Here is a 57,671-nt window from a genome sequence, read left to right on the forward strand (position 1 = left end):
CCTAGGGTATTCACTTTTCTTAAGCCCATAAACTGGGTAAGGGTCCCAAATACAGGTTCTACCGTACTTTGGCGCTTGGCTTTCATATAACGCCCTTGTGAAATTGTATACTGGTACCCGAACACTTAACTGAAAATTGTTGAATAATTTCTCTTGATGATTCTTTTTTCCTTGCATTCCTAAAAATAAGAACTTTCAGGCAATTCTTGAAATTTTAAACTATATTTGAATAGTTGTGCAACAGGCACAACGTATATATTTTATTGCTAGGTTCTAGCCTACTTACGAATCCCGAAAGCTTTCGGGACGCGGATTTTCTATTCGGTTTTTATTTGTTAACTTAGTTGCTTAACCACGCAACAAACCATATACAAACACGTTGGCAATAATTATAAAACCATCATAAAATGAGAAATTTAATTCTATTTGTTTCTGCCCTATTCTTAGTTACTTCCTGCAACAAAACCAACAAAGAACCTGAATTGAAACCGACGGAATCAAAAACTATTGATATTCAAGCTGAATTAAATTCAATAGAAGAAACAAGAAGTGCTTTTCAGCTCGCAATAAAGGAGAAAAGATATGGAGACTTAGCTAAATATTCAACATCTGATCTTAAAGCTGTTTCACCAGGAAGTGAGGATTGGCTTGAGTATAAAAGGATTCGTGAAAAACCAATGGGAAAATTCAGTTATGACAGTATTAGAATGAGACCTCAAGAAACAATTATTGCAAGTGACTCAATAGCGTATGATTTTGGAACAAGTTCTGTATATTACACTAATGTGGAAGGTGATCCAGTAGAGCTAAAAGACACTTTTCTTGTCATTTTAAAAAAGGACAAGAGCGATGGTAAGTGGAAAATTCATAGAGAGGTCGCTTCTGCTGTTGTGGAATAGGCAAATAACTATTGCCAACAACGGTGACCGTTGTGCGTCATATAAGAAAAGTCCGAATGAACATAAAAATAGAATTGATTTACTTAATATTCATATTGACTCTGACCTTTTCTTGTTCTGAAAATAAGAAATCAAATAAAGAATTTAGTAAATCTGAATTTGTAAGGACTTTAGAAAACGATACCTTAAAATTCACTTCTGGTATACGTGCTATTTTTCAAGATAGCAAGGGTAATTATTGGCTTGGAAGTCATAACGAAGGTATTAGCCATTATGATGGAAAAACTTTTGAATACTTCACAACAAATGACGGTTTAGCAAGCAATCAAATTCGTTCAATTCAAGAAGATAAAAACGGAATAATTTGGATTGGAACTGCCAAAGGTGTGTGTAGTTACAATAGAGAAAACTTCACGAATTATTTAAGTGAGTCTAATTCCCCGAAATTTGATTGGAATGCTACAGATGGAAATTTATGGTTTTATGCAGGAGAAGAAGATGGAATAAACCGTTTTGATGGAATTAATATGAACTATCTAATTTTCCCAAAACCTAAAAATGATAATCCGAATAAATCTTATGGTGTTACAGATATCTCAAAAGATAAAGACGGTATAGTTTGGATTGCAACTTATTCAACATTGTTCAATTACGATGGCAAAACGACAAATATTTATGACCATAAAAACCTAAAACTTAAAGACAATGAAGTTTTACACATAAGAAGTGTATTAGCAGATTCAAAAGGTAGAATTTGGATAGGAAATAATGGAATTGGTGTAATCCTAAAAAGTGGAGATTTGACAATACACTTTTCGAAAGAACAAGGAAAATTAATTCCAATGAAAGAGTTTAAATCTAACATCCAAAACGGTCAAACAACCAAAAATACGGGACTTCAATCTGTTTTTGCAATTGAGGAAGATAATGAAGGGAATATTTGGTTTGCAGATAGAGATTCAGGAGTTTGGAAATATAATGGAGAGTCTTTGACAAACTTCACAATTGATGAAAAACTAAAATCCCAAATGATTTGGGATATATACTTGGATAAAAACAAAACCTTACTTTTTGGAATGGCAGATGGAGGAGTTTATAAGTTTAACGGAAAGTCATTTGATAAAAGGTTTTGAAAAATAAAATACGAACACACAACACCGTATCCTATGAAAAGCACTAGCCTAGTTCTTCAAAGTTAATATTTATTTTTTAATTATTTCATAATGTTGATTGTGTGGTGTTGAAATGTTAATAATTCCGATAGGATTATTAATATTTCAATGTCTTTAAATAACTTGCTCCGCATCCTATATGTGATCAACTCCATTGGTCGTCACCAGCATCTGTATGATTATAAATTATAATAAACCTGGCACTTGCTATAAATGTGTGATACCGCTTGAATTGGGTTCACCTACGGTGTTTTGTGATACAGGTTTTTTCTACTTTTTGTGAGCTTGGTTATTGGTTTAATTTATTATTTTTTATCATTCCACTACACCTATGGCGTATGGTATTTCTGTTTTAATGACTGCTAAGGCCCTGCTTAATAACTTGCGAGCTACCTTGACTATAATACTCTTTACGTTCTTACCTACATGCTTGCGGTAATAGGCCTGCATGACAGGATCTGTTCGTATGGCCTGCCATGACGCTTCTATAAAATAACTGCGCATTAACCGATGTGCTCGCATGGTAATTCCTGTATGTCTTTGGTTATCCCCACTTTGATGTACACCTGGTGCCAGACCGACATAGCCTGCCAGATGTTTTACGTTGTTAAATCGTCGTAAATCACCCAATTCGCAAATGATACCACAGGCTACTATACCACCTATACCCGGAATGCTGCGTAGCAGATAATAGTCTTTCTTATAATGTTTACGGCAATAGGCTCGAAGCTTTGTGGAAACATCTCTGAGCTCTTTATCTATAAACCTGAAACTGCGCATGCGACTATCAAGAGACTCTCGTGCTGTGCTATGGTCAAACTCGAGAGAATCCAACCAATATCTAAAGTTATGACTCCAGTGGTCATTATCAAACTCCTCTGGTACGCTCACGCCAAAATACAGTAATTGCATTTTTATATAACTCTTTATGCGCCTAAAGTCCTTTACCAAATCGTTACGCCTTCTAAAGAGGCTTCGCAGTTGTTCGCGTTCTACTTCTGGAACATGAACACCATCAAGACGACCATCCTTAAGCTCTCTGGCTATCAATTGCGCATCTATCTTATCTGTCTTGGTATAACGTTCCTTTCCCTTTCGGTGAATGTCTGCCGGATTCACAACCAATGAGCGCCATCCATAGCTCTCAAAACTACGATGTGCATAGTAACCACAGCAGCCCGCTTCGTAAGCGGTAGTAACTTCATGGTCTGGAAAATGTTTCTTAACATAGGTTTCCAACAATGCTGGCTTGGGTGGCATGGTAAATGATTTACCAGAAAAAAGATCGGTAGCGCAATGAATTTTCCAGCTACGTTTGTGGATGTCGATGCCAATGTATAACTTTGGTTGAGCAGTTTGTTCAGATTTCATATCTTAATCGTTTTGATGAACTTTAAAGATACTGGACTTTCTGCTTTTTCATGGATGCTATAATTTATTGCTAGTTCTAGCCTACTTACGAATCCCGAAAGCTTTCGGGACGCGGATTTTCTATTCGGTTTTTATTTGCTAAATTACGTGCTAAACCACGCAACAAACCATATACAAACACGTTGCCACACATTTAAGAAACACAACTTCAACTAATGAAATTTAAGCTTATAATATTTATAATAGCCCTACTCTCAACCAGTAATCATTTGTATGCCAATGACAGTATTTCAAAATACTTACTTTTTAAACCTCAAACAATCACTATCCAAAAAGGTTCTACAGCAATAAGTCAACGACAAATAGGTGATTTACAGGATTTCATAAATTCAAGTATCCAAGAATCTTCAGCTGGAAATTGGAAGTTAAAAACATCTGCCGAAACTATAGACATCTTTTTTGAAATAAATGCAGAAATGCTCCATTATGATGCTTATACCTTAGAAATCAGTAAATCGAAAATACATCTAAATGCTAAAAATTTAAATGCATTACGTTATGGTAAACAAAGCCTGTTGCAGTTATTGGAATTCGTAAGAATAGAAGACAAGCCACTTCCAAATATGATTATTGAAGATTGGGCCAATTTTCAAAAAAGGGGTTATATGCTGGACATAAGCAGGGATAAAGTTCCGACTATGAATAGCTTGTACTTTCTTATCGACCAATTGGCAGATTGGAGAATCAATGAATTACAGTTTTATACCGAACACACCTTTGCCTATAGAAACCATCAAAAAGTATGGGAAAATGCTAGTCCGTTAACAGCTCTTGAAATTCAAGCACTTGATGCTTATTGTTTAAAAAAGGGTATTGATTTAGTCCCAAATCAAAACTCCTTCGGACATATGGAAAATTGGTTGAAGCACGATGAATATTTGGATTTAAGCGAGTGCGAAACAGATTGTAAAACCATATGGGGTTCACGTAAACGTACGGCATTGGCACCAACAAATCCAAAATCCCTTGAATTGATGCAGGAATTATACACCGAATTACTGCCCAACTTCAGCAGTAAATATGCTAACATTGGTGGTGATGAAACTGTGGAGCTGGGACTCGGTAAATCAAAAAGTTTAAGCGAACAAATAGGCAAAGGCCAGGTTTACCTCGATTTCCTAAAAAAATTAAATGAAGAAATTATCAAAAACGGTAAACATACCCAGTTTTGGGGCGATATTGTTTTAAATCATCCCGAACTTATAAAAGATATCCCCAAAAATATGACGGCATTGGTTTGGGGCTACGATGCCACCTATCCGTTTGATAAAAATCTCGCTCCCTTTCAGGAGGCCAATTTGGATTTCTATGTATGTCCCGGGACTTCAAGTTGGCGTTCTGAAATTGGCAGAAACCACAATGCTTTTATCAATTTAAAGAATGCCGCCATTGAAGGAAAAAAATATAGACCCAAGGGCTACTTAATAACAGATTGGGGCGATTACGGACATTTTCAGCCTAAATCTGTGAGTTATGCTACTTTAGTTTTGGGAGCAAGCTACGCTTGGAACTATTCAGAAAAAACTTTGGATAATTTAGAATTTCTGTTGAACCACTATGTATTTAAGGATAAAACAGGTTACACTGCCAAAGCACTATTAACTTTAGGAAATGCCTATCTAAAAGCAGGTATCCCAGAAGGTAATGCCAATGTTTTTCATTTAATGATTCGCAGATATGCCTGGACCATGGATGGCCATTATCAAACCAAACATTTGAACGAAAATGGTCTTTTGGCTGCTAAACTAGAAATTGAAAAAGGATTAGAAGAGCTTCAAAAAGCAGAACCAACTTCTAAAGACGCCAAAATTATTTTAAAAGAAGTAAAACAGGCTTCCCATTTAGCACTTTTTGGTATCCATCTTGGATTGGAACGATTAAAAGCCAAAGATATGAAGACTGAAAACATTCCGAAAAAGACAAAGCAAAAGCTGGTTCTTGAATTGGAAGGTCTTATAGAACATCATACTGATATTTGGGTAGTAAGGAATCGGGAAGGTGGTTTGAGCGACTCTGTAAGTAAATTAGAAGATTTATTAAATTACTTGAAGAAATGACGGAAAAGGATAAAATGCTGAATGGAGAAAATTACAATTCCAGAGATTCGGAGTTGTTGAGAATGTACCACAAAGCCAGAAAGTTATTAAAAGAATACAACAATCTTGATTCTGAACTAACCCAAGAACGTGAGCGGATTTTAAACCACCTTTTTGAATTTAAGGGAAAAGGGGTTTGGATAGAAACACCTTTTTTTTGCGATTATGGAGAAAACATCTCCATCGGAGAGAACACCTTTGTCAACACCAATTGTATGTTTTTGGACAATAATAAAATTAGCATCGGAAAAAATGGATTGATTGCACCTTATGTTCAAATATATACTGCGACTCATCCACTAAAGGCATCTGAGCGAATAATTGGAAACAGAAACGAAACTCGCTACCTGACTTCAACAAAACCTGTTACTATTGGCGACAATGTTTGGATTGGCGGGAATTCTGTGATTTTTCCTGGCGTAACTATTGGAAACAATGTAACAATTGGAGCAGGTAGTATAGTCACAAAAAGTATACCTGACAATGTCTTAGCCTATGGAAATCCTTGTGAAGTGAAAAAAGAATTAAAATAAAAACGTGTGGCAACAATGGTAACCGTTGCACAACCCCATGATTTTATAAAAACATGACACAAAAACGCCCATTTTAAGGGCGTTTGTTATTTTTTACTAGCTGTTACAATGTAAATTGAAGTTGATGATATGGGCTTAAAATGACGTTTATAACAGCCTTAAAACGGTAAAAAACGAAGCGTAGACTTGCCGCCCCACTTTTTGTGCGTTTTTGGGTGAATTTCAAGTACTCCTGCCTGCCGGCAGGCAGGTTTTTAAGTTATAAGCAATGGCCGAGAGATGCATACATTTATTGGCCTGTTTAATACCTAGGGTATTCACTTTTCTTAAGCCCATAAACTGGGTAAGGGTCCCAAATACAGGTTCTACCGTACTTTGGCGCTTGGCTTTCATATAAGGCCTTGTGAAATTGTATACCGGTACCCGAACACTTAACTGAAAATTGTAGAATAATTTCTCTTGCTAATTCTTTTTTCCTTGCATTCCTATAAAATAAGAACTTTCAGGCAATTCTTGAAATTTTAAACTATATTTGAATAGTTGTGCAACAGGCACAACGTATATAATTTATTGCTAGTTCTTGCCTACTTACGAAAATATCGTTTTCAATTAAAAAAGCGAGATATTGGGATGCTGTGAACAATATGCAAAGTGGTGAACCAAAACGACATGCGGATTTATATGTTTTTTGACATTTAAAACATACTGACCAAACGACAATCGACCCACTAAAAATGGAACAATGGGATTTTTATATATTACAGACTTTTCGCCTTGACAATTATGAAAGAAGTCAAAGTTCAATAACTATAAATTCCATGCGAAAATTAACAGAACCAAAAAAATACTCTGAACTGAGAACTGAAATAGAAAAAGCATATAAAAAACAAAAAACGTTTGTTAACAATGAACTGAGTTAAAAAAACGAAATTTCTCCATGTATAATAGACAAATCACAACTGCTTAATAACAGTAGTCACAATCCCCCAAATAACCAAGTCATTATCCTTAGTCACTTTAATAGGTTCGTAGTTTTTATTCTCAGCAATTAGCCAAACAACATCCTTTTCAATACTGATGCGTTTTACTGTAAACTCACCATCAATAAAGCATACTGCTATTTTATTGTTTGTAGGCTCCAAACTTTTATCTATAATGAGCAAATCGCCATCGTGAATACCGGCATCTTTCATAGAATCACCTCGGACTCGACCATAAAATGTGGTGCTCGGGTTCTTAATAAGGTGCTTGTTTAAATCTATGTTTATATCCAAGAAATCATCTGCTGGGGATGGAAACCCTGCACTGATGCCATTTACAACATAAGGCAGCTCAAGTTCTGAAGACACATCAGCTTGAAAAAAGGTGATTGTTGGTGTACTGTATAATTTCCTGACTTGCATAGTGCAAAGTTAAGTCATGTACTTGTTGAATAGAAATATGTTTTAAAAAATATATCACTTAATTCATCTTTTTTTGATAATTTAAAGAAACCCCCTCAAATAAACCTGAAGATTCCTCTTGTTTAGCTATAGTCTTTTTTAAGTGATTTCTGTAATAAAGCAAATCTCCATGTTCAAGCAGCTCCACATCAGAAACTTTATGTTCAAGAATCATTTGTTTAAGGCTTTGTTTATCAAGGGAACTATAATCACTTAAATAATCAGACATGATGAGCAAAAGATTCATTTCTTTCTTTAAAGTTTCTCTTGCCAATTCATGACCTTCTTTTAAAGTGGCTTCAATCATTGTTTCAACCTCTTCATAATCATGAAAACTACTATTGTTATTTGGATCTAAATCATAATAAAGTGGCAATTTTCCTAAACCATGTGTTTTATACATATTACTTAAGAATTTTGTTGCTAATTGCACATCACTTGATGATCCTGCAGTAATATTGTCTTTACCAAAAATCAATTCTTCGGCAACTTGACCTCCCAAATAAAACGCCACACGACAAACAATTTCCTTTTTTGATAAATAGTTCCATGGAAATTTTGTGTAAGTAAAACCATTGCTATCATTATTGGTTGTTACTGAACATATATGTTCTGGAACTGTTCTTAATAAAATTGCTGAAATAATGGCATGCCCACTTTCATGCACAGCCGTTATAGCCTGTAGGTCATCTTTTTTAGGTTTTCTAATGTCCTCAAGTGGTGTTAAAATTGCAGTAGCCTGTTGGTGCAATACCTTCCTTTTAAAAATATAGTTACAAACAAGTTCTTTATCTTTTACGAAAAAAGTAAGTTTTGAAACCCTAATATCTTGAATTAAAATTTCAGTAAAAAACAAGGATAGATTTGTTTTTATTACATAGTTTATAGTAGTAAGCAAAGGCCTAACTCCTTGAGTTGGAAAAACACCCTCTTTATAAATTAAATCTATTACAGAGCTTTCAAATTCAATCTTTAGACCTAGATGCGCACTTGTTTTTTCAGCTATCTTTTGTAATTCTCTTGAGATTATAGTTCTATACGCTTCCTTATTAAGGGATGGGTAAATAATATGAATATTACCCAATCGTGAAATTTGTTCCTTTCTAAACCTATTGGCCAAAGCATTCTTGATTTGAGGAATTGTGATTTTTAATGAAGACTCATAAAAAACGTCTGCATTTACATCTGCAGTTAAACTTTGGCTCATTGAATATGCCTCGTCCAAGTTTCCTATAACAAAAATAAGCGACTTTGTGAAGTTTTTGATTTTTGGTTTTTTTGCTATTTTAATAACCTTTTTTAAAAACATTAATGTTTCAGGTCCATTTAATTTTAAAAGATGATTTTCAATATCTTTTAGTAAAAAAAATCCAAAAGAGTCTCCAGCTAATTCAAGAATAGAAGGATACATTAATTTTTTAATTAACAAATTGTCATTTGTAGTGTCATTCCAGTTACGCTCTTTTTCAAATTCAGCTTTAAACGCTTCAAGCCCTTTAGTTATTCTACCATATTCCACTACTATTGAAGTATTGAGCAAATATGTTAATTTCTTAACATATCCCATCAAATCATATAAATCAGTATAATATTGATAATATTCTATCTTACCGGAATCAATTAGGTCCCATACTCTTCTGTTTTCTCCACTTTCCACTTCTTCCCTCGCTAAACCTTTTAATGTGCGATTGTGCTGAAATTCATCTAAAACAACAATCAAAGCCTCATGCTCATTCTTTTCACATAAATCTTCTATGCCACTTCTAAAAGAATAATTACCGCTTTTTGACCCAAGATCAAATCGAAACAAACGATCATCATAATCTAACAGCTCTGCCAACCTTAATACCAAGGACGTTTTTCCAACTCCAGTTAATCCCCAAAGATTAATTACCAAAGGTCTATTTTGATATTCATTTAAAACGTACCATGAACGTGTGTTGTTTATCAAATCATCTATAGCCTTGTCAATTCCAAAAAATTCTTTTTTTAAGATATTGCCTGCCTCTTCCAGTTGTTTTTGCTTACTTATAAATTCTAACCTTATGGCTTCTAATTTTGCACTCATAATTATGGGTTTTAAAGATTATGTCACAAATCAACAAAAGAAGATCGTCAATTCATGGCGAACCAAGAAAATATACCTATATTTAGTACATCGTCATGTATTGACACTCAAACTCTATAATTTTATAAAAATGTCTAAATACCATATTTCACGACGCTTACAGTTTGTTATTCAGTTTATTTACGATGAAACATACGCTTCTAAAGAAGACATTTTAGCATTTTTAGAAGATAAGGACTTTAATATCTCACCTCGAACCCTTGAGCGTGATTTTGAAAAAATAAAAGCCGATTTTGGCATTGAATTAACCTATAGCAAACAACATAATGGGTATTATATAGACGAAGAAAAGAGCGTAAAAGTAGCGTCGTTTTTTAAGTTTTTGGAGCTTGTATCTTTGGCTGATGTGTTTAGTGATGGATTAAAAAGCAACTCTAACACTTTGGACTATGTTCAGTTTGACGATTCATCCAACCTAAAAGGACTGAATAATTTAGAACCTATTTTAATGGCTATAAAACAGGAACGCGATATAAAATTTACACACCATAACTTTTATTTTAAAACCTATAAAGAGAAACGTATTACACCATTGATTGTTAAAGAATATATTAACCGTTGGTTTGTTATTGGTGTTCCCAATGGCGAAAATGAGATTAGAACTTATGGTATTGAGCGCATTTCAAATATAAAACTCGGTAAATTATCAGCCATAGACCGTATGCCATATGTAAAACAAACCAAACGCTTTAAAAATATTATAGGCTTACGTTATACAAATGATAAACCAGAACACATTGTACTTAAAGTAACCGACTTGCATCTAAAATACTTGGAAAGCCTGCCCTTACACCATTCACAAAAAACAGAGTCGCATCCAGAGGATGGTTTTGCGATAGTGACTTATGATTTAATCCCGAATTACGAGTTTATCATTGAAATATTAAAAATGAGTATTGAAACAGAAGTGTTAGAGCCTCAATGGTTTCGGGAACGTATTAAGAAAGAAGTAGCACAGATTTATGAAAAATATACCACATGAAACCAAGATATTTAACCAAATCCAGATTTAAATTAGCTCTAGACTGTCCTACAAAACTGTTTTACACAAGTAAAGATATTTATAAAAACCAAAGTGAAACCGATTCTTTTTTAGAAGGTTTAGCCCAAGGTGGATTCCAGGTTGAAGAATTAGCCAGGATGTATTATCCAGAAGGCATGGCCATTTTAGGCAACGATTGGAATTATAACTTATTGGCTCAAAAAACAACCGATTTATTACAACAAGAAAACGTAGTTATTTTTGAAGCGGCTTTTTTATTTGAAGGTTTGTTCATTCGTGTAGATATTTTAGAAAAGAAAGGAAATCAAATAAACCTCATCGAGGTCAAAGCAAAATCAATAAGTAGTGACAATCATCAATCCTTCTTTAATAAAAATGGTACGCTATCGGGAGGCTGGACTCCATACCTGTATGATATTGCTTTTCAAAAACATGTGATGCAATTATGTTTCCCAAAATGGGAAATTAATCCCTTTTTGAATTTAGTGGATAAAGATGCTACCGCAACAGTCGATGGGTTAAATCAGTTATTTAAGGTAGACACGTCTTCTGAAAATCGAACAGGAATTATAAAAAAAGAAGGGATCACTAAAGCCGATTTAGGCGATTCAATTCTTACAACCATTTCAGTTCAAGAAGAAGTCGATTATATTTTAACACATAATCCACATGACGATTCCAAGTCGTTCGCCGAATTAATCGCATATTTTTTAGAAGCCTATAAGACTGACATGAAAATAAAAAATACCATTGGCTCCCAATGTAAAACTTGCGAATTTTATTCTGAAGATATCTCCAAAACCATCAAAAGTGGTTTTCATGAATGCTGGCAAGAGCAATTACAAGTATCACATAAAACCATTAATAAGCCTAAAACTTATGATGTTTGGTACAATCCAGCCAGTAAAGCCATGGATGAGGGACGCTTTTTTATGAACCAACTCACTGAAGATGATTTAAACATCAAACCTGAAGCTGGAAAATTAAGCCGTAGCGAAAGACAATGGTTACAGATCGAAAAAGAAATCAATCAAGACCCTACACCTTTCATTGATGTTGAAAATTTAAGACAGGAGTTAAACGCTTGGAAATTCCCTTTAAACTTTATTGACTTTGAAACAACAGCTGTTGCTATCCCTTTTTTAAAGAATTTACATCCTTATGAACAATTGGCATTTCAGTTTTCCCATCACATAGTTTATGAAGATGGACGTGTGGAACATGTTAATGAATATCTTAATACGGAAATTGGGGAATTTCCAAACTTCAATTTTATCAGAGCTTTAAAAACGGCTCTTTCTGCAAATACAGGGAGTATCTTTAGGTATCACAATCATGAAAATATCATTGTAAATGTTATTTACAAACAACTATCTCAATCTAATGAACCTGATAAAAACGAATTAATGGAGTTTATTAAATCCATAAGCCATAGTACCAATAGTAGTTCAGAAAATTGGTGCGGAGATAGGGATATGATAGATTTGCAACGCACAATTGTTAATTATTACTTTCATCCTATTACGGGAGGCTCAAATTCCATTAAAGCCATTCTGCCAGCTGTATTGTATTCCAGCACCTTCCTTCAAAAAAAATACTCTAAGACTGTCCAAGCAATAAATGTAACCAGCAAAAACTTTAATAACGATCATGTGTTCTTAAAAATGGAAAACGGTTCGGTGGTCAGTCCATATAAAAACTTACCTCCTATTTTCGATGGTTTCGATTATGACACTTTAGAAGAAGCTGCAGAACATGCGTCTAAATCGGTTCCAGAAATTGCAGATGGTGGAGCTGCTTTATTTGCTTATGGCAAATTACAATTCCCAGATGTAACTAAAGAAGAACGAGAAGCAATCAATCAAGGCCTTTTACGCTATTGTGAATTAGACACCTTGGCCATGGTTATGATTTATGAATATTTTAAAGACATTACAAAACAATGAACATATTATACTTACACGGATTAAATGGTAGTTTAAAACCAAAAAAACGCAACATACTTGAAGCTTATGGAACTGTTTTTGCGCCTTCTATTGACTATCAGAATAATCCTAATGCTATTCTATGGCTTTACGATTCTTATAAAAACAAAGATATTGATATAGTAATAGGGAGCAGCATGGGTGGATTTGCTGGGTTTCACCTTAGTAAACTGATGCAAATACCAGCACTACTTTTTAATCCTGCTCTAGCTGCCAGATCAGTTGAACAACAAACACCTAATACACCTTCTAATAATGGAAGTACTATTTCTATGGTACTAGGTGCAAAAGATACTGTTATAGACCCCAAAGGCACACTCCATTACATTGGCGAGCATCTTAATGCAGGACAGCCTATTGATATTAAAATCCATCCATATTTAGAACATAGAATCCCTGTTGCTGTTTTTGAGGAGGCTGTTGATTTGTTTATGAAAAGATTTATATAACAACCCTATATTAATAATCGAGTCTATATTAACAAATCTACTAAACTTTGATATTGTTCTGGCTCACCAATTTCTTCAAAATATTGCTCCACAATATAAGGAGGGAATCCTCTTATTTTTGAATACGACAAGTTTGATACGCTTAAAAATTCTTTAAATTCTGGTGTTTCTTTAATTTGAAAACTCAATTTTTTATGATGCATACCTGGTAGTCTTGCTAAATCTTTTTTCTTAATAGGATGCAAAATTTTCCATTTTTTATCTGTCCATTTACTCATAGCGATTATTAAATCACCCATAGTAGGCTCTTTTGGCAAATCTAAATATTTTTGATATTTACTTTTAAAAGTATTTCTAGTTGTACCAAAAAACTTATAGACATACTCATTATCAACTATTTCAGGAACAAACTTGTCTATAGTCTGGGCTATTTCTTCAATTGAAATCGATTTATGAGGTCGATTCGGCGAAATAACCAACCAATTAGACATATACATAGCGTAAATTAAAGCATTTCTAGTAGAATTGAAACTATCTCCATATACAACACCAAGTAGAAAAACCGAAAGCATATGCCCTCGGTTTTTCCAACGGTGTCCAGGTTGTAATAAAACCTGCTCAAACTCTTTTAAAGAAAGGTGTTTTCTCTTTGGCACTTCTTTATTTAGATTTTGAGTTTCTTACATGTGACCATGAGTTACTATAATGGCGCACGCTACTACGACCCTAAAACCAGTATTTGGTTAAGTGTGGAAAAAACAGCAATATGAGACAATTCTTAATGAGTATATTCATGAAAATCCTATAATTATATTGGGAGAGCCTTTCGAAAACAACGGAGACACCACAAGTAAAAGAATGTTTGCTCACCCTTCTTATCATGCTTTCTTTAATAAAAATGATGAAGAAACAATATTAATACTGAAATTAGTAGCTCATTATACAGATTTAAATATTAACATTTCTAACAACAATATTGATTCGTTAGTCTTTGAAAATCAAAAAGCTAAAGGCTGGTATAAGTATAAATGGAACCCAATTATTGTTTTTGATTCAGAAAATGTTAGTAGTGAATATATTTCTAATAAATTAACACACAAAATACCTGATAGTTTAAAACTGCAAGAAATCAGTAATCATATTGACACCCCAAGTAAAGTGTATTTTTTAAATCTGTAAAATTGAATCAAATTAAGAAATACAAAAATAGTTGAAGATCAAAAAAAAAATTAATACTCCTGTATATGGTCACGAACACCTACGTTTAAATAGCTCCATAGACAATTATATTTAATAAACTAAACACCAATAATCATGCATACAATACTATATAAGCACACACAGCAGTAAAACAGTATACTTCTGGAGGCACCACCATAAAGAAGCCTTAAACATTTGATAACAAATGATTTAGGGCTTTTTTGGTTTTTGGAGTGTACAACTAAATGCTCCATCTACATTCATATCTACATCAGCAATTCCAACCATACCAAATTCATTATTAATTGCCCATTGAAAAGAATAAAACTGATCTAATGTATTGGGCTTAATCATACAAATAAAATTAGGCTCAATAAATTCAATCCAATTATCTTTACTTAACTTATTAACCAATTGAATAGTTTCAGCAGTATTCAAATTAGTATTCATTAAATAAATGTCTCTTAAAACTTTACACACTTAGTGAGATACTACCCATAAATTAAGCGTAGCTTTCTCTTCATAATAAACCTCTATACAGTAACCACTACTTTGGCTTGTGTACCACCAGACTTTCCTTTTGTTATTTTAAAATTACCGCCTATTGATTTTAATCGCTTGGTAATACTGTACAAGCCTTGATTTCCGGTATCGTTAGTATCTTCATAGCCTATGCCGTCATCGGATATTTCAATCTGTAAACCGTTTGGACTGTTGCTAAATATAATTTCTGCACTTTGTGCCTGCGAGTGTTTGATGATATTATTGACTAATTCCTGTATGATTCTAAAAAGCATCAGCTGTAATTGTGGGGCAATCTCTTGAACATTACTATTATTATCAGTTACTGAAATAGTTACCAATTTGGTTTCATTGATTTCTGAAGCAAAATGTGAGGTGGCTTTTATCAATCCTTCTTTTTCCAATACGGTGGGAAGAAGATTGTGTGCAATATACCGTACATCAGCGTGTGTATTTTCTAAAATCGATTTTACTTTAGAAAGCTGTTCCACCTGTTTTTCCTGTGGAAGGTGCGGTATAGACTCAAGGCTCATTTTGGCCGCACCAATCATTGCGGCTACGCCATCGTGCAATTCTTGTGAAATACGTTTTCGTTCCCGTTCTTCACCCAAAATAAAGGAGTTTAAAATGGCATTTTCCTTTTCTTGCTGTAATTGTTTTAGTTTTAGTTTTTGTGCTTTTCGGGTGTAGATAAAAATACCGCCAAAGATGACAACAAATAAAGCTCCGCCTAAAATAGCATATAATAAATTTGACTGTTGCTTCTGGATTTTTAGTTTTTGCTCTGCTATTTGTTTCTCTTTCTTTTCGGTTTCGTATTTGGTGTTTATTTCATTAATTTCCCTTGCATTTTCGGCAGAAGAAATAGAGTCTTTAAAGATTGAATAAGTATGGTAAAAATCCGCAGACTTCTCTTTTTTCCCCAGGTTGAAATAAATAGTTGCCGCTGTGTAAGAAGCTTTGGTTAACGTAAGGTTGTCTCCAACTTCTTCCGCGAAATTTACAGCCTGCTCGGCATAGTTTAATGCTTTTTTGCCTTCTCCAAGCTTGTCCAAAGCATCAGAATATCTGTAATAGGCTGAAGCCATATGTAACTTATCGCCCAGTTCGTCGGAATATTTTACGGATTCTTCGGCATATTTCGATGCTTTGTTGAGGTCTTTCTCAAGTAAGGATAAAGTTATTGATGCCTGTGTTTTTGCCACCAAATCATTGGAAAGTTCAGACAGTTTCAAGGCTTTTTCTGACCATTCAATGGCATTTATTGTGTCTTTTTTATGGTAATATCCGAGTGCCAAATTGCTAGCTATAGTAGCAATGAATTTTTTGTCTTGATTTTCCTCCAGTAATTTATAGGACTTTAATAAGTACTCAATTTGTTTATCGTCATTTCCGGTCTCGCCAAGCAGTGTCGCTATATTAGAATACAAATAACCCAAATGCAACGGATTTCCTCCATTTTCCAATATGGTCGCAATTTTAAGGTAATAATCCAATGCTGTATTTAATTCTCCTCTGAAATAATGGCAATTGGCCAAAAGATTATAAGAATCTACATCTCTTCGTTGTTTTTCGTTAGGGTTTGGGTTTTTAATAGCCAATTGGCTATATACCATTGTAGAATCCAGTTCCTGACGGCTCCAAAAATAAAAAGCTTTCCGATTGTATAAATAGTCTAAAAACGGAACCTTTTCCTGTTTTCCTTTGGCAATGATTTTATCTAATATTTGAATGCAGTTTTGTTCTTTATGCTCTATGCAACTGTCAAAATCGTTGAATAGTCCCTTAAACTCCGACCCCACGTCAACAATTTTATCACGGTTTTGTGCATTGGCATTGATTAATAGCATTAATAGCAAAGTAAAAATGAATATTGTTCTCATATAATTTGTTTTAAGCGCTTACCAAACCTTGCATAATGGCTTTTTTTACCATTCCGGCAATGTTTTTCACTTCGAGTTTCAGCATAATGTTTCCACGATGCGTTTCTATTGTTTTTTCGGACAGGCAGAGCTGCTCCGCTATTTCTTTGGTGGTATTCTCCTGTACAATCAACTGTAAAACCTCTTTTTCCCTTTCTGTTAAGGCTACCTTATTTTTTGAGGTATTCATTTCAAAAAACGCTTGCTTGGTTTTAGGGCTAAAATATTTTTCGTTGTTTGTTACAGCTTTCAAGGCTTTTTCTATATCGTCCCTGCCGTCAATTTTTAACAGATAACCTTCAAATCCCGCATTTACAGAAGACTTAATGGTTTCGGAATCAGAATGGCTGGTCAGGGCTATAATTTTCATCTTGGGCATTAGTTGCCTGATTTCCTGAATGATTTCCCTGCCGTCATGTTTGCCAAAGTGAATGTCTAACAGTAAAACGTCAAAACTTTCTTTTTCCAAAACATCTTTGAGTTCCATATAATTTAATACGCTTTGCGTTTTTTCCACAAATTCAAAAGTAGATAGAAGCACCTCTAAACCTTCCAATACAAGAAAATGGTCGTCTGCAAGTAAAATTTTCATCATGATTAGCTAGTGTTAAAACCGTAGAATGCTAAAGATACTATTTTATAGCAGAACCCACGTTTTTTTGCTAGTTTTTATCCCCCTTCGCCAGCTGGCAGAGGAGTTAGGGGAGAATCTTTAATTTTCAATTGTCTGAACAGGGATTCAAATCCCCATCCACAGACTTTGACCACGCCTCAGACCTGTTTTAGGAGACCTCTACGCTTACTTTTTTTAATCCCCTTCAAACTAATGATCTAAATATATAGAATTTGCCCTGAATGCTTCCTCGAGAGGGACTAATGCGCCGTTTTTCCAGTATTTGGCAATCGAACCGCTTCCAGTAGATTGATATCCAACAGCGTACACTTCTCCGTTTAATACGTATATAGAAATTATGCCCCATCTGTGGTTCCATCCGTTAGATCTACCGCTACGCCGTTTTTCCAGTACAAAGCAATCGCTTTACCATCTTCATTATCTCGCTATCGCTATAGCCCTCTTTTTTGGCTATCACCTTATAGGTGCCTGCTTCTTCAAAGGTGTGGCTTGTTCCGCTTATCTTGGTTTTGCCGATATAGATATCGGCATCCATCACTTTGCCTTCGGCTTTGACGTCAAAAGTCACGGTGTCGTCTTTATCGATTTCCCTAGCCGATGCGGTAAGCAGGAATTCTGGTTTTTCTGTTGGGTCGGGTTCATTTCTCGGTTCTTTCTCTTTGCAGCACGCAAAAAACAGGAGTGCGCTGCACAATAACATTCCTGCGTATTTGATGTATGTAGAAATTTGTGTTTCCATGGTTACTGCTTATTTATTGTTCCCTAACCTTAAAACCTACCTCATTTAGCACAAAGTCACCAGCCTTGGTGAGCAACTTTTGGTATTGGTAATCAAAATTTTGCAGGCATTGGCTGACAACCTCAGACTCCGAAGCGGTCTTGTTTATACCGGAACACGCCAACAGGATTCCAGCACCGATTAAAAGATATAGTATCTTTTTCATGATAGGGTTGTTTTTTTATAGTGCATGTTTTTTATTATTATTTATCCCCCCCCAGTGAGCGGGTCACCAAGATGGATAGCGCAATTGATTCATACGCTTCTTCAAGAACAACGGGTATGCCGTTTTCAAATAGGGGGCAACGTAATTAGTGCCGTTATATTCCTCTCCCGCTACATACACATCGCCATTATTTATGACTTTAGATCTTGCATAGGCATCTTGGCTTGCATTGTTCAGGGGCATAGCAGTTCCGTTTTCCTATATTTGGCAATGAAGCATGAATCATTATTATATTCATAACCGGCTATATATACATCATAAACGGGTTCGATTAGGGGCGCACCACCATCATTATCTTTTGAGTAACTAAAGGTTAAAATGCTTAGAATCAGTTGCCCCGCGTATCTTCTGTATCGTATAAACTGTGTTTTCATCATTAGATTTTTTAAGTTTTATTATTCTGCCTGTACCACTGCTACCGAAGTGGCTTCGGCAAAGTTAGAGCCACTGGGCAAATCTTGAGCTTCACCGTTTTTCCAAAGTCTGGCGACCATCTCTGTTCCTGAGTTATTTATTTTAACTCCGGCTACATACTCGTCAGTACCAGAGACCGCTACCGAACTGGCACGGGATCCGGAGAGCGTTTGGGCAAAACTGTTTTTCCAAAGTGTGGCAACTCGTGTTCCGGCACTATTCATTTCATACCCCGCTACATACACATCGGTACCGGAGACCACTACCGAAACAGTAGGGGGATAGCCAGAGTCTTCACCACTGGAGAGGGTTTGGGCCATTCCGTTTTTCCAAAGTGTGAGGACAGGGTTTCCGGAGCTATTCGTTTCATATCCTGCTACATACACATCGGTTCCGGATACCGCTACCGAATAGACATAGACATTGTTAGTACCATCGGATAGGTCTTGGCCGACACCGTTTTTCCAAAGCTTGGCAACCGTTCCGGAGCTATTCGATTCAACTCCCACTACATACACATCTGCACCGGAAACCACTACCGAATAGGCATCAGCAGAGTTAGTACCATCGGATAGGTCTTGGGCGACACCGTTTTTCCAAAGTTTGGCAATATAGCGTGTTCGGGAATTATTCATTTGAAATCCTGCTACATACACATCGGTGCCGGAGACCACTACCGAACGGGCATAGCTAGGAGTTGATCCATCGGTCAGGTTTTGGACAGCACCGTTTTTCCAAAGTTTGGCAACAGCTGTTCCAGCACTATTTTCTTCGTATCCAGCTACATACACATCGGTGCCGGAGGCTGCTACAGAAAAGGCTCTGGAATCAGTTGATCCATCGGTCAGGCTTTGGGCAGTGCCATTTTTCCAGAGTACGGCAGTACCTATTCCGGAACTGCTATTGTACTCATTCCCTGCTACATAAACATCGGAGGTGGGCTCTGATGGGGGGATGTCATCATCCGGTGTAGGCGTATCATCACTCTTAGAGCAGGAAAAAATCACCAATATACTGCATAGCAGTATAGCGTAGAATCTGTTTTGTTTTAAATAATTTATCATCTTATTTTTTTTTAAGTGTTACATTTTTTTGTTGGAATTATAAATTACCATTTTCTAAAATCAGTAAAAAACGGGAGGTTACTATACAAGCACCGCTCCCGCCTGTTGATTGTTATTTATAAGAGGCTGTGCTTTTGCGGTATTAAGTTTGTTATATTTCACCTCCACTCCAGTCTGAAAACATTTTTGGCGTATTGACGAGATTCAAGTTGTTATAACTAAAATTGATATCGTTCGGGCGTTCAATACTTACCGCATACTCGAAGCAATCAATAAAATTTACATCGTGCATATTCAAAAAGATATCCCAACTTCCTAATAGAATAGCACCATTGGGATATCCGTTTGTTGCCCCTGCGTTTGCAATATCCAAAAACCCGATTTCGTTCAGCGGATTGGTGGTATAGTCTATTTGAATGCCTGTCCAATATCCAGGAACGTCTTCTTTCCCTTTAATCGTAATGGGATCTTCCGCTGTTCCCACCATAATTATTTCGTGATTATAATGAAAGGCGTTTTGGAATCTGATTTGGCTGCCCGCTTCCATCAGAATCGTAACACCCGGTTCAAATGTAAACCTACGTTTGGCTCCATTATCGGGCTTGAAGCCTGTGGAAAGAAAAGGAACATCGGTTTTATGAAAGGTTACATCTTGATAAACATCGTGGCTCGTTAATTTTATATAATTGTTTACGTTGCCTGTGTAGGTACTGGTTCCGTCGATAGAGTTGATGTGGTTTACAGAGGTTTCAATCGGTGTGTCATTACCAGTAAAGGTACTGTTGGAAAGTGTTAACGATTTTGAATTATTATACCAGTGAAATCCAATGAGGTGTCCGTGCTGAACCGTACAATGGTTCATCTCCAATACCGCACCATAGGTACCTATAAGAGAACCTTGCAGCGCCCAGCCGTTGCGACCGGTTTGTCCGGCATATTCCACGGTTACATAGTCCATTCGGTTCGCAGGGTTGTCGCTGGAAATCTGAATACCTCTCCACGAGCCTTTGTCCTTTTGCGTTCCGGTCAGGATAATCGGTTTGTCGGCAGTACCGTTCATCTGTATTTTACCGTCTGCATATTTTCCTAAGCGTAGTCCGGCATCGCTTTCAAACGCTATTACCACTCCGGCATCTATTATAAAATCTCCGCTGGTCATGGGGTCGCAGTTGACAATATAATCTACCGGGGCATTGGGATCATCAGTCAAATGAACGTTAGGATTTTCGCCAAAATAGCTACAGTCCAAAACAATTGGTGGATTAATTACTGTTGGATCATCTGGTTCAAGTCCGTCGTCATCACTGCTACAAGAAAACAGCATTAATGAAGCAACTGCAAAGGTCGCTAATCTGTGTGTTTGTTTAAAAATTTTCATATTTGATTATTTTATATTACATTTTTTGTTTTTAGGGTTACGTTTACTTGTTAACCCACTTCTGGTTTTCTAACTATTATTATAAATTAAACTTTACTCTTGCTCCTGCTACCAGTTGCCCTCCGTCTATAATAACATATTTAAGCTCGACAAAAGTGGTGGTATTTCCGCCGTGGTTAAAGTTTATCCTACTACCGAGGTTGAGTCCAAAGCGTCCGTCTGAACTGGAATAGCTGCCGAGAAACGCCTCATCAAAAGAAACTTTCACGCTACTGTAATTCAATCCGTTCAAAGCATACACGCTCATATTGTTTTAATTGACTAAATAGTAATTGATATTGGCGTTCACCTCAAACTAATTTACTTTAACACAATATTCTTCTTTGGGTAAATAGTAGATCAATGAAGGTGAGATGGTCAGGTTTTCCATAATTGGAAATTCTGCCTTCGTACCAATACCGATATTTTCTATTTCAGTTCCGTAGGCGAGAAATAAACCTATAGGGTTTCTTCCTGTGCTTGGGTAGAAAATGCAACCCCAAGGCTTAATAGAGTTCCACAAAATGTTAATTTTAAATTCATATTTCTTATGTTATTTAAAGTTTATGGGAGCAAAGTTAGGCTGCTGCCCAAAAGCTTTTATCGGGGCAATCACGGAAATTCAATCTAAGGGTTTTCCCTGAGAAAGTGTTTTTAAATTTCAGAATATCTATTTGTAATCTGGTTATAATTGGCGGAATTGGCTGTAAAACGAAGTCAATCGCATATAAAAAAGATCGTTCCATTGTCAATCCGAATGATCTTTATTAGAGAGAAAAAAGAATTATCATGGTGCGGCTGTTTTGGGCAATCCAAGCAAAATAGTTGTTAGGTCTTTAAAACGTAGTTTAAGACAGTTAACCAAAGAGATGAAAACCTTAGAGGATACGTTGTTGGTTTTAGTAAAGCAATCAATCAAGGCCTTTTACGCTATTGTGAATTAGACACCTTGGCCATGGTTATGATTTATGAATATTTTAAAGACATTACAAAACAATGAACATATTATACTTACACGGATTAAATGGTAGTTTAAAACCAAAAAAACGCAACATACTTGAAGCTTATGGAACTGTTTTTGCGCCTTCTATTGACTATCAGAATAATCCTAATGCTATTCTATGGCTTTACGATTCTTATAAAAACAAAGAAAACTCACCTTTCGGAAAGTCTTCAGGTTTGTTTTTCAAAAGCCAAAGGGATTCTGGGCAATTGAGATATTGAATAAAGTCTGTTTTGGTTAGTTGGATCATATACTTTTATCGAAGTTTTATTTGTTTAATGGTTAACTTCAATCTATTTAACAGGTCATCATAGGATAGAATGTCGATTACGTTTTTGTATTTACGCTTTACCACTTCAAAGTCATGTTTTTGTTCGTTGGTTAAATTATTTTCTCTTCCCATGATTATAAACCCTTTAGGATTAGTTATGTGAATTTTAAACCCTTTTGGAAGCTCATCTTTATACTTATTAATAAGGAAATTCTCACCTCGTTTTCCCCATCTATTGAGATAGTAAATATATTTTTCAATCTGCATAACGGTTCCTGAAAGTTCACGTAGTGGAATGTAGTTGTCGCGATACTTTCCTTTAGTCATAATAGCATGGTCAAAAGGTTGCTTAATTTCAACTACGTCTACATGTCCGTTAGCATCCACAAAAAGATAGTCCAGTGATTTAGTTGTCAAATCATCAGCATTCACAGGTACTTCCCTGAAAACTGCAATATATTTAGGATAGAGTAAAAGAAGAATATCAACGATTTCTAATTGCCAAGTGGTCTCATTATAATTCTCTTCATCTTCGAGCATTGATAATAACTTGTCATAGATAGTTTGATACTTATTAACCTCGTAATCTTCAAATATTTTTTTAAGATTGATGCCTTTATTTGATGGTTTTTTGTTACGATATTTTACATATATTTTTTCTGAATCTTTTACCTTTTCAAAATAGTTTTTTAATACAGATGATATTCGAGCTTGTGCATATAGTTTTTTCTCGTAGGAGGTAGGAAAGTTTTCAATTAATCCATAGAACTCTTCAAGAGGAATGCTGTTATTGATTTTACCACCAATTATAATATCACCATCAACAAGCTCTGCGATTTGTTTGAATATAGAAATATTTGTTTCAGCAATGAATAGACTTATATCTGGTTCAATGTCTTTGTGAAGAAGGATTCTACGGTCTCTTACCAGTACATTAGGATATATTTCAAAATACTCATCTTTTATTTTCCCTTCTTGAATTGTTTTTAGTTCCGCAATATTAAAAACAACATCAGGAATCTCTAGAATAAACTCTTGAGTGCTTAAGTTATATCTTGATTTTTTAGCCAAGTATTCAGGAATAAGATTAAAAATCCTATGTGCAATACCAACATAATTATACTTTTTGAGTTCATTAATAACCCAATCATCATTGCTGAATCCTGAATCACTATAAGCATATATGAGTTGAAGGTATTTAGATTTTTTTCTTATTTCTAACATCAGCGTTTAAATCATTTATTATACTTCTTAAAATTTTCAGCCTGTTCAAAGATTTCTTTATAGACCTCATCACGATCAACTGGTGGGTAATCATTTTCGGCTAATAAAATGATTAAATCTACTTTAAGTTCAGCTTTTAGGTCTGCACGTTTACTCCAGTCGGCATATTTTGCCTTATCATCAACCACAGTTTTTACTGCTTTTGCAAGGTGAACCAATTTATCTTCAGGATATTCAAAATCGTATTTATGAGCTAATGTTTTTAAAATGTCATAAAAAGCTTTTTCCTCAAAATCAATTCCTAGGTCTTTAAATGAATCTTTTTCTTTTTTTAGCTCATAGAAGAGGTCTATAATTTCATCTGTAAATTCTTCTAAAACCTCACTTCTAAGAACATCGCTCTCCTTTCTTTCATTATATTTCTCAACTAAAACTTGCATTTTCTTAGAGAAGTCAATTCCTTTTACCTTATTAACTTTTTTAAGCTCTCCAATAGCTTTTGCTAGCAGTTGCTGTAGCAATTTAATTTTAGTATTTGGCAGTTTTATTTTTTCAATTTTAGCCAAATAATCGTCATCAAAAATGTCTACTTCTTTTTGACTGTCTTCACCTAGTTTAAAAATTTCCTCAACACCATCGCTTTGCAACGCATCTTTAATCATTTCACGTACTCTTGCATTCATTTGAGCGGTATCAGGTGCATTTCCTTTAGTGAGTTTAAAGACTATAGAACGAACCGCTAAATAGAAATGGATATAATCTCGTTCTTCTTCTGTAAAAGCTTCAGTGCTTCCTGCACAAATATCATAAGCCGCTTTCAAGCGTTTTACCAAATCCATAAATCGTCGTTCTAATTCTTGGGTTATTTGAACGAACTCTGCTGCTTTGTTTAATGTTTGAAGCTGTTCTAGGGTAGTACCTTTGAAATAAGGTTCTGAATTAAACTTATAGAAAATTTTATGCAATAAATCTAAATGGTCTTTTACTACGGTAATTGATTTTTCAATCTCTTCGATATTCTGGCCATCTATCTTTCCAAATTCGGCTAGTGCTAAATTCATCTGTTTTTTAATACCGATGTAATCGACAACAAGTCCTTTATTCTTTCCAGCATATTTCCTGTTAACACGAGAAATGGTTTGAATGAGATTATGACGTTGTATCGGTTTATCTATATATATCGTATCTAAAAATGGTACATCAAAACCTGTAAGCCACATATCAACAACAATGGCGATTTTAAAGTTAGATTTTGCATTTTTAAACTGTCTATCTAATTCTTTTCGATACTCTTTTGTGCCTAACATATAGTAAAGTTCTTTAGGGTCGTCTTTACCTCTGGTCATTATCATTTTAATACGTTCCATCGGTTTGATTTCCTTTTTCTCTTTATCTGTAAGTTCACTTCCCTCTTCGTGGGTTTTTATTTCAGCCCATTCTGGTCGTAATGCAATTACTTCTTGGTATAGGTTGTAAGCAATTTGTCGGCTACTTGCTACGAACATCGCTTTTCCTTTTACCGTTGCGCCTTCATTAACCCTGTTTTCATAATGATTTACAAAATCTTGGGCTACTGCTTTTATACGGTCAGGATCGCCAATGATGACATTCATTTTTGCAGTCGTCTTTTTACTTTCTTCTATTTGATATTCGTTAGCGCCATCTTCTGCACATTGGTCATAATAAGATTCTATTTCTTTTAGTTTCTCGTTTTGCAGTAAGACTTTTGCGGCTCTACCTTCATAAACAATGCGAACCGTAATCTCATCTTTAACCGATTCTGTCATGGTGTAAGCATCTACAATTTCACCAAATACATCTAAAGTTGCATCAATTGGTGTTCCTGTAAATCCTACATAGGTAGCGTTAGGTAAAGAGTCGTGTAAGTATTTAGCAAAACCATAAGACTTGGTAACACCTTCTTTGGTCACAGTTATTTTCTGGTCTAGGTTGGTTTGGCTTCGGTGGGCTTCATCTGAAATACAAATCACATTGGTTCTGTCAGTAAGCAGTTCAGTGTCTTCTGTAAACTTATGAATAGTCGTTAAAAACACACCTCCACTTTGTCTGCCTTGTAATAATTTACGCAAATGGTCTCTACTTTCAACACTTATGATATTATTATCACCTATATAACCTTTAGCATTGGTAAATTGCCCTGATAGTTGGTCATCTAAATCGGTTCTATCTGTAATTAGAACGATTGTAGGACTACTAAAATGTACGCTCTTCATTAACAAGCGTGTTAAAAACAACATAGTAAAACTTTTACCACAACCTGTTGCACCAAAGTAAGTACCACCTTTACCATCACCAAGTGGTTTTTGGTGTTCTTTTATATTTTGATATAGCTTGGTAGCCGCATAATATTGAGGGTAGCGACATACTATTTTTTCATCCTTTTTAGAGCTGTCAGGCACATATATGAAATTGCGAATAATATTACGCAAATCCTCATGGTTAAACATACCGTGAACAAGTGTGTACATGGCATCAATACCATCTACATCTTTATTGAGTCCAGATACTCTTCGCCATGCATAAAAGAACTCATAAGGCGCAAAAAATGACCCTGCTTTGGTATTAACTCCATCGCTTATGATACAAAAGGCATTGTATTTAAATAGTTCTGGAATATCTCGTTTGTAACGAGTGGTTAATTGTACATAAGCATCATGAATTGTTGTTTCTTCTCTAATGGCACTTTTAAACTCAAAAACTACCAATGGTAAGCCATTGATGTATAAAATGCCATCAGGGATTCGCTTTTCGTAACCAATTATTTCTAACTGGTTGACAAACTTGTAAGTATTATTATTGGTTACTGAATAATCTATAAGATAAACCCAAATATCTTTTTGACTTCTATCTTCACGTTTGAAAGAAAACCCGTCAGCCACCAATTTCATGATAGACTTGTTGCTTTCGTATAGATCTGAAGCAGAATAGGCTTTTAACCGTTTTATGATTTGGTCTGCTTCGCTTGGTGTAAGTTTTTCATTTTTATATTGAGAAAGTAAGTATGTTTTTAAGTCCTCTTCAAAAATGACTTCTTGAAAATCACGAGAGATAGTGCCACCGTTAACATGAGGAATTTCTTCTGTTTTTAGTAGCTCTATAAAAGCTTTTTCTAATTGGTATTCTGTGAATTTCATTTTACTCTTTTTGCTTTTAATATTTTTTGGCGCAATTATGTCCCAATCATGGCGCAATTGTCCCAACTCATAATTTCAATCATTATTTTCCTGCTATATATTCGCCATTTCCTGCCTAAATACTAAAATGATTCATTTTGTTGAACCCATTATGATTCTATTATGAACCAATTATGATGCAATTGAAGCAATTATGGTGCAATTCAAATTTCATAGTATGAACCTGCTCCTTTTATGCTAGAGGATTTCAAAACGCTTTTTTCTACTAAATCCTGTAAATCTCTAGTTGCTGTAATTCTAGACACATCATTTAACTCTAGATATTCCTTATTGGTTATCTTCCCATTCTCTTTCACATACAATACTGCTTTAATTTGTCTTTCAGATAAACCAAGTTTCTTTAATTGCTCTTCGGATAACGTATCTTTATACAAAGTCACTAGTACACCACCATTAAATTCCTTAATTTCAGGTTCAGGAAGTTCGGCCTCCTTACATGAATTGATTATTTTAAGTGTACCACGCCCCCAAGAATCTATATAGCCTGCTTTAAAACAAACATCTGCAATAAGTGGATTTCTAGGTTTTGATACATGGTGTTTTTTTAAACTTTCTTCATCCAGACCTTCAGGAAGTGTTCCTTCATTCCAAATGGATATTTTATTGTCATAAACCCGAATCTGTATTTTAGCTCCCATATAGGTTCTATGCACCATCGCATTGAGCAACATTTCTCTTATTGCAGCAACAGGATATTCGCCTTTTTCAATGCGTTGCAACCCTTCAAAACTTATTTTTTTAGTTAGGAATTTATTATTTAACATTCTTGGCACTTCAACCAGCAACCAAGTAATATTCCCTTCTATTTGTTCCTGAAATTGAAGATCGGCATCATCGTTTCCAAACTTTCCTATTTGAACAGCAACATTGGGGTAAAACTTATTGGGGTCTTTACCAAACAATATCAAGGCACCACGCTTTACTTTTCCATCTTGATACAAGCGTAGTTTTTCCAACAGTTCTTGATTGCTCAAGTCATGACTTGCAGGCATTCTGCCACTGGTTTCGGCATCGCTAATAAAACGCTTAATACTTAAGTCTTCAATATCGTCTATAGTTGCAGCTTCTTCAATTACATCATCCCATGTTTTCCCTGCTTTACGAAGTAAAAAGTCGTTTAGGTTATTGCCTGTGAGTTCTATTTTGGTGCTTCCTGTACGATAATAATAGCGACCTCTTAAAGATACAGGAACCGCATACGGATGCACAATAATTTCTATACAGGTTTTATTGCCTTCACTTATAGTATTAATGTCACAGACTATACCCAAATGGTTTTGAATTTTTTGAGGGATAGATTCCATTAAATTTTTAACATTATCTACACCTACAATAGTGCCATCATCATCTTTACCTATGTATATCTTACCACCTATGGCATTGGCAAAACCACAGACCCATTTAAGGTAATCGTCATGCCAACTTTGTTTGTATTCTATGTTTTGGGCTTCTGCCATGCTACTCTTTTTTCTTATATAAAAATAACTCTAGTTTAGTAAAAATGGACAATACATCGAGATTATGATTTCAGAAAATTTTGTTTCCAATTTTCAATATTTTTCTCTGGATGGATGCACTTAATGATTTCAATAAAAATCTCTCCAAAGTCCTTTACAATATTTTTGACCACATGGTCAGCAAAAACATTCAATTCCTCAGGTGTTATCTCATATTCTTTAACTAAAAAATGAATATAGGTGTCTTTTGATTGCCCTCTATCCTTGTCTTTAAATTTAGGATGGTCTTTAAACTGCGCTGTTATTGCATCCACTTTGTCCCGATCGTTTCTATTCAGTTCCAGAATTATTCGATACCTGTACCCATTTCCTGATATTATATCATGAGTAGTTATTGTGAGGTAGGTGTCCAAAATATTGCTCTCATCCCAAATGTTTACCCAATTAATATCGCTACCATAGGTTTCAAGCCCAAGTATAGATGCGATTAAACGGTATTGATCTAACATGAATTTATGCCCTTCGATTAAGGTATGGTTTGCCTTATTTACCTGAGCTGCATGTTCGAAAAAGAATTTTGCTGATGTGTTCATTTTATAAGTGGTTGACAGTCTTTCTATAGTGTTAAAAAAATCATTTAAATAAATGATGTTGGTTTCATCCTTTACTTCATCAAAATCCAATCGGTCTTTAATGTTCTTAACCCATTCCCAATGGGTAATATTTATAAAGTGCTCTTTAACCTCTTCTTGAATTCCATGAGGTTCCAGAGTTAACAACACGCCAGCCTTATTGCAATCGTTTATTTTAAAAAACGTCCAATACTCTTTTAGGTTGTTGTGCAACCAATGGTATAGTTTGTTTTCTATTATAATTGTTGAAGGTTCTATTAAATCTTTGATTACAATATCAATACGTCCTTCATCTGTAGGTAATTCAGTAGATGCATAAGGGTTGTGAAAATGCAATTTCTTATCAGTTTTGATTTCAATAATCGCCAGTAATGCAGATAGAAACGCCTGTTTTATGGTCGGATCATCAGAGGATAAAAAGTGTGCATAAATAGCGCTGTTAATAGTTTCGTTATGTGCTTTTTTTATAATCTCTAAAAACCCAAAGTTTTGTTTTGCTATTGGGATTTCGTTTTGATTGAGAAAACTTTGAAGCTGTATCAAATCCATAATTTATCGTCTATCAAAGTTTTCTAGTTCCCACTGTGCCAAACTCAAGTTGTTTTGCTTTGCCAAAACTTTTACGTCATTAATTATTTGCATATACATATCCACACTATCCAGCTGTGTCCAGTTAACTTTAGGTTGCTTGTATAGTTTTTGTTGAATGATTCTATCCACAGGGCAATGAGGTGGCTCTGGTAACAGCCCTAAACACCAATAGTATTTTAAAGCTAGATTAAGCAGTTTTTGGCTAACACCAATATTAATGGGTGCTTTGAGTATATTATTGAACGATTTTGTGTAGTTGGAAACACTCAAAATGTTTTTTAGATGTTCCTCATCTGAAACAGGCTGTTTATATTTTTTTAGAATTATTTGCTCTATATAGCCTTTAAGCATATTTCTAAAATAAGTGCGCTCTTTCTCTTTAGTATTTGCTTTATAAATACCGCTATGCTGAAATGCCCCACCAAAAGTGAGTAGCCAAATTTCTTCTATGAGGAAGTCTTGTTTATTCATTTTAAATTATTGATTTTGATAGCCAATACTTCTTGTAAGAGCATTAAATTGTTCTTCGTCATGTTCTTTAATTTTATCGATTATCAATTTTGCAGTATTCTTCATTTCTGGGACTTCAACAGGTTGTTGTCCTCTTTCAAATACACCCGCTAAATGTGAATATTCATTATTTATCCTATCTGTTAGGATTGCTGGAATTTCTTCATTTCCAAAGAATTTTTTCATTTTATCGAGATCATTTGATGAATCTGGATATTTGTAAAACAAAAATATTTCTAGAAATTTCCTTGCATTATTACCGAAATTATAAAAAACAGTATAGTTATCATCAGTTACGCTTTCTATACTAGAGCATTCAATTATTTGTTTAAATAGATGGTTGAATTCCGTAATATTATTCTTAATGTAATTTGGCATTTCCTTTATTGAAGAACTATTTTCTATCCTTTCAATTAGAAAATGACGAACTCTATCATTTTGTTTATCACTTACACTTGGAAGACGTTTTAAATACTTTAAGAAATTTAAATTGTGCGTTGAAACGAATATTTGCTCAAAATCTCTATTGTTGTAAATTTGAGATTTAATGATTGAGTAAATAAAAAAGATATGATTGTTGTCTAAACTAGATATCGGGTCATCAATCCAAATAATTGGATTTTTTGCTTTAGTATCTATATCTTCGAGCTTTGCTACGTAATAGCAAAAAGCTATTAAACTTTTTTCACCCTCGCTTAAATGATAAGCTCTTTTGCCTTCTCTATGAATTTCAAAACGATGATTTTTATTACCCGTTTCCTCATCTTCAACTTCAATTGCGTTTAAGGTTAAAAAGTTGTGACCAAAATGATTACTTAAATACTCATTTACTTTTTCTGCTCCCTTACTCTCATCTTTTAATTCTTTTTGTTTAGAAGATATTTGAGAAATGATTTCATCAATTTCCTTTTGCTTTAAATCCCTCTTAGATTTTTCTTCTTCCTCTTTGGTCTTTAAGGTTTCAATATTGGTCTTTAAATCATCATGTTTAATATCATTAATAAAATCATAGACTTCTTTTAACCTTAAATTTCCTCTTGCTTCTGATTGGTCACTGTTTAGTTTGTCAGTATATTCATTAGAATTTGTTCTTAACCCCTCTAGTTTGTCTTTTGCCTGAACTACTTCTTCAGTATAATCTACAACATCAGTATATAGTTGTGCGTTGAGTATATCTTTTTTTCTTTTTTCCAGTTGTTCTTCAAGAAGCTTTAAAGAATTAGAATAATTTTTTACTTCATTATTAAAAGTTCGAGATAGTGATTCTAACTCATTATGAAATTTTGAATAAACTTTATCTTTAGTAAATACTTGATAGTTCGTTGATTGTGTTTTTTCATTTCTGATTTCAGTCAATAATGAGTTAATATCTTTTTCTAATTGATCTGATTCTTCATCAAAATGCTTCTCTAGTTCACTCCATCTATTTTCGGATATTGGATTGTCACAAAATGCACAAGTATTTAATTTATTTTTATGAAGCTGTCTTCCTTCTTTTACCCATCTATTTAAGACAGCATCTTTTAATAGTGATTGAATTTTATTAGACTGCCCAATTTCACGAGTTACTATATCTTTTGTTTTAGTACTTAAATCAGAAAATGTAAGAGTTAAATCTTCTAAAACGAGAATTTCATCTTTAGCTTGCTCTCTTAAAATAGTTTCAGCTTCTAATTTTTCTTCGTTCGTAAGTGGTGTATATGTCACTTCCTTAACAGCTAAAATATCTGTTTTAAGTCTTCTGATATCATAATTAACTTCTCCATATATTGATTGGTACTTAATACCATTTGGTTGTCCTGTTGCTTTACTGCTTAATTGACTGTCGAGACTATTTTGAGCGTCAGAATGGGATTTTTTAGCTACATTGTAAATGGCAGTTAAGGATTTTAAATCTTGATATAAACCTGTTTCACTATCCTCCTCATTAGAGCCTAGCTTTGTTTTTAGTTGCTCTATTTCTTCTTCGATTTCATTATTACCTTCACCTAAAATGGCAAATGGCTCAATATTTTCGTCTGGGTTTACTATAAACTTGAGATTGTCATCAATAAAATCTTCGTTAAAAACACGAATAACTTTATCGTGATTTGTAAAATCTAGTTGAGTTACATCAGCATTATCGGTAATACAAATAGAACATTCAGGGTTTTCGTATTTATCAGAAATTGAACCCGTCTCTAATGCTCTAACTATTCTAGAAAGTGTTGTTTTTCCAGAATAATTACGACCATAAAATATGTTGACTCTTTTAAAGAGTATAACTTCATTTCTTTGATTACGAAGGGTATTATCCCAATCAAAATTCTTAAAAACCGCTAGATTTTTTATGTTTTTAAATTTTGTAATCATATTATTTCTTTTTCAACCTCAACCTTGGTCATTTTTGAGAGAAGTAAATCTTTTAAATTATTTAAAGAAATGGATTCTCTCAAATTCAATTCTTGTTCTTCAAAGCATCTGGTTAGATAATTTTTAGCTTTATTTAATAATTTAGTTGGTGCCAGTATGAAAGGAATTGATTGGATTACCTCTCTTTTTGCAATGTTGACTTGAGCACTACCACCAGCAGTCTCTATCAATAAATGATTCCCTAATGAAGATGTTAAGAAATAATATAACAAGATTGGTGAGAACTTTTGTTCATCTGTTCTTAAAATTAACAGAGCCTGATTTATTACTCCAATTGGGTCAGTATCTTTTATTAAAGTTATTTTTCCAAGTGTCCCAGAACAACTTATTATTAAATCATTAGGTTGTACGCTAAATCTTTGTAAAGTTCTGTGTTTTTCATTAGAAATAAAATATCTAAAATTCCTATGGTTATATATAGCATGCTGTTGCTCATAGACAGGAACACCTGATGAAACCATATCATCTTTTTTCAATGCAGAACCAAAAGGACCTCTTATATAGCCTTTATCTTTTAACAAACTTCCTAAATCTGTTACTTCCCACCCAACAGGAATCTCCTTATCCAACTCTTCATTGTAAACCATTTCACCACCACTAGATTTATAAGGTTTGCCTTCTGCATTAGGGAACTCAAAATCTACAAACCAATGTTTGTATAGTGCTTGTGCGGTGTCTTCTAGTTTTTGGTTGAGTTGTTCGATGAGTTTTATACGGTTTACTACTGTATTGTATTCTTTTACGATTTCTAATTGTTTTTTTATGCTTGGGACTGGTAATTCTACTTCACACATCTCTTCCCAATCAAATGTTTCTCTCGCAGATCCATGAGACTTGAAACGTGCATAGCGGTCAAACTCTGGTCGTCTAAACCACATCATTAGGTATTCAGGGTTTAATATGTTTTCATCAATAACTTCAAAAGGTATATACGCTTGAGAGATTAAAGCTTTATCATAGTCTTCAAACAAAGCAATGGTTATTTTATCACCATTTCTAGAGGTTACTGGTCCATAAGCAAACTGATTTCTTTTAATGATTTTATAATTTGCCATATTGGTTCCAATAGTATTGGCTATTGAAGGAATAAAAACCTTATTAATACTTAAACCCATTAATGGCAAATCTTCCAAATCTCTATTTCGGATATTTATTGGCTGTATATATTGTCCAAGTTTTTTATAATTTGATGTCATAGCCTAACTTTTTAAAAACTTGTAATAAATCATTTTTTGATGCTTCTTCTTGTTTCAGTAAATCGGTCATTTCAGTTTGCAATGACTTCATCTTATCCTCAAAAGTGATGTTCTCATCTCGGTTTACAAACTCAATGTATTTACTAGGTACTAAAGAATAATCTTTAGCTTTTACTTCTTCTATTTTTGCAGAATAACAGTATTCAGGGATGTTTTGATAAGATTCTTCGACAAGCTCAGAATGACATTGCCAGTTGTGATAGGTTTTTGCAATATCTTCTATATGAGTATTAGAAAATTGGGTGTATTTTTTCTCAAAAGGTTCTCCTATTTGACGTAAGTCCATAAATAGGATTTCATTTTCCCTATTCCTGTAATTACGAGTGGTATCAGGAAGCTTTACACTACGTTCCTTTTTATTGTTATTTAAAATCCAAAGTGTCACAGAAATATCTGTGGTATAAAACATATTTCTAGGCAAAATAACAATGGCTTCTACCAAGTTATTTTCAATAAGTTTTTTACGAATTTTATACTCTTCACCACCTCCAGAAAGCGCACCGTTTGCCAAGATAAATCCAGCCACACCGTTTTGAGACAGTTTAGACACCATGTTTAAAATCCACCCATAATTAGCGTTGCTTTTAGGTGGCACATCATAACCTTTCCAACGTGGGTCGTCTAACAGCTCATTATCAGCTCTCCAATCTTTTTGGTTAAATGGTGGATTAGCCATGATAAAGTCGGCTTTTAAATCTTTATGCTGGTCTTTGGCAAAGGTATCGGCAGGAACATCACCTAAATTGGCCGCAATACCACGAATAGCGAGGTTCATTTTTGCTAGTTTATATGTGGTTGCCGTGTATTCTTGTCCGTAAATAGAGACTTCTTTTTTGTCACCATGATGACTCTCTATAAACTTGATGGACTGCACAAACATACCACCAGAACCACAAGCAGGATCATAAATGATTCCCTTGTATGGCTCTATCATTTCTGCAATGAGGTTTACAATACTTTTTGGTGTGTAGAATTCTCCCTTTCCTTTTCCTTCGGCTAGTGCAAACTTGCTTAAAAAGTATTCGTAGACTCGCCCAACAATGTCTTGCTCTTTATCTTTAAGCGTATCTATATTGTTGATGGTATCGAGTAGTGCAGATAATTTGCTCACATCCATATTAAGGCGAGAGAAATAGTTATCTGGCAATGCACCTTTTAGTGCTGGGTTATTTTTTTCTACGGTGTGTAAAGCTGTGTCTATTTTTAAGGCAATATCATCTTGCTTGGCATGTTCTATAAGATAACTCCAACGAGATGCTTCAGGTAAAAAGAAGACGTTCTTCATATTGTAGAACTCCTTCATTTCAAGATATTTTTCTTTTCCCTCTTGGATGAGTTCTTTTCTGCGTTCTTCAAATTTATCACTTGCGAACTTGAGAAAGATTAAACTCAATACAACGTGTTTGTATTCTGAAGATTCTACAGTTCCACGAAGCTTATTTGCTGAATCCCAAAGGGTTTCCTCGATAGATTTTTGTTTTTTGGTTGTTGTTTTTTTTGCCATAAATAGGTTGATACTTTTAGTTTACCAAATATAAAGGTTTTGTCAGATGATAAGGGTTAACCAACTGACTAGATTTTGCTATTAAATACGTTCTTGGGAGAGAATTATTTATTCGATATAAATGTAGGAAAATAAAAAACTCCAGCAAACCTGCTGGAGTTTTAATATCCATATTTTTTAAGTTCAGGAAGCAACTCTCCTTGACAGTTTAAATTACTTGAACCATTAGGTTGATAAATTAAACCAGCTGCTTCAGTAATAGATAGTGAGTTGTCTAACTCACAAGTAATTGATTTACCTTCCCAATCAGGGAAAAATGATACTTCGAAAGTGGTTTTGACCTTGCAACCTTTTTCTCCCATACCAACAATTTCGTATTGGGTTTTTTGAGAGTATGGTTTTAATATCTCGTCAATACCAATTGCAGAGGTACAGTTTTTAAATGCAGTTTCAAAACATCCTTTAGAACCACAGTTATAGCTTTTTTGAGCAATAGTAGCTTCACTTTCTATAAGTTCTGTGATAAATTCTGAATCTTGATTTTGAGAATCTTCTGCATCTGAAGGCTGAAATGTATAACTGTTGTTACTGTTTGTAGTGTCAGGTTCTTGAACTGGATTTGCTATTTCATTGGCATAGGCGTCACTTAATGAGGCTTTTTCGGTTTGAAGAAGGTATTTACCGTTATCTTGTGAGATGTTGGTTACTTTTCTTAAAAATCCAAGTGGCGCATTGTCTAAAACGCCAGCAACCACAATGTCATTTACTTTAATGTCGTGGTTATTATTAGTTAATGTAACTTGGGTTTCTGTAACCAAAGCAACGTCTGTGTTTTCTAGGGTTACTGTTTTAGCATTATTTTCAATGTTGGTGTTTGAGGTGTTTTCTGTTTCTTGGATTATATTTGGTTGTTCAATCTGTTCTATTTCTGCAACTTGATTTTGGTCAATATTTTGAATTTGAGTACTATTGTTTTTTAGCATTTCAAGTAGCACATTATCATTCATTTCATTGTAGCCAATAAGTCCACCAGCAATGAGTACTGGAATTAAAAAAGGTAAAATAGCATTTAGTTTCATAAATACTATTTTACCAGTTTTTTAGTTTTTTGGAAATTAATTATTGACTACAGTTACCGTCTATGATGTCTTGTTGTGTTGGGTTGTAGGCGTTATTACTTATACTAAAACTTCCTGTAAAATTACCATTTATAAATAGATTTGTTAGCCCACAATAATCTGCAATATCACTGTATGAAGAAGAAAAGTTACCATCTAATAGGTCTACATTGGATATCCAGTTTAAATCAACAAACCGACTATTTTGAATAGAAACATTTCCATTTATGGCCTGGATATTTGATAAACCACTTACATTTTCAAGGTTTAAGTTCTGGTATAAGATTAAGTCTCCATTTAAAGAAGTAACATTACTTAGAGCATTAATGTTTTCAAGATTCATTGTATACATTATTCTCAATCCGCCATTTATAATCTGTAAATTAGATAAAGCATCAATGTTTTCCAATGAGTTTCCTGCTAAAGATAGATCATTAACATTAATAAGATTTTCTAATCCATCTAAACTTGTAATTCCTGTATACTCAATTAACAAACTCCCATTGAAACTAATGACATTTGAAAACATATTTAAATTATTCAAAGGGAAATCATTTAAGCTTAGACCATTTCCAATAGTTGTTAAGTTTGATAGCCCGTCAATATCATATAAAAGTTGACAATATGATATTTCTAAACTCCCTCCAATTATTGTTAGGTTTGAAAAGCCATTTAAATCAGATAATTGAAAATTATGTGATAGACGAATATTTCCTGTGACCTCTGTAAGGTTTATAAGTGCATCAATATTAGTAATAGAGTTGTAACCATTATAAATTAATAAATTACCTTCAATTTTTGAATAATTATTTGAACCAAAATTATCAACTTGAACTTGAGTTTGTAAAACAACATTTCCAACAAATGTACCACCATCCACCTGTCCTTCATCTGTAGTAAAACTCCAAATAGGTGATGTTGCTAAAACAGTATTGGTGTTACTAATAGTTTCTACATACCAATAATAGGTTGTGTTTTCTTGTAAATTAGAATAGCCGTAAGTGGTTTGGCTACCTAAATCAAATTGTGTTGTAGGATTTGTATTGGTGTCAAAATACAGTCTATACGTCGCATCAGTTGGTGTATTTGCGCCTGCTGTAAAAGAAAGGTTTCCATCTAAGGTTAAATTAGTTGCACCATCATTTGGTGTAGGGTTTGTTACAGGCTGTGTATTTGCAGTATTTGTTAGTGTGGTAAAGCTCCATATAGGTGATGTTGCTAAAACAGTATTAGTGCTGCTTATTGTTTCTATATACCAATAATACTGTGTTCCCTCTTGTAGGTTTGCGTAGTTTAAGGTGTTTGTATTAGCATCAAGGTTATAAACTGTTGTAGGGTTTGTGTTGGTGTCAAAATACACTTTAAACGTGGCATCTGTTGGTGTGTTAGCACCTTCTGTAAATGATAAATTACCGTTTAAAGTAATATCTGTTGCTCCGTTTGTTGGGTTTGGTGTGTGGGCAGGATTAACAGTAGTTGTGCTTTCAGCTGTAGCAGATAAGTTGATTTCAGTTGCTTGAATAATATTTCCATTTCCATCTTTTACATAGGCTGTAGCATTTTGTACACCAGTAGTATTGCTAAGTGTCCAAGTATTTACTGCAACACCACCTGCATCAGTGATTATGTAATCTGAACTAAAACTACCATCTGTAGTTTCAAAAAACACTGGCACGCCAGCAACGGTTTCTCCTGCACTATTTTTTACCTCAATTTCAATAGGCGATGACAAAACTGAATTAACCTGCCCTGTTTGGTTATTGCCTACAGTAACTTGAGCGGTTTCAGGTGAAGTGAATAAATCATAATTGAAAATATTTCCTGACGCACTTGCTATTGAAGTTGATAATTCATCTATATGAAAAATAGATACATCTAGACTTGTATTATAATCTACTCCTAAATCTATTTCGGTATCCCAAGTTATAGGTGCGTTTTGAATGGATGCATTTACATTCAATTCTTCATAAGCAATCAGTTCCCCTTTTGGACCTAATAATCCAAAAGCATAAACCTCTACTTCTGGAACAATTTCTAAACGTTGGTTAAGATTAAAGTCTCCATTTATTGAATTAGCTAGGTTAGTTTCTACATTTTGATACTCTGGTTGAAAAGTAGGTATAGAAAATAGCCCATCATAACTTGCTCTTGCTTCAAAATTATTTTTTGTTGAAATTTCTGGTGTAATGTTTAATTGAGCTTCAGTTGTAGCGGTTAATCTAGCCTTTAAAGTCACCTTTATTGATGCAGCAAAATATGGTGGGATAGGGATGATTTTAGTATAGCTTCCTAGTTCTTTATCAATAGGTTCAATTAAATTAACAGAACCATTGGTCGTGGCTTCGATATCTAATTTTATATCTGTGTCTATTGTTGTGTAAATAGAAGAATCAAATTCTTGTAAACTACCAATATTTACAGGAACACCAACCAAAACAGTACTTAAAGGTAAATATTTATAACGCATATCTACAGCGTTATTTACTTGTAAGCTGCCTTCAGGAATAGTTACATTAAAGGTGTTTGAACTATTTGAATATAATTGAACATTCGTCAAGTTTACATATACAGTATTGTTGTTTACAGAAAGCGTTACACCGTCGGTAACAGATTGTTCATTAATAGAAATGTTTGGTAAATTAACAGTAACTAATGGATCGGTACCACTATATAATTTGAATTTTCCTGATTCTAATTTATCAGGATTTGAGGATGCATTTTTAGCTCTATTGGTAGGTGTGGCTACTTCGACAATAGCATTAGTGAAAAATGTATCTAAAGACCCTAAAATTGCAGTAATACCATTTGTTCTACCACTTGTACTTGAAGGGGCATTTTTAATTATCCAAAGTCTTCCTCCGTTTGAATAATCTACAATAACATTCCCTTTTTTAATTTTTTCAGGATTGGTAGCTTCTACGTTAATAGTATATTCTGTTCCAAAATCATTAGTTGTTGGTACTTGATTTACTATTTCAATAGCTGTTGGACTGTACACAACTAGCGTATCTTGATTGATTGGTTTTACGTCTATTTGTAAACCTAATTCGTTGTATTGCGGACTATTGTCTGGGTTCGTATCATCATCTTTGTTACAGCCTATAAATACAATTAGAATTATTAGAAGAAGTACTTTTTTCATCTTAACAAGATTTAGGATTATCTCGCTAAAATGCAACACTTTACAGTCAATAAAAAACTAAAAGGAAAATGTGGGTTTTTTAAATGAATATGTTTAAATATGTGTATTATTTTAATTCACGGTAAAGGTAAAAACTTCCCCAACATTAGTTGCACCATCGGTATCTGTAACCCATATAGACCATTGATATGTGGTTCCAGTATTTAACCCAGTTACTTCATAACTTGAAATGTTAGCAGTTTCTTCAATTAAAACTAAATCTTGTCCTACTTCAGAAAAATAGACCTTGTAACTTAAATCACCAGCTGTTGTTTCGTTATCGCTTCCCTGCCATTGTAAGAGTGGTGATTGGTCTGAAAGTGTTGCTTCGTCTTCAGGGTAATAATATTCAATTTGTGGAATAGTATTGTTGGTACCATCTCCTTGGGTATAGAGACTTCGGGTTTCACTAAAGCTACTGTTATCAATGGCATTAATGGCTTCAACTTTCCAATATAAGGCTGTACTTTGAGGTAAGCCAACATTGTAAAATGTATTTGTAGTCTCATAGATATCGACATTACTATCAAAATTTGAGGATTGAGAAATGTATAGTTTGTATTCAATACTACTATTTGATACATCAGTAGATGCTTCCCATTCAAAGGTTATATTGTCATTTGAGCACTCGGTTTCGTGTAAAGGAAAAATAAGTTGAGGTGGCAAAGGTGTTAATGCATCTTGTATATAAAACGACCATGTTTGGCTATAATTACTCCAATTGTTATTTGAATCTAGTGCTCGTACCTTCCAAAAATAGGTGTGGTTTGGTTCTAGATAATGATAGAAAGAAATACCTTGAGCCATCTCACTATGCGATGTAGTAAAATTGGCATTCGTATCGAAAGTTATTTGATAATTAACCACATCGTTATCTGGATCGCTTGCCTGTGTCCATTCAAAATACAATAACTCATCGACCTCTTGGGTAACTATAGTTGAATTATTGTTAGGCGAAATCAAGCTTGGTGGACTTGGTGGAATATTATTATTTGTTGTTCCACCAGAACCATCGTCATCACTTCCACAAGCGACTATTATTAAACACGTAAAAACATAAATTACCTTTTTCATTCTTTAATAATTTTAAATGTTGTTTCGCCTAGCTTTGGGAAGGTAGCGAGATATACACCTATTGGTAAGTGTTGAATTGAAATTTCAATTTGATTATTGGATATTGTTGGTGCAAATTCGCCAACCAAACGACCATTTACATCAAATAACTGTACTTCTAAAATCGTTACATCGTCTATTGTGGGAATAGTGAAATACACCTTGTCGTTTGTAGGGTTTGGGTATAAGGTAATGGCATCGACTACACTTAAGGTTTCTCTAAAGATTCCTTCACAAGCTTTTGCAGTTGTTACTTCAACCACATCGCCATGTAGTGCATCAAAGGTAAATTCAGATTCATTGGTGGTGCCAATTACCTCATCATTTAATTTAATAGTAAAAGGTGCTGTACCTTTGGTCATTTCAACGGTAAAACGGCCATTGGTGTTTGCCATTCTACTTACAGCTTCTAATGGTTCGGGTTCATCGAGGTTTAAGATGAAAGTCTTTTTATAAATAGAGTTATCAATGCCATCAATAGTTACAAATACAAAGTATTCGCCACCTTCAAGGTAATCAATATTTAATGTCCAATCGTTAGTTGTTGATAGCTGAAAGGTTTCATTAAAACTATTGTCTGGACTATCTATTTCTATGTTATAGGTGTTTTTTCTATCCACTTCTATGTGGATGATGCCATCACTGCTATTTATACAAGTTAAACCAACAGTTGATATATTGTAGTTGTTTTGTGGTAATTCTACGTCTATGGTTTTACCAAGACGATTACCCAAATTATCGTATTGATACTCGTAAACAATACCATTATTAAAAACAACCTTTACCAAACGGTTAAGGTTGTCGTACTCATAGGCGCGTTGTTCTTCATGCCAATTTTGGGCGAATAGGGTGATTGGTAATAGGAATAGTAAGTGTATTAGGTTTTTCATGTTTTTCTAATTAACTAATTTAAATGTTCCTCCTCCAGAAAATTGATTTTTATAAACAATACATTTTTTATCTAAAATATTTATTCCATTTTTCAAGAATCTTGATGGTTTATTATCTAAAACACCATCAACTAAATCATCATAATTATAGTTTTTTATTGCATCATAAATTTTATCAACATTAATAATTAGGATTACCCCAGTATCTGAGGATAGTGTTTTTAAATCATTAACTGAATTTTCTGTTTCCTTTAGTATTGGTTTTATGCATTTACCTTTAAAACTACCAACATATTCTGCAAAAGGAGAATCCATATAAGGGAAAACATTTTTTCTGATTTCATTTAAATTAATTTGATTCCTTTCTTTTGATAAATAGTTCTTAATATCATTAAAATATAAAGCATCAATTAATATATATTTTTCCTTTTTAAAAATCATAATTGTTTTTAATACTTAATGTAATTTAAATGGTCAAGACCAAAATCTTGAAGAAGACTCTCTCCGAAATAAAATACTTCAGAAGCATTTGCATTGGGATTATTTTCAATAAATTCAAGCCATCTTTGATTCCATCTACCAATAAACTTACCATCTAGACCTTTACCATGAACCCCTCTTAAATGAGCTCTTTGACTTAATGGAATGGTAAAATCATTAATTGAAATACCTCTTTTTGCAAACCAGCTTCCAAATTGTTGAGGAAATATATGATGCTTATGCAATGATGAAGCCCCCTCAATTAATAACTGCCCACCTTGAACAATTTCATCACTATATTTAGCTGCATATTTACCACCTTTAGCCAAATAACTACCAGGTGCAGGTGTAAATACCGCCATAAAATCCCAAAAGAATAACCCCGCATTTTCTAAATTTGGGTTATTATATAATGAGTAACTACTTTCTCCCAGAGATGCAACATCTAATGCTGTTTCCCAATAATTTCCAGTTTTGTCTATCCCACTTATCGGATTATTCTCAGCATAAGGATACAAATTCGTACTCCAAATTGGGTCTTGAGTTAAGAAACGTCCAAGTTTAGCATCATAATATCTCGCCTTTATATAATATAACCCATTGTGTGTGGTTACATCGTTCATTATACCGTATTTACCTAAATATGTAAATAAACCAAAGGTTTCTGTGTCTGTAGTTTGTTGCGTTACCACATTACCAAAATCATCATATTTATTAAAGTGATTGAAGGCAATATAACCCTGTGGATTACTTCTAAAAACTACACTACCACGTATGTCTCCGTGAAAGTAATTGGTAATGAGTCCTGATGGAGTAACTGAAAACTCTAAACCAGAAGCTCCATATACATAGAATACTTGTTCGTTAGTAGTAGGGTTATACTCTTTAATAACATTGTTATTGATAATATCCCACACATAGCGTTTGGTTTCTGGTGTTGTTGTGCTTTGTAGTATGTTTTTCTGTACTCGGTTACCATAGGCATCGTATTGTAATTGGAAATCAATATTGGTAGTTCCGTTATTTCCTGTAACGCTGGTAAGTTGGTCATCAATATTGTATTGATAGTTGATATTTCCTTTTTGTATAGTGTTACCATCGGTATCAACGGTTAATGTTTCACTTCCTGCTTGGGTTATGTGATTAGTTGAATTGTAGGCATAGGTTTCGTCTTGTAGGTTAAACTGTTGGTCTTCTTCGTTTTCAATAGCTTCATAATACCTACTGTTGTCAGTGAGTACATTTCCTGCAACATCAAGGGTTACTTCTTGGCTAAACAAGACATCTAAACCTCCCATGTCGTTATGGCGAATATGCTCAATTTTGGTTAGTCTTCCTGCATCATCATACGAGTATTGAGCTTCAATAACTTGGTCGGTATGATAAAAGATTTTATCTAATCTGTTGTCATCAAGGTAGAGGTATTCTACTGCTGTTTGAGTTGTTCCATTTGTAGTTGTTCGTATTTCTTGCAGTCTGTTTTTTGCATCGTAGTAGTAGTGCACATGAAAATCAGAAGGACTATCTGGGTAGTATATACGTGTTATGTTGCCTACATTGTCATAATCGTAAGTAATGGTGTTGTTGGGATCGTTGTCTATTTCGACTTCATCTAATCGGTTTAAGGTGTCATAATCAAAATTGTAGCGTAAATCGTCAGAAGCTATGCTAGAAATTAATCCTTCTTTTTTGCCGTCACTACTGCCATAATAATCTATGTCTGAAATAGTTCCTGCTTCATTAAGTTTTCCATCACTTAAATAATCATAATTAATTTCTTGCCCACTTGGTTTTATATATTTATCTAATGTACCATCATCGTTGTATTCATATTGCTTTACTAACGAGCCAAAAGTCTCACTAACAACTTGGTCTTCGGTATTGTAGGTAAAACTTGTATTTACACCATTTGCATTGGTAATGGTAATAAGGTTGTCGTTTTGGTCATAATTAAATGTGGTGGTTAAACCACCGATATTAGTATGACTGGTTAGGTTATCGTTATCATCATGGATAAAAGATGATGTTTGGTTATTTATGGTTTGGGAAAGTAAGCGATTAACACCATCGTAACTAAAGGTAGAACTTAAGCCTTCAGGTGCATACATAAGTGATACCACACCATCACTTTCATAGGTGTAGTTTATGGTTATGCCCTCTTGATTGGTAACAGACGTTACTTGACCAAAACTGTCATAACCAAAGGTAACACTATGCCCTAAAGCATCTACAATAGATGTTAGATTGTTGTTGCTATCATAGTTAAAAAAAGTGTCGTTACCATTGGCATCTTGATAGTGAATGAGGTTGTTATTGCTATCGTATTCAAAATCCTCATCGGTAATGCCCTCTTTTTGTATTTCGGTTACATTGCCATTAGTATCGTATTCATAATCTATATCTAAACCATTAATGTTAATGTTGGTTGGTAAAAGCGCATTAACATTTGTTGGATTTGGGTAGCTAATATTAATATCTTGGGTATCATTTTGAAAATGAGTAACCATACCAACACTGTTAAATTCATAATCAAAATCTTGGGTGTCGCCTATAGTTGGCATAGGCATCGTTACCGTAGATGTAATAGCATCATAGTTACTGTAATCTACATTTATTAATATTGAAGGATTATCGTTAATTTGATAGGCATTTAACTTTCCATCATTATCATCGTCATATTCAGCGGTAACGCTGTTGCCTTCAGGCAACCTTACTTTTCGTAATAAATATTGTTGGTATGCGTGTTCATCAGGTACGTCATCATCAGTAGCGAGATAGTAGTAGCGTGTATCTTGTCCTTTTGCGTCATAGAAGCGTTTAAGACGATTGATATCATTCGTATAAGTGAAGCTAATTTGTCTATTAATAGGGTCTTCTATGTAATCAATAAGGTCTGTATTGTTGTGATAGTAAAAGTGTAATTTTTTTCCAGAAGGTGCCTCAACCCATTCAATGCGTTTAAAATCGTTATCGACATCACTTGTTTCATACTCAATATTGATTTCGTTTCCATTGGAATCAACAATTTGTACGAGATAAAAAATTTCTTCATCATCATCTAACTGTTCAAAATAGTATTGAGTTTGGTCTTTGGTTTTAATATTTAGAATATCGTCTCCTGTCCCATAGGTGAAGTTGTTATAAACTCCTTTGGTAATATATTCAAGTTCAGTATCATCCCAAATATGGATAGTTCCATCAGACCAGACAATATAAAAGAAGATTTGACCATTTATTTCTTCTCGTTGGACATAGGAATTGTAGGTGTGTGTCCATCCACGACCTAATGGTTTAATAGGAAAATACGATTGAGGTAATTCAACCATTTGGGTGCTGTAGTAATGTGAAAAATTCAAATTAAATTTTACATCAGGAATTACAAAACTATTTTTTGCATAATGACTGAATACACCTTGTTCTAAACCACGTAAAAAATTTAAATTTGTTGATTGATAGTTATTAGGTGTAAAATAGTTGTCTTCATTAAGCAATTCGGCATTTGATACAGGGTGATAACTTGTATTTTGAACGTTTGAAACGATAGTGACTAACTCGGTTGTTGTTATACCAAAATCACTATTAAAATTACTTCCAAAAAGACCATCTAACAGATTTAAATCTTCTGCTTCATTGATATAACCATAGTATTCGTGGTTAGGATCTACATCATTATATGAAACTGAACCTGTAAAATCAGGTGGAATATTCCAGGCTTCCATAATAGCAACCAACGCTTCCCCACGACTAACAATTCCTGATGTTAATAAGTAGCCACTTGAATCCAAATGTCCTAAAACAGTAATTCCGTCACCATAGTCTAGATAACTTACAAGGCTTATTTTTTTATCTAATTCAACGCTTCCTGTGTTATCAATATACGCAGTTGGATAACTTGCCATTGGTTGATAGTTATCTGGATTGTTTTGGTTGTAGACGACTTCATAGATAAATCCTGCAAGTGAACCACGATATACACAATCATTAGTACATTGAGAATAACTAATCCATGAGATAATAAAAAGTGATATGGTAAATAATAGTTTTTTCATGAGTGTATTATTTGTTTTTAATACTTTCACTAGTTACATAAAAATGAGCAATCCGTTTTTTTACTTCAGGTTTAAAGCGTTCAGATATTTTATATTTCTCACCATCACGTAATTGAAAAAACGAACCATTGATGGTTCCTTTTAATTCATCAGGATGAATGTTAACAATCATGTGCTCACTAATCTGTACAAAGTAGTATGGCAGTAGAGGTAATAAACTTTTAAGATTACAAGGCAAATACAGAGATTGATTTTGCCAATCTAAAAACCGAGTGTAGTTATTTTTCAGTCGAACAAATTCTTTATAGTCTTTTCCTGTTGATGCCGATTCATCTATTTGGGTCGTGTTTCGTGTAAAGTAGGCTACGTTGTTAAGTTCTACTGTTTTTTGTTGAATCTTGTCTTTTGATAGTTGTTTGGCTTCTTGAACATAATCTACATACCCAAGAATATATTTATCCTTAATAGGTACATTGTTTTCTTTATAATTCAAAGTTAATACCGTTTGTATGGAACGAATGAGTCGCTTCTCATCAAGATGAGGCTTGGTTTGTATAATAATAGGCTCTTCTTCGGTAAGGTTAATATTTTTTTTAGGGATAAAGTCGTCATGTTTGGTTTGAAGGCTTTCGTAAAAGGTTTGGTCGTCATCCAAATCGGTTACATAGATAAAAGGAATGTTGTATTCCTTTTTAAGCAAATTGCCTAAGTAAATACCGTTATGTTCGCCTTGTAAATCTATATCCAATAGCACCAAATCAGGTCTTTTTTTGTTAATGTTACCAATAGCCTCCTCTACACTTGGCGCGTAATCATCAACTGAATAATGGTGCTCTTTCAAGATCATTTTAAGGCGTTTATAGATGAGTGCTTTGTCTTCAACAACTAAAATGTGTGCTTTTGTCTTCATTTATGCAGCAGTTTTGGGTAAGGTTATGTTCATGGCAACACCATTGGAACCATCAATGGTAAATGTGCCACCATACTCTTTGGTTAATAATTTAATGGTTTCCAGCCCAAAAGAATCCAATTCATTAATATCAAAATCTTTTGGTAAGCCTTTGCCATTATCTTTAAGTGTTAGTTTATATACATTGTCTTGAGAGGTTAAGGCAATATGTATGGTGCCTTCTTTTTGGTCTTCAAAAGCATATTTATAAGAGTTGGTAACAAACTCATTTACTATTAACCCAACAGGAAAAGAGGTATTGGCTAGTAACGTTTCGTTTTCATTAGTTGTATTGGTAATAGTTACACTGTCTTTCTCATAAGCTTGTTTCACATTTTCAACCAAGGTGTCAATATAGTTTTTAGCCTGTACAGAAGTTACATCATCCTTTTTAAAGAGTTGTTTGTGTACTTCAAACATACTGCGCATACGGTTTTGAAGGTCGTTAAGTTTGTTTTGGTAGGCTTTGTCTTCAAAACGTCCTTTAGCAAGATTGATAAATAAATCGATAAACGAGAGATTGTTTTTCATACGATGATGCAACTCCTTTTGCAAAGTTTCTACCATGTTCTTTTGTTGTTCTATTTCGTCTTTTTGGTTACTAATGATTTGTTTGGCTTTGGCTTCTGCTTTGTATCGCCTCCAGATAAAGAATGCAGAAACACTCAATAGTAAGATTCCCAACCCTAATATCCAGCTTCGGGTATTGGCTTTTTGGGTAAGTAGTTCTTGTTCTTGTGTTGCAATTTTTTGCTCGGCGAGTTGTTTTTCTTTTTTTTCGGTTTGGTATTTGGTTTCTATGTCTGAAAATTTTGAATCTAGGTTTTGTTTATTAATGGAGTCATTTATCTTTTTGAATTTTTTATGATATTCAAGGCTTTTTTTGTAATTGCTTTTACCTTCGTAAACTTCTGATAAATTTGAAAATATAGCTGATTTAGAATTGTTGTCTATAATATTGGGAGTGATGGTGTCTTTAGCAATTTCTAATAATACCATTTCAGCTTTATTGTATTGTTTTAGATTCAGATAGGCATTTGATAATGTTAAGTTAGCTCCACTTATTGCTAATTTATGGTTGATTTCTTTTGCGATTTTTAATGCCAATTCGCCATATTTAACAACACTATCATACCTATTAATTTTCTGATAAACGACAGCAATATTATTTAACACATCAAATTCATATAATTTGTCATTTTGTTTTCTAAAAAAATCTAAAGCTATTTTATTGTGATGAAGAGCCTTGTCGTAAATTCCCCACCTTGAATAATTAATACCTAAACCATGATGGTTCATGTTAACATAGGTTTGAAGAGAAACACTATCAGAAAATTCTAATGATTTTAAGAAATACTCTTCTGCTTTCTTATAATTTTCTATACCCATATATTTATACCCAAGTAGGTAGAGCGAATAACTTTTTTGAGTTGGAGCATTTGTTTTTTCCGCAATTTCAACTCCTTTTAAAATAGCTTCAATACTATTATCAGTTTGTCCAATTTTATCATAGGCTGCAGATAAATTAGAATAGATAGTTGAAAGAACGGTTAGTTTATTACCTCCGCCATTTTTATTGTATTCTACAATCCCTTTATTGTAGGTTTCAATTGCCTTTTCGTATAATTGAAAATGGTGATATGCTCTTCCTAGTTGATTAATATCCAGTAAGTATCCTTTTAAGTTGTTTCTGTTTTTATTTATATCTAATGCTTTTTTTGCGAAATAAAAGGCTTTTGAGGAATCCATCTTTTTCATGTAAGCCTCTGAAATATATTTATATGCTTTAGTTTCTAATTCGTAATTATTTAGTGATTTAGAAATGTCAGCCATTTCAGTGAAGTAAGGTAATGCATCATTTAATGATGCTTCACTAATGAGAAGAGAGTTTAAGGAATCTAGAATAAAAAGTTTTGATTTCTGGGTATTGCTTTGATCCAAAGCGATTTTAAGGCTATCAATTTTACTCTCTTGTCCAAAGTTCAAAAAACTAATAAATAATACAGATAATAATAGAAGATGCTTCATGTAAGAAATTTAACATTAAATATAAATGTTAAAATTTTAACATTCAAAAGAAATCAATGGTTATTTTTCATAAATGAATTATCACTAATTTTTAGTGTTTTTTCACTTAAAAAAATTAGATTTTCACAGTTTTAAGCTTATGTTTAAGTGGTATTGAACTGTAAAATGATTGATTATCATGGCTTTAGTATAAAAATAAATGAATGCCAAAGGCATGATTAGTAATATAGTTGTGTTTGAATGTTAGATTTTACCTTTCCAATCCAAGATCTCGATTTTTGGTTCTGGAAGATTTTAATTCTTGAGTTCTTGATTTTTTTATATCTAGGCTATAGGCGAGTTCTCCATCTCTCAGCCCTTCAATATATTTGTTAGAAGAAGATGTGTTGAGAATGTTTTCTTATAATTTTGGTTTTTGCTGTTTAAGAAGATAGCCATTATTAAATCCTTTAATGTATTTTTCCATATTTATTAGCACCAAACCTAATAATGGGTCTTTATACTCGGCAGCGGTCAATTTAGAATTGGCTCTTAAGTCGTCTGCTGCGTCCCAAAGTTCGGTTTCTAGCTGTTTTATGTTTTGTTGGATCATGTATAATTTAAATAGCGATTATAAAAGAATCTTATATTTTTTAAAAATATAACTTTTACTTAAAACATAGATGAGGATTTCCTCAATTATTCAGAAGAATTTACAACCTCACAAGTTACTGATTGATTTCAAACCTAATAAAAACTTAAAACTATCAATCTCTTATCTCTGGCTATCTATCCTTTTAGTAACATGAAGTATCCTAAAAACAAAAGTTCTTTTATAGAATGAGCCATAAAAACACTTTTACTTTATAACAATTAATATCTAAAACACCCTTTACTTTGTTACAAACAAATTAAAAAACAACCTTTACATTAAATCATTTTTAATGCTTCATTATTAATCTATAATCATTAATTTCATGTAATTTTATAATCTCAACCTTTATCTGCTTTATATGCCATTGCAAAAAACAGGAAGGAGTTAGAAATCCTAAACCCATGCCCATATTTAAAAAATTAGTGATAATGATTGTACTGGGAATACTAGGATTGGTATTGTATGCTTTATTCTTTTACAACCCCTGCAATTACAGCCACAAAAAACCCAATCCCGACAACAAGTACCAACTCTTAATTGCAAATGAAGGGAGCCATTTCAAAGATTCCGTAGTTAGCGTATTAACACAACATTACAGCTCTAAACCCGTAAACATTAAAATCATTCCCCTAAGTGCCTTATCTCAAATAGAACCCAAAGAGTATCACGCCATAGTCCTCCTCTTTTCTTGGTACACCTGGAAACCTCCTCCTGAAGTGGAAGGATTTGTACACAAGCATCATAACTGCCTGGAAAACATAGTCAGCTTTAGCACCTCTTTTTATGGAAACCTGAAAATGAAGGAATTGGATGGAATAACGGGTGCCTCAAAAATGAGTGATGCAAATGGCTATGCCCAAAAACTTATTGAAAAAATAAACCCTTTGCTCAATATTGACAAGCAAAACTGAGCAAAAATTATTTTATATTTCTACTAAAATAAGCAACCCATAGAACAGACAAACAATTCCCTAATCCTTAACAGACAAAACCGAAATCCCAACCCCTTCCTTCGCTTTCAACAAATACAGCTCCCCATCTATGTCTTGATAATAACGAATGCCAATAACTCCCAGTTCCAATCCCAGACCAGCAGGTGTTTCGGTAACAGCAAAACTTAAGGAATCTCCTGCAAAATCTTTGGCCAATACCAAACTGTCCGCCAAATGCAATTTATAATCCAAAGTCTTAAAATTAAAATCCAAAACCCCAAACTGTAAGGCAATATGGGTAGCTCCCGAAATAAAAGAAACTTGTTTCATTTGAAACTTCGGAATGGTCAATGTGTATGTGTCCCAATCCATCTCAAAATCAAAAGGCAATACGTTTTTAGGTTTACAATCTGGTGTATATGTAAAACGTACCAGGCTTCGTTTGCCTTCATCCAATTCAAGCCCTCTATACACCAAGCGTTGTCCACGCCCATTCACAGGATCCAAAGCCTTCAAACCCGTAAATAAAGTCATCAACCTACTGTGAAATAGAGGAAACTTATGTTGAACGTAAAACGGTCTTAAGGCCTGCCTAAAAACCTTATTCAACCGGGAACAATGTCCAAATTCACTATTGTTCTCCCTTACACGTACCATACTCGCTTTGGTTTTAATAGCCTCCCTGGTAAATCCACCGCCAGCTTTGCGGCTTACAGGTTTACCTAATAACTCATAAAAATTAATGCCCCAAATTGTACCAATAATGGTAAATAAACTCTTGTACTTTGCCATAATTTCTGTTTTTTTAAATGAATAATTCGATCTCTATACCTTTTAAATAACTGCCAAAAACCCCACCTGAACAGACAGGGAAGCAAAATCAAAACCCCAACCCTCTTAATACTTAATACTCAATACTTAATACTTAATACTTAATACTTAATACTTAATACTTAATACTTAATACTCAATACTTAATACTCAATACTCAACACCCCACTCCCCTTAACCCCCTAACTCCCATAAAGATACTAAATATTTCCATTATATTTATGCCGTGCTTATGTCGTGCTTATACCGTGCTTATGTCGTGCTATATTCCTAATAACCTCGTATAAGATGAGGCCTAGATCAAATCAACCTCAGTTCAATTACCAACAAAGGATTATTGAAGCTTTCACCTTTGTAATGGAAATGCATACAGGCTATTCGCTTACGCCAAAATAGGGTCATGGAAATGAATGCCTAACAACCCTTCTATACAAACTCTGGCGTACTTGCAAAAACCTCATGGCTGTTCATGACATTTGAATTAAAATTGGCACTACGCCTCTGGTGCTCCCTAGCGAAGCCTTCAAAAAATACAGATGCCACATGCATAACCAAAACCAGGTTCATCTCTTCTATGCCTTTACACGCAACCAATGTTTAATCCTCATCCTAAAAATTTTATAATTTTAAGTAAACTTTAATAAGCAACTCCGACTTAAATGGGTACATTCATGTTCAAAACAAAAAAACCATGCAAAAAACCTATTACGACCCAGCAGACCTTAAAAAATTTGGTAAAATATCCGATTGGAATGAAGAACTCAGTTCTAAGTTCTTTGAGTATTACAATACTGTTTTTAATGAAGGAGCACTTTCCGAAAGGGAAAAATCCCTGATTGCTTTAGCTGTAGCTCACACCATACAATGTCCTTATTGTATTGATGCTTATACAGGAGACGGCCTGCAACGCGGCATCACTAAAGAAGAAATGATGGAAGCTCTACATGTAGCTGCTGCCATTCGTGGTGGCGCTTCTTTGGTTCATGGCGTACAAATGATGAATAAAGTGAATAAATTAGACCTTTAAGCTCTGGACAAACGCAGTCAAGACCGCAATTTAATATCATAAAATGATCGATTCCCTACATAAACGCCAAAGTGAGTTGGCAAATAGCAACAAACAACTGGAATTTCTATCCAACGGTATCTTTAAAAATGGCGAACTTACCACCTTCAACAATAAAATTGCTGAAACCAAACAGTTCCCATTAAAACCAAAAAAACTGGAAGTACTTCAAATCAATTTGGGCTACATGTGCAATCAGGTTTGCGAACACTGCCATGTGGATGCTGGTCCAGACCGAAAGGAAATCATGACCAAAGACACCATGTTACAATGCTTAAAGGTGATAAAAAACACGCAAGCTCACACCCTGGACCTTACTGGTGGTGCCCCAGAAATGAATCCCCATTTTAAATGGTTTGTGGAAGAAGCAACCAAAATTGGCATAAAGGATGTTATTGTGCGCTCCAACCTAACCATATTAAGGGCGAATAAAAAATATTACAGCCTCCCGGGGTTTTTTAAAAAACACAACATTCATGTGGTGTCCTCCATGCCTCATTGGACCAAAGGCAAAACCGATAAACAACGTGGTTCTGGTGTTTTTGATAAGTCCATTAAAGCACTTCAGGAACTCAATGCCATAGGTTATGGCATGCCAAACAGCCACCTAAAACTGGATCTGGTGCATAACCCTTCTGGTGCTTTTTTACCGGGAAATCAGGTGGCTTTGGAAAAAGAGTTTAAAAAAGCACTGCTGGAAGATTTTGGCATCCAGTTTCATAACCTTTTTACCATTACAAATTTACCCATCAGTAGGTTTTTGGATTACCTCATTGCCTCTGAAAATTACGAGGACTACATGTACGCGCTGGTAGAGGCCTACAATCCAGAAACCGTTAAAAACCTCATGTGTACCAATACCATTTCTGTGAGTTGGAATGGCTTTTTATACGATTGCGATTTTAACCAAATGCTGGAACTCCCTGTAAACAGCAACCTAAAACATATTAGTGAATACAACGAAGAAACATTGCAAAACAGAAACATCATCACCTCACAACATTGCTATGGTTGCACTGCTGGCGCTGGCAGCAGCTGCCAAGGAAACCTAATTCCATAGTAAACAGACAGCTCATGAGCCAAAAACACAAAGTACAACCTAAGCACAAGTCACCTAAACATGAAACATAATCTCTCAATCATATGCTTATTCTTTGTAGCTGCATACACTGGATTTGCTCAGGAAAGCTTGGATGGCTTACTCAAAAAACACCATACTTCAAAAGTCCCATATATCTCTGTGGAAGAATTGGCCATGCCTAATACCCAAGCCTTGATTTTGGATGCTCGTGAGTTTCAAGAATACCAAGTAAGTCATATCAAAGATGCTGTTTTTGTTGGTTACAACACCTTCAATTTAGAGCAAACAGCCTTATTAATCAACAACAAACAACAGCCTATTGTAGTCTATTGCTCCTTAGGGATCCGTTCCGAAACAATTTCCAATCGCTTATTAAAAGCTGGCTATACCAATGTCTACAATGTATATGGAGGTATATTTGAATGGGTTAACAATGGGTTTGATGTGTATGACAGCAAAGGCAATAAAACCAATAACATCCATGCTTTTTCTCCTGAATGGAGCAAATGGCTTAAAAAAGGGAATAAAGTTTTTAATTAACAAATCATGGGCATTCTAAATACCAAAGACACCAATAACAACAAGGAATTAGCTTTCAGTTTTCATTTCCCAACTTCCAAAAAAGCCCTAATCATCTTTACCAGAAACCCGGAATTGGGAAAATGCAAAACCCGTTTGGCTAAAAGCATTGGGGACGAAGCTGCTTTAACCATTTATAAATACCTATTACAGCATACAGCAAACATAACAGCTCCTGTTTCGGCAGATAAGTTTGTTTTCTATTCTGAAAACATTCTTGAAAATGATATTTGGGACGATACCATCTTCAGAAAAAAACTGCAAGAAGGCACAGATTTGGGCCTAAGAATGCAAAATGCCTTTATCGAACTTTTTAATACGGGATATGACAAAATCATGATTGTTGGCAGCGATATTTTAGACTTGAACACCAAGCATATTTCAGATGCTTTTATTAAATTGGACACACACGATGCAGTAATTGGTCCTGCTCAAGATGGTGGCTATTATTTATTGGGAATGAAACAACTACTTCCTGATATTTTTAAAAACAAAACCTGGGGCACAGCTACCGTTTTAAAGGAAACCATAAAAAATTTACAAAACCAAAACCTCTTTCTTTTAGAAGAATTAAACGATATAGATACCTTTGAAGATGTTAATAACAATAAAATACTTAAAAAATTAGTGACTCATGATTAAATACATAATGGAAACAGCCGAATATTTAGAAGAAAAAGGCTTTTTAAATCCAGAAATAGGCATTATTCTTGGCACAGGATTGGAAAAATTGATTAACGATATCGAGGTCCTCGCCGAAGTTAGCTACAACCACATTCCTAATTTTCCCACTGCAACTGTGGAGTTTCACAAAGGAAAATTGATTTATGGAAACTTGGAAGGGAAAAAAGTGGTAGTCATGCAAGGTCGTTTTCATATCTATGAGGGCTACTCCTTACAGGATGTTACCTATCCCGTTCGCGTTATGGAAAAATTGGGCATTAAAACACTTTTGGTATCCAATGCCTCTGGTGCCATCAATAGTAACTTTAAAAAAGGGGAACTCATGCTTCTGGACGACCATATCAACCTCCAAGGCAGTTCTCCCTTGGCCTTTAAAGGAGTGGAACTTTTAGGGGAACGCTTTACAGACATGAGCGAACCTTACAACAAAGCTTTAAACAATACCTTTAAACACATTGCCAAATCACAAAACATCACCTTGCACGAAGGGGTGTATGCCAGTGTGGCTGGTCCACAACTGGAAACAAGGGCCGAATACAGAATGCTGAAAATTATTGGGGCTGATGCCGTTGGCATGAGTACGGTTCCAGAAATTATAGTGGCCAATCATTTAAATTTAAAAGCTGCTGCAGTTTCTGTCTTAACTGATGAATGCGATCCAGACAACCTAAAACCTGTAAACATCAGTGAGATTATTGAAATGGCCGGCAAAGCCGAACCCCAAATGATTACCTTGTTTAAGGAATTGATAAAGACACTCTAAATTGTAATCAAATTATCTCCTGCAAGGCTTCAAAAAACCTTGCAGGCTTTAAAACAGATGTCATGGAAAAATACCTGGAAATAATAAAAAACGCCTATACTGGCTATTGGAATTATCTCATAAAAGAGATAACGTCTTTCAGTTATTGGGATAATTATTTCTATGGTCTCATCATCATCTCCTTAGCTGTTTGGATACTGGAAATCTTGTTTCCGTGGAGAAAAAACCAAGCGCTTTTTAGAAAGGATTTTTGGCTGGACACCTTTTACATGTTCTTTAATTTCTTCTTGTTGAACTTGATTGTCTTTATTGCCCTATCCAATACAGTAGCCGAAATTTTTAACGATATCCTAGGACTTGTAGGACTATCGCTTTCCAGCTTTCAATTGTTTGAAGTGAATAAGCTACCTAAACCCTTGGGACTTTTCATCTTTTTTATAGTGGCCGATTTTGTGCAATGGAACACACACAGATTGTTACATCGTGTGCCTTTTCTCTGGAATTTCCACAAAGTGCACCATTCCGTTAAAGAAATGGGCTTTGCTGCTCACTTACGCTATCATTGGATGGAACCTGTGGTTTACAAATCCATTTTATACATTCCATTGGCCATAATTGGTGGTTTTGAGGCTCAAGATGTTGCCTTGGTACACTTCTTTAACATTACCATAGGCCATTTAAACCATGCCAACCTTGGTTGGGACTATGGCAAATTGAAATACATTTTCAACAACCCAAAAATGCATATTTGGCATCATGCCAAAAAGCTTCCCAAACATGCAAGGTTTGGGGTAAATTACGGACTAACACTTAGCATTTGGGATTACCTTTTTAAAACCAATTACGTTCCTGAAGATGGTCGGGATATTGAATTGGGCTTTTCTGGGGACGAAACCTTCCCTAAAGATTTTGTAAACCAGGAACTATATCCATTAAAATTTAAACCTAAAAATGAAGACTAAAGCTTACATATTGATTGTTTTATTGGCTGTATTGGCTCTATCACTTCCCACAAAAGCCCAAAACCTAAACGATCATGCCTATAACAAGCTGCTTCAAAAACATGTCAATAGTTTTGGTGAGGTGAATTACCAAGCCATAAAAACAGACCCTCAATTATTGCAGGCCAGTTTGGAAGGGTTTACAAAAACCCAACCCAACAAATCTTGGTCTCAGGAAGAACGTTTAGCTTATTGGATCAATGCATACAACGCTTTTACCATCAAACTGATTATAGACCACTATCCCATTAAAAGCATTAAGGACATTAAAAATCCTTGGGATCAAGAATTCATACCAATTGGTAAACAACTCATGTCTTTAAACCAAATTGAGCATGATATCTTAAGAAAGATGAAAGAACCCAGATTTCATTTTGCCATAGTTTGCGCTTCAAAATCCTGTCCTAAGTTATTGAATGAAGCCTATACTCCTTCAAAATTAGATCTACAATTAACGCTTGCGACTGAAGAATTTCTTTCGGATGAAACCAAAAACAATCTATCTGAAGAAACCATCAAACTCTCAAAAATATTTAAATGGTTTTCTGAAGATTTTACAACCAATGGCAGTCTAATCGATTTTTTAAACCTTTATGCTCCCATTGAAATCTCTCAAAAAGCAAAAAAAAGTTACATGGATTACAATTGGGACTTAAATGAATAAAATCTCCATCATCATCCCAATTCTAAACGAAGCAGAAAACATCCAAAACCTGCTCCAACACCTCATGTGCAACTCCAAGGAAGAAAATATTTCAGAACTAATAATAGTTGATGGAGGCAGTACAGATAACTCCCAGGAGCAAATTAAAACCTTTATCGGCTCAAGTGCATCAAAAACAAACATAAAACTTTTAAATTCCCCTAAAGGAAGGGCCAAGCAAATGAACCTAGGAGCAAAA

49 protein-coding genes and 1 pseudogene (1 of these 50 running past the window's edge) are annotated in these 57,671 nt (G+C 34.3%); 18 read left to right on the forward strand and 32 right to left on the reverse strand.

What is annotated here, in order from left to right; genetic code table 11:
- Positions 1-407: 407 nt before the first annotated feature.
- Together D778_RS06295 and D778_RS06300 are read left to right on the forward strand one after the other, a co-directional pair.
- Positions 408-899: a YybH family protein gene (locus D778_RS06295; protein WP_040491698.1), complete on the forward strand. Its 492-nt coding sequence runs from the start codon at positions 408-410 to the stop codon at positions 897-899.
- 56 nt (positions 900-955) lie between these two features.
- Positions 956-2,032, forward strand: a complete 1,077-nt coding sequence (locus D778_RS06300; protein WP_007648829.1) for a ligand-binding sensor domain-containing protein — start codon at positions 956-958, stop codon at positions 2,030-2,032.
- 354 nt (positions 2,033-2,386) lie between these two features.
- Here the strand turns inward: D778_RS06300 and D778_RS06305 are convergent, their stop codons facing one another.
- The gene (locus tag D778_RS06305; RefSeq protein WP_007648831.1) at positions 2,387-3,442 is read right to left on the reverse strand and encodes an IS110 family RNA-guided transposase; all 1,056 of its coding nucleotides are present in this window, start codon (positions 3,440-3,442) and stop codon (positions 2,387-2,389) included.
- Between the two features lie 215 nt (positions 3,443-3,657).
- Here D778_RS06305 and D778_RS06310 point away from each other — a divergent pair, with 215 nt between their 5' ends.
- Positions 3,658-5,559 carry a beta-N-acetylhexosaminidase gene (locus D778_RS06310; RefSeq protein WP_155949899.1) on the forward strand — a complete coding sequence of 634 codons (1,902 nt, stop codon included), beginning with the start codon at positions 3,658-3,660 and terminating at the stop codon, positions 5,557-5,559.
- The gene (locus tag D778_RS06315; protein WP_007648834.1) at positions 5,556-6,131 is read left to right on the forward strand and encodes a sugar O-acetyltransferase; all 576 of its coding nucleotides are present in this window, start codon (positions 5,556-5,558) and stop codon (positions 6,129-6,131) included. Before D778_RS06310 ends, D778_RS06315 begins: the two co-directional genes overlap by 4 nt.
- Positions 6,132-6,234: 103 nt before the next feature.
- On the opposite strand, the pseudogene D778_RS14900 reads toward D778_RS06315, so the two are convergent.
- The 3 genes and pseudogenes from D778_RS14900 to D778_RS06330 all read right to left on the reverse strand — a co-directional run.
- Positions 6,235-6,527: pseudogene (locus D778_RS14900) on the reverse strand (transposase); the annotation flags it as partial.
- 557 nt (positions 6,528-7,084) lie between these two features.
- A complete protein-coding gene (locus tag D778_RS06325; RefSeq protein WP_007648838.1) occupies positions 7,085-7,534 on the reverse strand; it encodes a LexA family protein in 450 nt (149 codons plus the stop codon).
- Positions 7,535-7,592: 58 nt separating this feature from the next.
- Positions 7,593-9,641: an ATP-dependent metalloprotease gene (locus tag D778_RS06330; protein ID WP_007648840.1), complete on the reverse strand. Its 2,049-nt coding sequence runs from the start codon at positions 9,639-9,641 to the stop codon at positions 7,593-7,595.
- Positions 9,642-9,771: 130 nt separating this feature from the next.
- Here D778_RS06330 and D778_RS06335 point away from each other — a divergent pair, with 130 nt between their 5' ends.
- From D778_RS06335 to D778_RS06345, 3 genes are read left to right on the forward strand one after another with little or no spacing between them, the layout of a single operon-like run.
- Entirely contained in the window at positions 9,772-10,683 is a 912-nt protein-coding gene (locus D778_RS06335; protein WP_007648842.1) for a helix-turn-helix transcriptional regulator, read from the forward strand.
- The gene (locus tag D778_RS06340) at positions 10,680-12,650 is read left to right on the forward strand and encodes a DUF2779 domain-containing protein (protein WP_007648844.1); all 1,971 of its coding nucleotides are present in this window, start codon (positions 10,680-10,682) and stop codon (positions 12,648-12,650) included. Before D778_RS06335 ends, D778_RS06340 begins: the two co-directional genes overlap by 4 nt.
- Positions 12,647-13,138 carry a YqiA/YcfP family alpha/beta fold hydrolase gene (locus D778_RS06345; protein ID WP_007648846.1) on the forward strand — a complete coding sequence of 164 codons (492 nt, stop codon included), beginning with the start codon at positions 12,647-12,649 and terminating at the stop codon, positions 13,136-13,138. Before D778_RS06340 ends, D778_RS06345 begins: the two co-directional genes overlap by 4 nt.
- Before the next feature lie 23 nt (positions 13,139-13,161).
- Here D778_RS06345 and D778_RS06350 read toward each other — a convergent pair whose 3' ends face one another.
- A complete protein-coding gene (locus D778_RS06350) occupies positions 13,162-13,794 on the reverse strand; it encodes a hypothetical protein (RefSeq protein WP_007648848.1) in 633 nt (210 codons plus the stop codon).
- Between the two features lie 91 nt (positions 13,795-13,885).
- On the opposite strand from D778_RS06350, the gene D778_RS06355 reads away from it, so the two are divergent.
- Entirely contained in the window at positions 13,886-14,317 is a 432-nt protein-coding gene (locus D778_RS06355; protein WP_040491703.1) for a hypothetical protein, read from the forward strand.
- Between the two features lie 231 nt (positions 14,318-14,548).
- Here D778_RS06355 and D778_RS06360 read toward each other — a convergent pair whose 3' ends face one another.
- The 8 genes from D778_RS06360 to D778_RS14775 form a co-directional block, all read right to left on the reverse strand.
- Positions 14,549-14,788, reverse strand: a complete 240-nt coding sequence (locus D778_RS06360) for a hypothetical protein (protein WP_040491705.1) — start codon at positions 14,786-14,788, stop codon at positions 14,549-14,551.
- Between the two features lie 83 nt (positions 14,789-14,871).
- A complete protein-coding gene (locus tag D778_RS06365; protein ID WP_081602623.1) occupies positions 14,872-16,743 on the reverse strand; it encodes a tetratricopeptide repeat-containing sensor histidine kinase in 1,872 nt (623 codons plus the stop codon).
- Positions 16,744-16,753: 10 nt separating this feature from the next.
- Positions 16,754-17,377 carry a response regulator gene (locus D778_RS06370; protein ID WP_007648854.1) on the reverse strand — a complete coding sequence of 208 codons (624 nt, stop codon included), beginning with the start codon at positions 17,375-17,377 and terminating at the stop codon, positions 16,754-16,756.
- A 412-nt stretch (positions 17,378-17,789) separates the two neighbouring features.
- A complete protein-coding gene (locus tag D778_RS06375; RefSeq protein ID WP_040491707.1) occupies positions 17,790-18,155 on the reverse strand; it encodes a hypothetical protein in 366 nt (121 codons plus the stop codon).
- Between the two features lie 13 nt (positions 18,156-18,168).
- Positions 18,169-18,360 (reverse strand): hypothetical protein, encoded by a 192-nt coding sequence (locus D778_RS14505; RefSeq protein WP_155949900.1) that lies wholly within the window; start codon positions 18,358-18,360, stop codon positions 18,169-18,171.
- A 455-nt stretch (positions 18,361-18,815) separates the two neighbouring features.
- Positions 18,816-19,625 (reverse strand): hypothetical protein, encoded by an 810-nt coding sequence (locus D778_RS06380; protein ID WP_155949901.1) that lies wholly within the window; start codon positions 19,623-19,625, stop codon positions 18,816-18,818.
- A 424-nt stretch (positions 19,626-20,049) separates the two neighbouring features.
- Positions 20,050-21,276: a hypothetical protein gene (locus D778_RS06385; RefSeq protein ID WP_007648860.1), complete on the reverse strand. Its 1,227-nt coding sequence runs from the start codon at positions 21,274-21,276 to the stop codon at positions 20,050-20,052.
- A 79-nt stretch (positions 21,277-21,355) separates the two neighbouring features.
- On the reverse strand, positions 21,356-21,583 hold the full coding sequence (locus tag D778_RS14775) for a hypothetical protein (protein ID WP_238307600.1): 228 nt from the start codon (positions 21,581-21,583) through the stop codon (positions 21,356-21,358).
- 728 nt (positions 21,584-22,311) lie between these two features.
- Between D778_RS14775 and D778_RS06395 the strand changes: the two genes are divergently transcribed.
- Entirely contained in the window at positions 22,312-22,539 is a 228-nt protein-coding gene (locus D778_RS06395; protein WP_007648864.1) for a hypothetical protein, read from the forward strand.
- 35 nt (positions 22,540-22,574) lie between these two features.
- On the opposite strand, the gene D778_RS06400 is transcribed toward D778_RS06395, so the two are convergent.
- The 17 genes from D778_RS06400 to D778_RS14605 all read right to left on the reverse strand — a co-directional run bounded on the left by D778_RS06400 (position 22,575) and on the right by D778_RS14605 (position 49,790).
- Positions 22,575-23,813, reverse strand: coding sequence for a Shedu immune nuclease family protein (locus D778_RS06400; protein WP_007648866.1), 1,239 nt, complete (start codon positions 23,811-23,813; stop codon positions 22,575-22,577).
- Positions 23,814-23,824: 11 nt separating this feature from the next.
- A complete protein-coding gene (locus D778_RS06405; protein ID WP_007648867.1) occupies positions 23,825-26,968 on the reverse strand; it encodes a type I restriction endonuclease subunit R in 3,144 nt (1,047 codons plus the stop codon).
- A 203-nt stretch (positions 26,969-27,171) separates the two neighbouring features.
- Positions 27,172-28,485 carry an ATP-binding protein gene (locus D778_RS06410; protein WP_007648870.1) on the reverse strand — a complete coding sequence of 438 codons (1,314 nt, stop codon included), beginning with the start codon at positions 28,483-28,485 and terminating at the stop codon, positions 27,172-27,174.
- Between the two features lie 62 nt (positions 28,486-28,547).
- Entirely contained in the window at positions 28,548-29,666 is a 1,119-nt protein-coding gene (locus D778_RS06415; protein ID WP_007648872.1) for a PD-(D/E)XK nuclease family protein, read from the reverse strand.
- 3 nt (positions 29,667-29,669) lie between these two features.
- Entirely contained in the window at positions 29,670-30,179 is a 510-nt protein-coding gene (locus D778_RS06420; RefSeq protein WP_007648874.1) for a hypothetical protein, read from the reverse strand.
- Positions 30,180-30,185: 6 nt separating this feature from the next.
- Positions 30,186-32,570, reverse strand: coding sequence for an AAA family ATPase (locus tag D778_RS06425; RefSeq protein WP_007648876.1), 2,385 nt, complete (start codon positions 32,568-32,570; stop codon positions 30,186-30,188).
- Positions 32,567-33,826 (reverse strand): restriction endonuclease subunit S, encoded by a 1,260-nt coding sequence (locus tag D778_RS14680; RefSeq protein ID WP_007648879.1) that lies wholly within the window; start codon positions 33,824-33,826, stop codon positions 32,567-32,569. Before D778_RS14680 ends, D778_RS06425 begins: the two co-directional genes overlap by 4 nt.
- The gene (locus D778_RS06435) at positions 33,810-35,390 is read right to left on the reverse strand and encodes a type I restriction-modification system subunit M (RefSeq protein ID WP_007648881.1); all 1,581 of its coding nucleotides are present in this window, start codon (positions 35,388-35,390) and stop codon (positions 33,810-33,812) included. The genes D778_RS14680 and D778_RS06435 overlap by 17 nt, the downstream gene beginning before the upstream one ends.
- 161 nt (positions 35,391-35,551) lie before the next feature.
- A complete protein-coding gene (locus tag D778_RS06440; RefSeq protein WP_007648883.1) occupies positions 35,552-36,469 on the reverse strand; it encodes a hypothetical protein in 918 nt (305 codons plus the stop codon).
- Between the two features lie 40 nt (positions 36,470-36,509).
- Complete coding sequence (locus tag D778_RS06445) at positions 36,510-39,650, reverse strand: hypothetical protein (RefSeq protein WP_007648885.1); 3,141 nt, start codon at positions 39,648-39,650, stop codon at positions 36,510-36,512.
- 111 nt (positions 39,651-39,761) lie between these two features.
- Complete coding sequence (locus D778_RS06450) at positions 39,762-40,763, reverse strand: fibronectin type III domain-containing protein (RefSeq protein WP_007648887.1); 1,002 nt, start codon at positions 40,761-40,763, stop codon at positions 39,762-39,764.
- Entirely contained in the window at positions 40,760-41,692 is a 933-nt protein-coding gene (locus tag D778_RS06455) for a T9SS type A sorting domain-containing protein (protein ID WP_007648888.1), read from the reverse strand. Before D778_RS06455 ends, D778_RS06450 begins: the two co-directional genes overlap by 4 nt.
- A gap of 6 nt (positions 41,693-41,698) precedes the next feature.
- Positions 41,699-42,133: a hypothetical protein gene (locus D778_RS06460; protein ID WP_007648889.1), complete on the reverse strand. Its 435-nt coding sequence runs from the start codon at positions 42,131-42,133 to the stop codon at positions 41,699-41,701.
- Between the two features lie 8 nt (positions 42,134-42,141).
- Positions 42,142-46,221, reverse strand: a complete 4,080-nt coding sequence (locus tag D778_RS06465; RefSeq protein ID WP_155949902.1) for a DUF2380 domain-containing protein — start codon at positions 46,219-46,221, stop codon at positions 42,142-42,144.
- 7 nt (positions 46,222-46,228) lie between these two features.
- Positions 46,229-47,131: a response regulator transcription factor gene (locus D778_RS14155; protein ID WP_007648891.1), complete on the reverse strand. Its 903-nt coding sequence runs from the start codon at positions 47,129-47,131 to the stop codon at positions 46,229-46,231.
- Positions 47,132-49,198 carry a tetratricopeptide repeat-containing sensor histidine kinase gene (locus tag D778_RS06475; protein ID WP_040491716.1) on the reverse strand — a complete coding sequence of 689 codons (2,067 nt, stop codon included), beginning with the start codon at positions 49,196-49,198 and terminating at the stop codon, positions 47,132-47,134.
- 400 nt (positions 49,199-49,598) lie between these two features.
- Positions 49,599-49,790 (reverse strand): type I restriction-modification system subunit M N-terminal domain-containing protein, encoded by a 192-nt coding sequence (locus D778_RS14605; protein ID WP_007648893.1) that lies wholly within the window; start codon positions 49,788-49,790, stop codon positions 49,599-49,601.
- A 443-nt stretch (positions 49,791-50,233) separates the two neighbouring features.
- Between D778_RS14605 and D778_RS06485 the strand changes: the two genes are divergently transcribed.
- Entirely contained in the window at positions 50,234-50,743 is a 510-nt protein-coding gene (locus tag D778_RS06485; RefSeq protein WP_007648895.1) for a hypothetical protein, read from the forward strand.
- A gap of 60 nt (positions 50,744-50,803) precedes the next feature.
- Here the strand turns inward: D778_RS06485 and D778_RS14160 are convergent, their stop codons facing one another.
- On the reverse strand, positions 50,804-51,556 hold the full coding sequence (locus tag D778_RS14160; RefSeq protein ID WP_007648896.1) for a hypothetical protein: 753 nt from the start codon (positions 51,554-51,556) through the stop codon (positions 50,804-50,806).
- Positions 51,557-52,021: 465 nt separating this feature from the next.
- Positions 52,022-52,189, reverse strand: a complete 168-nt coding sequence (locus D778_RS14515) for a hypothetical protein (RefSeq protein ID WP_155949903.1) — start codon at positions 52,187-52,189, stop codon at positions 52,022-52,024.
- A 97-nt stretch (positions 52,190-52,286) separates the two neighbouring features.
- Between D778_RS14515 and D778_RS06495 the strand changes: the two genes are divergently transcribed.
- The 8 genes from D778_RS06495 to D778_RS06530 form a co-directional block, all read left to right on the forward strand.
- Positions 52,287-52,622, forward strand: coding sequence for an arsenosugar biosynthesis-associated peroxidase-like protein (locus D778_RS06495; RefSeq protein ID WP_007648898.1), 336 nt, complete (start codon positions 52,287-52,289; stop codon positions 52,620-52,622).
- Positions 52,623-52,665: 43 nt separating this feature from the next.
- Entirely contained in the window at positions 52,666-53,721 is a 1,056-nt protein-coding gene (gene arsS / locus D778_RS06500) for an arsenosugar biosynthesis radical SAM (seleno)protein ArsS (RefSeq protein WP_007648901.1), read from the forward strand.
- 60 nt (positions 53,722-53,781) lie between these two features.
- Positions 53,782-54,282, forward strand: a complete 501-nt coding sequence (locus tag D778_RS06505) for a rhodanese-like domain-containing protein (protein ID WP_007648903.1) — start codon at positions 53,782-53,784, stop codon at positions 54,280-54,282.
- Between the two features lie 6 nt (positions 54,283-54,288).
- A complete protein-coding gene (locus D778_RS06510) occupies positions 54,289-54,963 on the forward strand; it encodes a TIGR04282 family arsenosugar biosynthesis glycosyltransferase (RefSeq protein ID WP_007648904.1) in 675 nt (224 codons plus the stop codon).
- On the forward strand, positions 54,956-55,768 hold the full coding sequence (locus tag D778_RS06515) for a purine-nucleoside phosphorylase (RefSeq protein WP_040491720.1): 813 nt from the start codon (positions 54,956-54,958) through the stop codon (positions 55,766-55,768). The genes D778_RS06510 and D778_RS06515 overlap by 8 nt, the downstream gene beginning before the upstream one ends.
- A 62-nt stretch (positions 55,769-55,830) precedes the next feature.
- Positions 55,831-56,730: a sterol desaturase family protein gene (locus D778_RS06520; RefSeq protein WP_007648906.1), complete on the forward strand. Its 900-nt coding sequence runs from the start codon at positions 55,831-55,833 to the stop codon at positions 56,728-56,730.
- The gene (locus D778_RS06525) at positions 56,720-57,433 is read left to right on the forward strand and encodes a DUF547 domain-containing protein (protein WP_040491723.1); all 714 of its coding nucleotides are present in this window, start codon (positions 56,720-56,722) and stop codon (positions 57,431-57,433) included. Before D778_RS06520 ends, D778_RS06525 begins: the two co-directional genes overlap by 11 nt.
- Positions 57,426-57,671, forward strand: the beginning of a protein-coding gene (locus D778_RS06530; protein WP_007648908.1) for a TIGR04283 family arsenosugar biosynthesis glycosyltransferase. It continues 468 nt past the right edge of the window; the window shows 246 of its 714 coding nt (coding positions 1-246); its start codon is at positions 57,426-57,428; its stop codon lies off the right edge, out of view. Before D778_RS06525 ends, D778_RS06530 begins: the two co-directional genes overlap by 8 nt.

The organism is Xanthomarina gelatinilytica (assembly GCF_000348685.1).
Classification (GTDB): domain Bacteria; phylum Bacteroidota; class Bacteroidia; order Flavobacteriales; family Flavobacteriaceae; genus Xanthomarina; species Xanthomarina gelatinilytica.

Excerpts from the sequence above, each read along its gene's own strand:
- D778_RS06295 (WP_040491698.1), top strand. The coding sequence starts at position 408 with ATGAGAAATTTAATTCTATTTGTTTCTGCCCTATTCTTAGTTACTTCC.
- D778_RS06300 (WP_007648829.1), top strand. The coding sequence starts at position 956 with ATGAACATAAAAATAGAATTGATTTACTTAATATTCATATTGACTCTG.
- D778_RS06305 (WP_007648831.1), bottom strand. The coding sequence starts at position 3,442 with ATGAAATCTGAACAAACTGCTCAACCAAAGTTATACATTGGCATCGAC.
- D778_RS06310 (WP_155949899.1), top strand. The coding sequence starts at position 3,658 with ATGAAATTTAAGCTTATAATATTTATAATAGCCCTACTCTCAACCAGT.
- D778_RS06315 (WP_007648834.1), top strand. The coding sequence starts at position 5,556 with ATGACGGAAAAGGATAAAATGCTGAATGGAGAAAATTACAATTCCAGA.
- D778_RS06325 (WP_007648838.1), bottom strand. The coding sequence starts at position 7,534 with ATGCAAGTCAGGAAATTATACAGTACACCAACAATCACCTTTTTTCAA.
- D778_RS06330 (WP_007648840.1), bottom strand. The coding sequence starts at position 9,641 with ATGAGTGCAAAATTAGAAGCCATAAGGTTAGAATTTATAAGTAAGCAA.
- D778_RS06335 (WP_007648842.1), top strand. The coding sequence starts at position 9,772 with ATGTCTAAATACCATATTTCACGACGCTTACAGTTTGTTATTCAGTTT.
- D778_RS06340 (WP_007648844.1), top strand. The coding sequence starts at position 10,680 with ATGAAACCAAGATATTTAACCAAATCCAGATTTAAATTAGCTCTAGAC.
- D778_RS06345 (WP_007648846.1), top strand. The coding sequence starts at position 12,647 with ATGAACATATTATACTTACACGGATTAAATGGTAGTTTAAAACCAAAA.
- D778_RS06360 (WP_040491705.1), bottom strand. The coding sequence starts at position 14,788 with ATGAATACTAATTTGAATACTGCTGAAACTATTCAATTGGTTAATAAG.
- D778_RS06365 (WP_081602623.1), bottom strand. The coding sequence starts at position 16,743 with ATGAGAACAATATTCATTTTTACTTTGCTATTAATGCTATTAATCAAT.
- D778_RS06370 (WP_007648854.1), bottom strand. The coding sequence starts at position 17,377 with ATGATGAAAATTTTACTTGCAGACGACCATTTTCTTGTATTGGAAGGT.
- D778_RS06375 (WP_040491707.1), bottom strand. The coding sequence starts at position 18,155 with ATGGAAACACAAATTTCTACATACATCAAATACGCAGGAATGTTATTG.
- D778_RS14505 (WP_155949900.1), bottom strand. The coding sequence starts at position 18,360 with ATGAAAAAGATACTATATCTTTTAATCGGTGCTGGAATCCTGTTGGCG.
- D778_RS06385 (WP_007648860.1), bottom strand. The coding sequence starts at position 21,276 with ATGAAAATTTTTAAACAAACACACAGATTAGCGACCTTTGCAGTTGCT.
- D778_RS14775 (WP_238307600.1), bottom strand. The coding sequence starts at position 21,583 with ATGAGCGTGTATGCTTTGAACGGATTGAATTACAGTAGCGTGAAAGTT.
- D778_RS06395 (WP_007648864.1), top strand. The coding sequence starts at position 22,312 with ATGAACATATTATACTTACACGGATTAAATGGTAGTTTAAAACCAAAA.
- D778_RS06400 (WP_007648866.1), bottom strand. The coding sequence starts at position 23,813 with ATGTTAGAAATAAGAAAAAAATCTAAATACCTTCAACTCATATATGCT.
- D778_RS06405 (WP_007648867.1), bottom strand. The coding sequence starts at position 26,968 with ATGAAATTCACAGAATACCAATTAGAAAAAGCTTTTATAGAGCTACTA.
- D778_RS06410 (WP_007648870.1), bottom strand. The coding sequence starts at position 28,485 with ATGGCAGAAGCCCAAAACATAGAATACAAACAAAGTTGGCATGACGAT.
- D778_RS06415 (WP_007648872.1), bottom strand. The coding sequence starts at position 29,666 with ATGGATTTGATACAGCTTCAAAGTTTTCTCAATCAAAACGAAATCCCA.
- D778_RS06420 (WP_007648874.1), bottom strand. The coding sequence starts at position 30,179 with ATGAATAAACAAGACTTCCTCATAGAAGAAATTTGGCTACTCACTTTT.
- D778_RS06425 (WP_007648876.1), bottom strand. The coding sequence starts at position 32,570 with ATGATTACAAAATTTAAAAACATAAAAAATCTAGCGGTTTTTAAGAAT.
- D778_RS14680 (WP_007648879.1), bottom strand. The coding sequence starts at position 33,826 with ATGACATCAAATTATAAAAAACTTGGACAATATATACAGCCAATAAAT.
- D778_RS06435 (WP_007648881.1), bottom strand. The coding sequence starts at position 35,390 with ATGGCAAAAAAAACAACAACCAAAAAACAAAAATCTATCGAGGAAACC.
- D778_RS06440 (WP_007648883.1), bottom strand. The coding sequence starts at position 36,469 with ATGAAACTAAATGCTATTTTACCTTTTTTAATTCCAGTACTCATTGCT.
- D778_RS06445 (WP_007648885.1), bottom strand. The coding sequence starts at position 39,650 with ATGAAAAAAGTACTTCTTCTAATAATTCTAATTGTATTTATAGGCTGT.
- D778_RS06450 (WP_007648887.1), bottom strand. The coding sequence starts at position 40,763 with ATGAAAAAGGTAATTTATGTTTTTACGTGTTTAATAATAGTCGCTTGT.
- D778_RS06455 (WP_007648888.1), bottom strand. The coding sequence starts at position 41,692 with ATGAAAAACCTAATACACTTACTATTCCTATTACCAATCACCCTATTC.
- D778_RS06460 (WP_007648889.1), bottom strand. The coding sequence starts at position 42,133 with ATGATTTTTAAAAAGGAAAAATATATATTAATTGATGCTTTATATTTT.
- D778_RS06465 (WP_155949902.1), bottom strand. The coding sequence starts at position 46,221 with ATGAAAAAACTATTATTTACCATATCACTTTTTATTATCTCATGGATT.
- D778_RS14155 (WP_007648891.1), bottom strand. The coding sequence starts at position 47,131 with ATGAAGACAAAAGCACACATTTTAGTTGTTGAAGACAAAGCACTCATC.
- D778_RS06475 (WP_040491716.1), bottom strand. The coding sequence starts at position 49,198 with ATGAAGCATCTTCTATTATTATCTGTATTATTTATTAGTTTTTTGAAC.
- D778_RS14605 (WP_007648893.1), bottom strand. The coding sequence starts at position 49,790 with ATGATCCAACAAAACATAAAACAGCTAGAAACCGAACTTTGGGACGCA.
- D778_RS06485 (WP_007648895.1), top strand. The coding sequence starts at position 50,234 with ATGCCCATATTTAAAAAATTAGTGATAATGATTGTACTGGGAATACTA.
- D778_RS14160 (WP_007648896.1), bottom strand. The coding sequence starts at position 51,556 with ATGGCAAAGTACAAGAGTTTATTTACCATTATTGGTACAATTTGGGGC.
- D778_RS06495 (WP_007648898.1), top strand. The coding sequence starts at position 52,287 with ATGCAAAAAACCTATTACGACCCAGCAGACCTTAAAAAATTTGGTAAA.
- arsS (WP_007648901.1), top strand. The coding sequence starts at position 52,666 with ATGATCGATTCCCTACATAAACGCCAAAGTGAGTTGGCAAATAGCAAC.
- D778_RS06505 (WP_007648903.1), top strand. The coding sequence starts at position 53,782 with ATGAAACATAATCTCTCAATCATATGCTTATTCTTTGTAGCTGCATAC.
- D778_RS06510 (WP_007648904.1), top strand. The coding sequence starts at position 54,289 with ATGGGCATTCTAAATACCAAAGACACCAATAACAACAAGGAATTAGCT.
- D778_RS06515 (WP_040491720.1), top strand. The coding sequence starts at position 54,956 with ATGATTAAATACATAATGGAAACAGCCGAATATTTAGAAGAAAAAGGC.
- D778_RS06520 (WP_007648906.1), top strand. The coding sequence starts at position 55,831 with ATGGAAAAATACCTGGAAATAATAAAAAACGCCTATACTGGCTATTGG.
- D778_RS06525 (WP_040491723.1), top strand. The coding sequence starts at position 56,720 with ATGAAGACTAAAGCTTACATATTGATTGTTTTATTGGCTGTATTGGCT.